Genomic DNA, 57,671 nt, shown 5'->3' on the forward strand with positions numbered 1-57,671 from the left:
AGACCGACTGGGCGAGCATCGCGACCCTGTACGGCCTGCTCGCCGTCCGCGCCCCGTCCCCGGTCGTCGAACTCAACCGCGCGGTCGCCGTGTCGATGGCGCGGGGGCCGGCCGAGGGGCTCGCCGTCGTCGACGCCGTCGCCACCGAACCCGCCCTGCACGACTACCACCTGCTGCCCAGCGTGCGCGGGGATCTGCTGGCCAGGCTCGGCCGCACGGCCGAGGCCCGCGAGGAATTCGCACGGGCCGCGGAACTCGCCCGCAACGAACGCGAGCGGGAGCTGCTGCGCGGGAAACTCCGGTCACTCGGCGCCTAGCTGGACGGGTGCACCGATCAGCATGGTCGGTGCACCCGCGACCCGGGTCAGGAACACGGTCGCCGAGTGGGGGCCCTGTGGCTTGGGGAGAACCTTCCGGCGCAGTTCCTCCGGCTCGACCGCCGACCCGCGTTTCTTCACGGTCAGGACGCCGACCTCGCGCTCGCGCAAAAGGGCCTTCAACTTCTTCACGCCGAAGGGGAGTTGATCAGTGATCTCGTACGCCGTCGCATACGGGGTCACGTGGTACCCGTCCGCGGTGATGTAGGCGATGGTGGGGTCGATCAGCCCACCCGCCAGGTCCGCGGCGACCTCGGCGACGAGGTGGGCACGGATGACGGCGCCGTCGGGCTCGTACAAGTACCGCCCGACGGGCCGGACCTGGGGATCGGGCAGGCCCCTCCCGAGCAGTGTGCGCGGACCGGGCAACAGGGTGGCGCGGACCAGGCCCGGCCGCGTCCCGAACCACAGCACGGCCTCCTTGACGTCGCCGCCGTCCGAGATCCACTCGGCCTCGGCGTCGGCGGGCACGGCCTCGTGCGGAATACCGGGCGCGACCTTCAGGGCGGCGTGGGGCGCCGCGCGGGCGGCTTCCACCGCCCAGGACAGGGGCGGCGAGTAGGCCTCAGGGTCGAAAATCCGGCCGCGCCCGCCCCGCCGGGCCGGATCGACGAACACGGCGTCGTACCCGGCCGTGTCCACCTCCGTGACGTCCGCCTCCCGCACCTCGATCAGCTCGCCCAGCCCCAGCACGTCGGCGTTCGCCCGCGCCACGGCCGCCGTCACCGGGTCCCGGTCCACGGCCAGCACCCGGATCCCGGCCCGCGCGAGCGCGATGGCGTCCCCGCCGATCCCGCAGCACAGGTCGGCGACGGAGGTGACGCCCAGCTTCTTCAGCCGCTCGGCGCGATACGCGGCGACACTCGCCCGCGTCGACTGCTCCACCCCGTTCGGCGTGAAGAACATCCGCGCCGCGTCCCCGGCGGCGAACTTGGCCGCCGCCCGTTGCCGCAGCCGGGCCTGTCCGATCGCCGCCGACACCAGCTCGGCGGGGTGCTCGCGGCGCAGCCGGGTGGCGACGGCGAGCTCATCGGCCGGGGCCGTGCCACGGACCTCGTCGAGGAGGGCGCGGCCTTCGGGGGTGAGGAGCTCAGCGAGGTCGTTCACCGGCTCATTGTGGGCCAGTCGGTGGACGGTGTGCCTCCGGCCGCGGTGTCGGGCCGGGATCCGGGGGGTGGCCTGCGAGGATCCCGCGTCATGCGAGCAGTCGTACAAAATGACAAGAATCGCGCTTACGGGGTGAGTCGGATCCGCGGCGCAATCGCCGTGCTCGCCCTCGCGGCCATCGCCTCGGGCTGCGCTCCGGACGGCGGTTCCCGGGTGCGCCCGGCCTCCGGACAGCAGCCGCTGCAGGCACCCCCCGCCCGCGCCCTCGGCTCCTACGCCGCGAAGCTGCACGCGGCGTACGCCGCCCGGGCCGCCGCGGCCAGGCGCTGGGGCCTGGAGCAGGTTCCGCTGACGGCTCCGCCGCCGCCCGCGCGGAAGCCGAGGATCACGGCCCGCCAGGGCTTCGAGGTGGACGACCAGGAGGAGTTGAACCTCCCGCCGGTCTTCACCACCGTCCCCACGAAACAGAAGGTCGTCTTCCTCACCATCGACGACGGCGCCGAGAAGGACCGGGCGTTCCTCCGGATGATGAGCGAGCTGAAGATCCCGTACAGCGCCTTCCTCAGCAACTTCCTGGTGAAGGACGACTACCCCTACTTCCGCACGATGCAGTCCGAGGGCGTCACCCTCAACAACCACACCCTCACGCACCCCTACCTGCCGGGACTGTCGTACGAGGAGCAGTGGCTCGAGATCTGCGGCATGCAGAAGATCATGAAGAAGCAGTTCGGCAGGGCCCCGACGGTCTTCAGGCCGCCCTACGGCAACTACAACCGGGACACCCTGCGGGCCGCGAAGTCCTGCGGAATCAAGTACGCGCCGATCTGGGACGAGGAGGTCTTCGTCGACCACTGGGCGTACCGCGAGGACGACCAGGACCTGCACCCCGGCGACATCGTCCTCACCCACTTCCGCGGCCGCCACGAGTGGAAGGGCACGATGGTCGACGACATGCGCCGGTTCCTGCGGAGGGTCACGGCCGAGGGATACGCGGTGGCCCGCCTGGAGGACTACCTGTGAGGCTGCGGGCCCTGGCGGCCGGTGCGCTGGCGCTCGGCCTGCTCACCGGCTGCGCCCAGTCCGTCGACCCGATCGAACGGCTGGGCGCGAAGGCGGCCCAGCGGGTACGGGCGCACGGACCGGGCGGCGCGGCCGAACGGCCGTACCGCCGCTGGGGCCTGACCGGTCCACTGCTCCCCGCCCCGAAGCCGTCCCGTGCGTGGAGGGCGGGTACCGAAACCGAAGGCCGGGGCCTGCCCCCCGTCGTCTCCCGCATCCGGACCCGCGACAAGGTCGTCTTCCTGACCTATGACGACGGGGCCGACAAGGACCCACGGTTCGTCGACATGGTCCGTGAACTGCGCCTGCCCGTCAGCATGTTCCTCACGGACAGCGTCGCCGGGCCGGGATACGGCCACTTCGCCCGCCTCCAGTCGGTCGGCGCGAGCATCCAGAACCACACCCTCGGCCGTCCCACCCTGCGCGGCCTGCCCTACGCCGGCCAGCGCGCCCAGATCTGCGGCCAGCAGGACAGACTCCGCTCCCGCTTCGGCATCCGGCCCCGGCTGTTCCGCCCTCCCTACGGCGCCTACGATCCGACCACACGGCGGGCAGCCGCCGACTGCGGCATCTCGGCACTGGTCCTGTGGCGCGCCTCGATGACGGGAGGCGGCGACCTGGCCTACCTCCGCGGCGGCCACGGCCTGCGCCCCGGCGACATCGTGGCCGTGGACCCGGACGACCACTCGGGCCCGAAACTGCGGGAGCGGACAGCGCGCCTGCTGCGCCGGGTACAGCGAGCGGGCCTGACGGTGGGCCGCCTGGAGGACTACGTCTGAGCCCGGGTATTTCAGCTCGCCGGGTGTCTGAAGACGAGGGTTCAGCCCATTTCGGCCCGTCCGGCGTTTGAGGACCAGACCGTTCCGGCCGAAGCTGGGGTCTGGGGGCGGCAGCCCCCAGGACGCTCACACAGACCCAGGGCGCTGCAGATCCCGGCGTTCACCCGCAAATTTCCGCCGACGCGCCGCACGGCATTGGCACTCCGCTTGACCGAGTGCTAATCGCAGTCATAGTCTCGGGTCTGGCACTCCCCACTGGAGAGTGCCAACTACGCGACGGGCAGGTCCGGCACCCGCGACGACGGATCCACCTGGTCGCCACCTCAGACAGTTAACCCCGTGAGATCTCCGAAGGGGGAGGTCGGATCGTGACGACCACCAGCTCCAAGGTTGCCATCAAGCCGCTCGAGGACCGCATTGTGGTCCAGCCGCTCGACGCCGAGCAGACCACCGCCTCTGGCCTGGTCATTCCGGACACCGCCAAGGAGAAGCCCCAGGAGGGCGTCGTCCTGGCCGTGGGCCCGGGCCGCTTCGAGAACGGCGAGCGTCTTCCGCTCGACGTCAAGACCGGCGACATCGTGCTGTACAGCAAGTACGGCGGCACCGAGGTGAAGTACAACGGCGAGGAGTACCTCGTCCTCTCGGCTCGCGACGTGCTCGCGATCATCGAGAAGTAATTCACTTCGAAGCACATCTGCTTTGAGCTGCGCCCCGGGCCCCCGCGACCTTATGAAGCCGGGCGTCAGGGGCGCAGTTCGTTTCACCCACATTTTCCGAGAGGGCTGAACCGCTCCCATGGCGAAGATCCTGAAGTTCGACGAGGACGCCCGTCGCGCCCTCGAGCGCGGCGTCAACAAGCTTGCCGACACGGTCAAGGTGACGATCGGCCCCAAGGGCCGCAACGTCGTCATCGACAAGAAGTTCGGCGCGCCCACCATCACCAACGACGGCGTCACCATCGCCCGTGAGGTCGAGGTCGAGGACCCGTTCGAGAACCTCGGCGCCCAGCTGGTGAAGGAGGTGGCGACCAAGACCAACGACATCGCGGGTGACGGCACCACCACCGCCACCGTGCTCGCCCAGGCGCTCGTACGCGAAGGCCTGCGCAACGTCGCCGCGGGTGCCTCCCCGGCCGCCCTGAAGAAGGGCATCGACGCGGCTGTGGCCGCCATCTCCGAGGAACTCCTCGCGACGGCCCGCCCGATCGACGAGAAGTCCGACATCGCCGCCGTGGCCGGCCTGTCCGCCCAGGACAGCCAGGTCGGCGAGCTCATCGCCGAGGCGATGGACAAGGTCGGCAAGGACGGTGTCATCACCGTCGAGGAGTCCAACACCTTCGGTCTGGAGCTGGACTTCACCGAGGGCATGGCCTTCGACAAGGGCTACCTGTCCCCGTACTTCGTCACCGACCAGGAGCGTATGGAGGCCGTCCTCGACGACCCGTACATCCTGATCAACCAGGGCAAGATCGCCTCGATCGCCGACCTGCTGCCGCTGCTGGAGAAGGTCATCCAGACCAACTCCTCCAAGCCGCTGCTGATCATCGCCGAGGACGTCGAGGGCGAGGCCCTCTCCACCCTGGTCGTCAACAAGATCCGCGGCACCTTCAACGCGGTCGCGGTCAAGGCCCCCGGCTTCGGTGACCGCCGCAAGGCGATGCTGCAGGACCTGGCGATCCTCACCGGCGCCACCGTCATCTCCGAGGAGGTCGGCCTCAAGCTCGACCAGGTCGGTCTTGACGTGCTGGGCTCCGCCCGCCGTGTCACCGTCACCAAGGACGACACGACGGTCGTCGACGGCGCCGGCAACTCCGAGGACGTCGTGGGCCGCGTCGCCCAGATCAAGGCCGAGATCGAGAACACGGACTCCGACTGGGACCGCGAGAAGCTCCAGGAGCGCCTCGCGAAGCTGGCCGGCGGCGTGTGCGTGATCAAGGTCGGCGCCGCCACCGAGGTGGAGCTGAAGGAGAAGAAGCACCGTCTGGAGGACGCCATCTCCGCGACCCGCGCCGCGGTCGAGGAGGGCATCGTCTCCGGTGGTGGCTCCTCGCTCGTCCACGCCGCCAAGGTGCTGGAGGGCGGCCTGGGCAAGACCGGCGACGAGGCCACCGGTGTCGCCGTCGTGCGCCGCGCGGTCGTCGAGCCCCTGCGCTGGATCGCCGAGAACGCCGGCCTTGAGGGCTACGTCATCACCGCCAAGGTCGCCGAGCTGGAGAAGGGTCAGGGCTTCAACGCCGCCACCGGCGAGTACGGCGACCTGGTCAAGGCCGGCGTCATCGACCCGGTCAAGGTCACCCGCTCCGCCCTGGAGAACGCCGCCTCCATCGCCTCCCTCCTCCTGACGACCGAGACCCTGGTCGTCGAGAAGAAGGAAGAGGAAGAGCCGGCGGCCGCGGGCGGTCACGGCCACGCCCACTGACGCACGTCAGCACCGAGGCCCGGCACCCTGGAGGTGCCGGGCCTTCGCGTTGCCCTACTGCTCTGGGCCCGACTACTTCAGGCCCTACTGTTCCAGGCCTTCCAGCGCGCCCAGTTGCGCCATCAGCCCCAGCCGGTCGTACTGCCACCAGCCCTCGACGATCTTCTCGTGCTCGCCGAACCGATGGATGGTCGTACCGGTCATGCGGGCCTTCTTCCCCTGGGAGGGGAGCCCCATGAACTCACCCTTCTGGGTCCCGTTGAAGGTCCACCTGGTACACACCCGGTCACCTTGAGTGATCTGGTCCTCGATGGCGAACGAGAACTCGAAGGCACTGCGCCACATCCCGATCTCGCGACGCATCGCATCCATGCCGATGGTGTCCTGCTCGTTGGAGGGATCGTGGTCGTGGTAGTTCTCGGCGATCAGATCGTCGAGCGGAGCCAGCTCGCCCCCGGCGGCCAGCGTCTCGAAGAACCGCCGGGAGGTGTCCGCGTTCAGCTGCTCGTCGCGTACGACGTCCAGGTCGGTGAAGGTCGGCATCTCGTCGCAGAGAGCCACCATCTCCCGGAAGATCTTGTCGGTCTCGGGCAGGCTGGAGTTCTGCATCGCCTCCTCGTACGACGGGAACTCCACGATCTCGATGAAGTGCGACCCGTCCGCCCGGTCCTTGCCGATCACACTGTGTGTCGCGGTCCGCTTTCCCCTGGTCTGTTCGACCCATGTGTCCATCAGCCGGTTCATGTCGTCGAAGCGGCTGGTCCTGCAGTCGATGATCTGAACAAAGGTCATGGCTTCGCCTCCGGTCCCCGAGGTCCGGTTGAACAGCACCATTTTCCCACCAGAGCGTCCGGGCGCCCCTTGGCCGAGATGTTATTGCGGCCCGTACTTGCGCCCGGTCCGCGAGGAGATCCCGCCCAGCAGCCCGCGGGGCGTCACCTTCACGACGCCCATCAGCGCCTTGTACCGCGGATCCGGAATGGACAGCGACTTCCCGCGCGCCAGATCCGCCAGCGCCGCCGCCACGAGCTTGTCCGCGTCCAGCCACATCCACCCCGGGATGTTGTCCGTGCCCATCCCCGCCCGCTGGTGGAACTCCGTCCGCACGAACCCCGGGCACAGCGCCATCAGCCGCACCCCGCTCCCGGCCAGATCCTTCGCCGCCCCCTGCGTGAACTGCACGACCCACGCCTTGGAGGCGCCGTACGTGCCGCGTGGCACGAAGGCGGCCACGGACGCGACGTTGACGACACCGCCGCGGCCGCGCTCCCGCATCGCGTCGGTCGCCGCCGCCGTGAGCCGCAGCACCGCCTCGCAGTGGACCTTCAGCATCTTCAGCTCGTCGGCCATCGACACGTCGAGGAAGCGGCCCTTGTTGCCGAAGCCGGCGTTGTTGACCAGCAGATCGACGGGGTTCCTGCGGTCGGCCAGGCGCGCGGCCACGGCCTCGATCCCGTCGTCCGAGGCGAGGTCCGCCGTGAGGACCTCCGCCTCGATGCCGTGCCGGTCGTGCAGCTCGGTCGCCTGTTCCTGCAGTCGCTTGGTGTCGCGGGCGACGAGCACCAGATTGTGCCCGTCGTTTGCCAGCCGCCGTGCGAACGCGGCGCCGATGCCCGCGGTCGATCCCGTAATCAGAGCCGTTGTCATGGCCCAAGGGTAGTGACCCGGACTGTGCGCATCCGATCTCTGCACATGCTCCGACGCTGGTGAAGCATCCGCGAAGGACACCCGGGTGAAGGGCCGTCAGAAGCCGTACTTCGCCAGGTGGCAGGGCCACGCCTCCTCGGCCGCCGACAACCTTGGCGGCAGCGTTCGTTGCGTCGCGGTCGCGGCTCCAGCCCGGCACGTTCACCGCGGTTACCCACCTGGAGCACTCTTCCGCGTGAACCGCTTCACCCGAGCTTCGGGCGAGACCCGCCAGGCCGGTGTCATCAAAGCGCGCCCGCAAGACGCCACACTTCCCCAAAGGTCCGCTTATGCTCGAACCGTGATCGAAGCCCGTCATCTGCGTGTCCTGCGCGCCGTCGCCACCACCGGTTCCTTCTCGGCGGCCGGGCGCGAACTCGGCTGCACCCAGCCCGCCGTCAGCCAGCAGATAAAGGCCCTGGAGTCGTCCGTGGGCACCCCGCTGCTGGTCCGCAGCGGGCGCGAGATGCGGCTGACGCAGGCCGGAGAGGCCCTGGTGCGGCACGCCAACGGCATCCTCGCCGGGCTCACCGCCGCCGAGGAGGAGGTCGCCGCCATCGCCGGGCTGCGCGCCGGACGGGTCAGGCTGGTCTCCTTCCCCAGCGGCAGCTCCACCCTCGTACCCACCGCCCTCGCGGCCCTGCGTGCCGCGCACCCCGGCACCCGCGTCTCACTGGAGGAGGCCGAACCGCCCGCGTCCGTCGAACTGCTCCGCGAGGGCGACTGCGACGTGGCGCTGGCCTTCCGCTACGAGGGCGCGGCGGGCGCGGAGGAATGGGACGACCTCGTCGTACGACCGCTGCTGAGCGACCGGCTGGTCGGGCTCGTGCCCGAACGGCACCGGCTCGCCGACGCCGCGTCCGTGTCCATCGGGGACCTTGCGGGCGAGCCGTGGATCGCCGGTTGCCCGCGCTGCCGGGGGCAGTTGGTCGAGGTGTGCGAGGGGGCCGGCTTCACCCCGCGCATCGACTTCGCCACCGACGACTATCCGGCGGTCGTCGGCCTGGTCGGCGCCGGCCTCGGCGTCGCCGTACTGCCGCAGCTGGCCATCGAGTCGGTACGGCCGCGCCACGCGCGCGTGCTGACACTCCAGCCCGCGGTACGGCGGGAGATCGTGGCGCTGACGCTGCCCGATCTGGCCCGGGTCCCGGCGGTCGCGGCGACCCTGGAGGAACTCGGCCGCGCGGCCGCCCGGCAATGAAGAAGGGCACGCACGCGTGCCCTTCTCGTCGGGAGCTCGGGGTCCTGGAGCTCGGGAGGAACCCTGGAACGAAGAAACGTTCCTTCACTTGTTCGATACGCCGTCCCCGCCAGTGGCCCCCGCCGACACCAGCCGGTTCCGCGCCCGACCCATGAGTTCTTCGCGCTCGTCCTCGGTCAGGCCGCCCCACACGCCGTACGGCTCTCTCACCGTCAGCGCGTGCGCAGCGCACTGTGCGCGCACGGGGCACCTCATGCAGACCTCCTTGGCCGAGTTCTCGCGAGCGCTCCGGGCCGCACCGCGCTCACCCTCCGGATGAAAGAAGAGCGAGCTGTCCACCCCGCGACAGGCGGCCAGAAGCTGCCAGTCCCACAGGTCCGCGTTCGGTCCGGGAAGGCGGGAGAAATCTGCCATTACGTGACCCCTTGTAGCCGTTCTGAGCGGATACGGTGCCAACGACCGTACATCTACGATCTAAGGAGATGAAAATATGACTCATTGCGAATCTAGTCTCAGACACCAGTAGATGGGAAGAAAAGGGGTCTAAATGGGGCATGGGTTGTGATGAAACATCGAGGGTCCGCCCCGCATGTCTGCACCGTGTCCGCCCCCTCACGTAGAGTGCCGAAGATGGCACACGGCCCCGTAACTCTTTCGAGTGACCGTCGTTGAGAGTGCGAGGCGGTTGAGGCAACAAGTGCTCGGGCAGACGTCCGAGACGGTCGACCGCACAGGTGACGATTTCGTACCAGCCTGGAGGCTCAAGGTGACGTGCATCAGCTGCGGAGGGCGGCCATGACATCCGTCCTCGTCTGCGACGACTCCCCGCTTGCCCGAGAGGCGCTCCGCCGCGCGGTCGCGACCGTGCCCGGCGTCGAGCGCGTGACGACCGCGGCCAACGGCGAGGAAGTCCTCCGCCGCTGGGGCGCCGACCGCTCGGACCTGATTCTGATGGACGTACGCATGCCCGGGCTGGGCGGCGTCGAGACCGTGCGGCGGCTACTGTCCGCCGACCCCGGTGCGCGCATCATCATGCTCACGGTCGCCGAGGACCTGGACGGTGTGGCCCTCGCGGTAGCCGCCGGTGCCCGCGGCTATCTGCACAAGGACGCCTCACGGGCGGAGTTGCGCGCGACCGTCACCCAGGCGCTCGCCGACCCGACCTGGCGGCTGGCCCCGCGCCGGCTGCGCTCCGCCGAGATGGGCGCCGCGCCCACGCTCACGGCGCGTGAGATCCAGGTGCTGGAAGGTATGAGCCACGGGCGGTCCAACGCGGAGATCGGGCGTGAACTGTTCCTGTCCGAGGACACGGTCAAGACGCATGCTCGGCGGTTGTTCAAAAAGCTGGGTGCATCCGACCGGGCGCATGCGGTCGCGCTCGGGTTCCGTTGGGGTCTGGTTCGCTGAGAGCACGGTCGTGCAGGCCGTCGCTTTGTCGCGGGTCGTTTGTGGCTGGTCGCGCCCACGCGGCGGAGCCGCATGGTGTGTCGCCCCGCGCCCCTTTTGGGGCGCGGATGCGCACCCTGGTCAAGTGGCGCTGTCGGCGCCCGCTGCTCGTTTCGGCGCGGATGCCGCATCCTTGAGGTGTGGAGTCTCTCGGGGACGAGTCGGTCGAGCGGAAGGGGAGGGCGCAAGGGATGAGTTCCGGCGCACCTGCTCATAACGCTTCGGTGCACAACATCGGACGCGGTGCCACGGACCGCACGGCCGCAAGGCACCATGGACCGATGCGCGACGACGAGGCGGCGAGTGCCGCAGGGGGCATCGGTGCACTCGTCCACCACGCCGTCGAAGGGGACGAGCAGGCCACGCACGACCTGCTCGCCCATGTTCACCCGCTGGCGCTGCGCTACTGCCGCACCCGGCTGTCCCGTCTTCCGGGCGACGCCCGGCACTTCGTGGAGGACCTCGCGCAGGAGGTCTGCGTCGCCGTCCTCCTCGCGCTGCCGCGCTACAAGGACACCGGCCGGCCCTTCGAGGCGTTCGTCTTCGCCATCGCCGCACACAAGGTCGCGGACCTGCAGCGAGCGGCGATGCGGCATCCGGGTTCGACCGCGGTCCCGTCCGACGAGATGCCCGAGCGGCCCGACGACTCGCTCGGTCCGGAGGAGCGGGCGCTGCTGAGCAGCGACGCCGAATGGGCCAAGAAACTCCTGGCCAACCTGCCCGAGAACCAGCGCGAACTGCTCCTGCTGCGCATCGCGGTCGGGCTCACGGCCGAGGAGACCGGCCAAATGTTGGGAATGTCACCCGGGGCGGTCCGGGTGGCACAGCACCGGGCCCTGAGCCGGCTCAGGGCGCTCGCGGAGCAGTGACTCGTCCGCCAACTCCTCCGCAGTAGGCCGGTGAGCGCCTTCCTTGAACAAGCCGCTCGGAGATTCCGTACGAACATACGAAGCCCGAGGTCACGCGGATCTGTGGAATTTGGTTGCCGCGCTTCCCGTTAGCATGGACATCCGCACCGATCAAGGCCATTTGGGGAAGGTGTCATGACTGCAAACGTCGACGGAGTGCCCGGAAAATTCGCGACACTCGGGCTGACCTACGACGACGTGCTGCTGCTGCCGGGCGCCTCCGAGGTGCTCCCCGGCGCGGTCGACACCTCGTCCCGCATCTCCCGCAACATCCGGGTCAACATCCCGCTGCTCTCGGCGGCGATGGACAAGGTGACCGAGTCCCGCATGGCCATCGCGATGGCCCGCCTCGGCGGCGTCGGTGTGCTGCACCGCAACCTCTCCGTCGAGGACCAGGTCAACCAGGTCGACCTGGTCAAGCGGTCCGAGTCCGGCATGGTCACCGACCCCATCACGGTGCACCCGGAGGCGACGCTCGCCGAGGCGGACGCGCTGTGCGCCAAGTTCCGCATCAGCGGTGTCCCCGTCACCGACCCGGCCGGCAAGCTGCTGGGCATCGTGACCAACCGTGACATGGCCTTCGAGTCGGACCGCAGCCGCCAGGTGCGCGAGGTCATGACGCCCATGCCGCTGGTCACCGGCAAGGTCGGCATCTCCGGCGTGGACGCCATGGAGCTGCTGCGCCGCCACAAGATCGAGAAGCTTCCGCTGGTCGACGAGTCGGGCGTCCTCAAGGGCCTGATCACCGTCAAGGACTTCGTCAAGGCCGAGAAGTACCCGAACGCGGCCAAGGACGCCGAGGGCCGGCTGCTCGTCGGTGCCGCCGTGGGCGCCAGCCCCGAGGCCCTGGAGCGCGCCCAGGCGCTCGCCGAGGCCGGGGTGGACTTCCTGGTCGTCGACACCTCGCACGGCCACAACAGCAACGCCCTCAGCTGGATGTCGAAGATCAAGTCGAGCGTCTCCGTCGACGTGATCGGAGGCAACGTCGCCACGCGTGACGGCGCCCAGGCGCTGATCGACGCCGGCGTCGACGGCATCAAGGTGGGCGTCGGCCCGGGCTCGATCTGTACGACCCGTGTGGTCGCCGGCATCGGTGTCCCGCAGGTCACCGCGATCTACGAGGCCTCCCTCGCCGCCCGTCCGGCCGGCGTCCCGCTGATCGGCGACGGCGGTCTGCAGTACTCCGGCGACATCGGCAAGGCGCTGGCCGCCGGTGCCGACACCGTGATGCTCGGCAGCCTCCTGGCCGGCTGCGAGGAGTCGCCCGGCGAGCTGCTCTTCATCAACGGCAAGCAGTTCAAGTCGTACCGAGGCATGGGCTCGCTCGGTGCCATGCAGTCCCGTGGCCAGGGGAAGTCGTACTCGAAGGACCGCTACTTCCAGGCCGAGGTCGCCTCCGACGACAAGCTCGTACCCGAGGGCATCGAGGGCCAGGTGCCCTACCGCGGCCCGCTGGCCAACGTGCTGCACCAGCTCGTCGGCGGTCTGCGCCAGACCATGGGCTACGTGGGCGCGGCGACCATCGGCGAGATGGAGACCAAGGGCCGCTTCGTGCGGATCACCTCCGCGGGCCTCAAGGAGAGCCACCCGCACGACATCCAGATGACGGTCGAGGCGCCGAACTACAGCCGTAGCAAGTAGGAGCAAGCAGTCGCCAGGCTTCCCGAGGGCGGTCCCGGAGTACCGGGGCCGCCCTTGTCGTATCCGTCGGCGATACTGGAAGACGCTGAAACGCATCAGGAAAGGCCACAGACGTGACTGAGATCGAGATCGGGCGCGGCAAGCGCGGCCGCCGGGCGTACGCCTTCGACGACATCGCCGTCGTCCCCAGCCGCCGTACGCGGGACCCGAAGGAGGTCTCGATCGCCTGGCAGATCGACGCCTACCGGTTCGAGCTGCCCTTCCTGGCCGCTCCCATGGACTCGGTCGTCTCGCCCGCCACCGCGATCCGCATCGGTGAGCTCGGCGGCCTCGGCGTGCTCAACCTCGAAGGCCTGTGGACGCGGTACGAGGACCCGCAGCCGCTGCTCGACGAGATCACCGAGCTGGACGCGGACACCGCGACCCGCCGCCTCCAGGAGATCTACTCCGCCCCGATCAAGGAGGAGCTGATCGGTGCGCGCATCAAGGAGGTGCGCGACTCAGGCGTGGTCACGGCGGCCGCGCTCTCCCCGCAGCGCACGGCGCAGTTCTCCAAGGCGGTCGTGGACGCGGGCGTGGACATCTTCGTCATCCGCGGTACGACGGTCTCGGCGGAGCACGTCTCCGGCTCGCACGAGCCGTTGAACCTGAAGCAGTTCATCTACGAGCTCGACGTCCCGGTGATCGTCGGCGGCTGCGCCACGTACACGGCGGCCCTGCACCTGATGCGCACGGGCGCGGCGGGCGTGCTGGTCGGCTTCGGCGGCGGCGCAGCGCACACCACGCGGAACGTCCTGGGCATCCAGGTCCCGATGGCGACGGCGGTCGCGGACGTGGCGGCGGCCCGGCGCGACTACATGGACGAGTCCGGCGGCCGGTACGTGCACGTGATCGCGGACGGCGGTGTGGGCTGGTCCGGTGACCTCCCGAAGGCGATCGCCTGCGGTGCGGACGCGGTGATGATGGGCTCCCCGCTGGCCCGCGCGACGGACGGTCCGGGCAAGGGCCACCACTGGGGCATGGAGGCCGTCAACGAGGAGCTGCCGCGCGGCAAGAAGGTCGACCTCGGCACGGTCGGCACCATCGAGGAGGTGCTGACGGGTCCGTCGCACACCCCCGACGGCTCGATGAACCTCTTCGGTGCGCTCCGCCGGGCGATGGCCACGACCGGGTACAGCGAGCTGAAGGAGTTCCAGCGGGTCGAGGTCACGGTGGCGGACTCGCAGCACAAGCGGTGACACCGCGCCCGGCCTGAGCGCAACAGGGCCCGAACCGTCGGCAGACGGTCCGGGCCCTGTGTCGTACGAGGCTGCGTCCTACGGCGTTATGCCGCGGCCTTCCTGGCGCCGGTGAACGCCACGTACGCGGCGATCGCGAAGAACAGGAAGGTCAGCGGGTCGGCGTCCGCCTTCCAGGCCTCCTGGACCACGTCGAGGTGCTGGAAGAAGACCTCGCTGAAGCCGGCGTTCACCTGGTCGGCGATGAGCATGGCCTCGCCCACCAGCTGGCCGAGGTAGACGGCCGCCAGCGACAGGATCGCGCTCGCGACCGGCAGCACGGGGTTGCGGCCGCCGATGCGGCCTGCGGCGAGGCCGATCAGGAAGCCGACGCCCACGGCGGCCCAGCCGATCTCGTGCTTGGTCATACCGATGATCGCGCCATAGACGCCGGCGGAGACGACGGCGGCGGCGAAGGCGGCCGCCAGGCCGAGACCGATGTTGCCGCTCACCGGAGCGGGAGCGGGAACGGCCACGTACGGGACCCCCGGCGCCTCAGGCGGCGGTACGGCGCCCGGCTGCTGCGCGAACGGGTTGCCGTCGACCGGCTGGGGCTGCGGCGGCTGCTGCGGCGGCGGAGCTGACTGGCTCATGACAGAGATCCCCCCACGGGATGGAACGAGCGGATGGTGACGCGGAGAAGCGCGCGCACGACTGTGCGGCGAGTGGAGGGAGACTAGCAGGCCGGGACGACAGGGTGACCAGCGAATTTGCCGTCACAGTCGGTGGGCGGCTCCCGTCGGTGCCGCTCCCCTTGTGTCCAGCAGGAGTTGGGCCTTCACGGACAGGCCCTGCAGGTCGTACGTGCGGTGGTGCTGGAGCAGGATCGTCAGGTCGGCGTCGGCCGCGGCCTCGTAGAGGGACTCCGCGCGCGGGACCGGTCGTTCCAGGACGCTCCAGGACGGGACGTACGGGTCGTGGTAGCTGACCGAGGCGCCGAGTCCCGTGAGGCGGACGGCGATCTCGCGGGCGGGTGTGCCCTGTTGGTCGGCGAGGTCGGGCTTGTAGGTGACGCCGAGGAGCAGCACGCGCGCGCCGCGCGCCGACTTGCCGTGCTCGTTCAGGAGGGCCGCCGCGCGCTGGATGACGTAACGGGGCATCTGGCTGTTGACCTGCTGGGCCAGTTCGACCATGCGCAGAGTGCGGCCCGCGGAGCCGGTCAGGTCCTGGGGGACGGCGTGGCCGCCGACTCCGGGGCCGGGGCGGAAGGCCTCGAAGCCGAACGGCTTGGTCTCCGCGCAGCGGATGACATCCCACAGGTCGACGCCCAGGTCGTTGCAGAGGACGGCCATCTCGTTGACGAGGGCGATGTTCACGTGCCGGAAGTTGGTCTCCAGCAGTTGCACGGTCTCCGCCTCGCGCAGTCCACGCGCGCGTACCACCTTGTCGGTGAGGCGGCTGTAGAACGCGGCGGCGGACTCGGTGCAGGCGGGGGTGAGGCCGCCGATCACCTTGGGGGTGTTGGCCGGGGTGAAGTCGCGGTTGCCGGGATCCACCCGGCTGGGCGAGTAGGCGAGGTGGAAGTCGCGGCCCGCGCGGAGCCGGGAGCCCTCTTCGAGGAGGGGGCGCAGGAAACCCTCCGTGGTGCCAGGGGGGACGGGCGACTCCAGGATGACCGTGGTGTGCGGGCGCAGCCGCGCGGCCAGGGTGCGGGCCGCCGCCTCCACCTGGGTGAGGTCGAGGCCGCCGTCCGCGCCGCGCGGGGTCGGCGCGCAGATGGCCGCGGTGCGTACCCGGCCCAGCTCGGCCGGGCTGGTGGCGTGCCGGAAGCCCCCCGAGAGCATCCGGCGCAGTTCTGCGGGGCTGAGGGAGCCGGGCTCGGGCCCGGTCCGGTAGCCGAGCGTGGAGATACCGGCCGCGACGGCTGCCTGGGCCAGGGGCAGGCCGAACGGGCCGAGTCCGATGACGGCGAGATCTGCGGGCATGGCGTGGGCCGTCCTTCCCAATAACCGAAGCGGGACAGGTGCGCAAGCCCTGTGGACAGGACAGGTGAGGCGCAATGTCACACTAGGAGTAAATATGACCTACTTGCGGTATTGGCTGTCCGTGTTTTCCGCAGGTCCCGGGAATGTTGTCCACAGGCTGAGGGTGAGTGGTGGCTGAAGTCGGGCAAGCCGGTCAGAATTTTGGGCAGGGGGACAGGAACCGGGCTTCGCCCCACGGGTGCGGCCGACGCTACTGATAGCGGGAGGCAGCGGTGAGGACAGCGACACTGGGGCCGGCGCAGCGAGCCGAGTCACTGGCGGGAATGGCGGAGCGCGAGCTGGACGTGCTGGTCGTGGGCGCCGGCGTGGTCGGTGCGGGCACCGCACTGGATGCCGTGACTCGCGGCCTGTCCACGGGCCTGGTCGAGGCCCGTGACTGGGCGTCCGGCACGTCCAGCAGGTCCAGCAAGCTGGTCCACGGCGGGCTGCGCTATCTGGAGATGCTCGACTTCGCGCTCGTACGGGAGGCGCTGAAGGAGCGCGGGCTGCTCCTGGAGCGGCTCGCCCCGCATCTGGTGAAGCCGGTGCCGTTCCTGTACCCCTTGCAGCACAAGGGCTGGGAGCGGCTGTACGCCGGATCGGGCGTCGCGCTCTACGACGCCATGTCGATGGCCCGCGGACACGGCCGTGGCCTTCCCATGCACCGTCACCTGACCCGACGTCACGCCCTGCGCGTGGCACCGGCCCTGAAGAAGGACGCACTGGTCGGCGCCCTGCAGTACTACGACGCGCAGATGGACGACGCCCGCTATGTGGCCACGCTGGTGCGCACCGCGGCGTCGTACGGCGCGAAGGTCGCCAACCGCGCGCGCGTGACGGCATTCGTGCGGGAGGGCGAGCGGGTCGTCGGCGCGCGCGTGCAGGACGTCGAGGCGGGCGGCGAGTACGAGGTCCGCGCCAAGCAGGTCGTCAACGCGACGGGCGTGTGGACCGACGACACCCAGGCCATGGTGGGAGAGCGCGGACAGTTCCACGTACGGGCGTCCAAGGGCATCCACCTGGTCGTGCCGAAGGACCGCATCAACTCCTCGTCCGGACTGATCCTGCGCACGGAGAAGTCCGTGCTCTTCGTGATCCCCTGGGGCCGGCACTGGATCATCGGCACCACGGACACCGACTGGGACCTCGACAAGGCGCACCCGGCCGCTTCCAGCGCCGACATCGACTACCTGCTGGAACATGTGAACTCGGTGCTCGCGGTGCCCCTCACGCGGGACGACGTGCAGGGCGTGTACGCGGGTCTGCGCCCGCTGCTGGCCGGTGAGTCGGACGCCACCAGCAAGCTCTCGCGCGAGCACACGGTGGCGCATCCCGCGCCCGGCCTCGTCGTGGTGGCGGGCGGCAAGTACACGACGTACCGGGTGATGGCCAAGGACGCGGTCGACGAGGCGGTGCACGGGCTCGACATGCGCGTCGCCGAGTGCGTGACGGAGGACGTGCCGCTGCTGGGCGCCGAGGGCTACCGGGCGCTGTGGAACGCGCGAGCGCGGATCGCCGCCCGGACGGGCCTTCATGTGGTGCGCGTGGAGCACCTGTTGAACCGGTACGGGGCGATGGCGGAGGAGGTCCTCGACCTCGTCGCCGCCGACTCCTCGCTCGGCGAGCCCCTGCAGGCCGCCGACGACTATCTGCGCGCCGAGATCGTGTACGCCGCCTCGCACGAGGGCGCACGGCACCTGGACGACGCGCTGACCCGGCGCACCCGCATCTCCATCGAGACCTTCGACCGGGGGACGCGGAGCGCGCGGGAGGCGGCCGAACTCATGGCGCCGGTGCTCGGCTGGGACAAGGACCACATCGAGCGCGAGGTCGAGCACTACGAGAAGCGGGTGGAGGCCGAGCGGGAGTCGCAGCGGCAGCCGGACGATCTGACGGCGGACGCGGCGAGGCTCGGCGCACCGGACATCGTGCCGTTGTAGAGCGTCGGTTCGAGTGTGACGTTCGGGCGGGGCGTCAGAGCATTGATCTCGGCAGTGATTTCGACTGTGAGTTCGGGTGGAACGGGCATCACTCGAACGAGTGTCGCGAACCGGGATCTTCGTTCGGAACCGGGTCGTTCTACGGGGTGCGGGGGCAGAACTCGGCGGCGAGCAGGGCCGGTTCGAGGCCGGGATCTGCGACCGCCGTCGTGTTCACCCGGAAGGTGAGGACGCGACGACCGTCGACGGTGGCCGCGGTGCGCACGTAGCTGCCGGTGATACGGCCGTTGTGCCCCCACGCCGTGATGCCGCACGGCAGCTTCTGAGGAAACAGGCCCATGCCGTACAACCCGTGTGCGGCCCGGGTGCCGCGCATCTCGCGCAGCCAGCGCGAGGGCAGCAGCCGGCCTGAGAGCAGTGCCGCGTAGAAGCGGTCCAGATCGGCCAGCGTGGTCACCAGCTCGCCCGCGGCTCCGGCCACCCGCGGGTCGAGCTCGGTGACGTCGGTTCCGTCGGCGGCGTAGGCGCGGCCGTGCGGAGGGGGGAGAGAAGTGCGCGCACCAGGAAAGGAGGTACCCGTCAGACCCAGCGGAGCGATGATGCGCCGCTCGGCCTCGGTGGCGTAGGAGTGGCCGGTGACCTGCTCGATGACCATGCCGAGCAGCACGTAATTGGTGTTCGAGTAGGAGAAGCGGCCGGGTTCGGCCGGAGCGCGGGTGAGTGCGATGCGTACGGCTTGAAGGGGGGAGAGGGGGATCAGGCCCTTGGTGTCCGCGGAGAAGTCGTTCAGGCCGCTGGTGTGGGTGAGCAGGGAACGCAGGGTCAGCGCGCGGCCGTCGTTGCCCGCTCCGTGCACCAGACCCGGCAGATGCTGCTCCACCGTGTCGGACAGGGACAGCCGGTGCTCTGCCGCGAGTTGCAGGACGACGGTCGCGATGAAGGTCTTCGTGATGCTGCCGGCGCGGAAGTGGTCGCCACGGCTGATGCCTCGGCCGGCCCGGGCGTAGCGGGTGCCGGACTCCTCGCGGGCCAGGAGGGCTGCGCCGGGGGCCCCGCCCGCGGTGACCAACAGCGGGAGGAGCGCGTCCGTGGCCGGTGCGGCGGGTGCGGAGGAGGCGGTGGGGGTGAGAGCGAGCAGCGCCAGGGACACCGGCACGGCCAGTAGCGTCCGAAGCGGCGGCATCGCGAGTCCTCCCTTGTCACGCCTTGTCGCGGCCCATCATGCAGGGTCGCAGACGGCGCGGTTCGGCGGGCCCCCGCGTGCACAGGCACCCCGTACTGTGCCAGGGGCACCCTGGGCGACGGGCACTTGTCGGGTGAGGGACAATGAAGGCTCTGTCAGGGCGGGTTGCATGAGGGGACGCATGTCGGAGGCGGAGCGGGCGGGAACATCTCGTCAGGACACTCGTCGGGACAACCGCGAGCGTCTTCTCGCCGGGCGGTACCGGCTGGGGAAGGTGCTCGGCCGTGGTGGCATGGGCACGGTGTGGCGGGCCGAGGACGAAACGCTGGGCCGGACGGTCGCCGTCAAGGAGTTGCGGTTCCCGTCGAACATCGACGAGGACGAGAAGCGCCGGCTGATCACGCGGACGCTGCGCGAGGCCAAGGCGATCGCGCGGATCCGCAACAACAGCGCGGTGACGGTCTTCGACGTGGTCGAGGAGGACGACCGGCCGTGGATCGTGATGGAACTCGTCGAGGGCAAGTCGCTCGCCGAGTTCATCCGGGAGGACGGCCTGCTGGAGCCGAGGCGGGCCGCGGAGGTCGGGCTGGCCATCCTCGACGTGCTGCGTTCGGCGCACCGCGAGGGCATCCTGCACCGTGACGTGAAGCCGTCGAACGTCCTGATGGAGTCCGACACCCAGCGGGTCGTGCTCACCGACTTCGGCATCGCCCAGGTCGAGGGCGACCCGTCGATCACCTCGACCGGCATGCTCGTCGGCGCGCCCTCCTACATCTCCCCGGAACGGGCCCGCGGGCACAAGCCGGGCCCCGCGGCCGACCTGTGGTCGCTCGGCGGACTGCTGTACGCGGCGGTCGAGGGCGTGCCGCCGTACGACAAGGGTTCCGCGATCGCGACGCTGACCGCGGTGATGACCGAGCAGTTGGAGGAGCCGAAGAACGCGGGCCCGCTGACGGACGTCATCTACGGGCTGCTCACCAAGGACCCGGCGAAACGGCTCGACGACGCCGGCGCGCGGGCGATGCTCAACGCGGTGATCCACGCGCCCGAGCCGAAGGCGGCCGAGCCGGAGCCTCCGGCCGACGCGACCAGGGTCGTGCCGTTGCCGGCGCAGCCCGACGGGCCCGAGGGCGGGCGGAGTTCGGGGGGCTCCGGCCCCAAGCGGGGCGAGGAGGCCGCGGAGAAGCTGCGCGGGGCGCTGCGCTCCGTGCGCAAGGCCGCCGCGGGCGCGGCCGGTTCGGCGGCGGCCACCCGTGGCAAGTCGGGTAGCGGTAAGGCGGGTTCGGGATCCGCCGGCGCCACGTCCACCGGGCAGTCCGGCGGTGCGGCGTCGGGTGCGGTCGGCTCCACGGCGCCGATGCCTGCGGTGCCTTCCGCGCCTCCGGCTCCGCCGACGGCCTCGTTGCCGTCTTCGGCACCGTCGGCGCCCTCGGTGCCGGCCCCGTCGTCCCCTTCGGGTACGTCGGCGGCGTCGGGTACCTCGGCTGCTTCCGGGTCCTCGGCTGCGGCTGCTTCGTCGGCCTCGTCGGCTTCCGCGAAGGGCGTGGGCGCCGGAGGATCGGAGCGCGGAACCCAGGGGGCGAACACGCAGGCGGGTGGGCGTAGTTCGGGGTGGCCGGTCATGCCGCCGCCGGATCTGCCGCCGCGGTCCGTGCCCAGGGCGCCGCTCACCGACGTGGTGCCCAAGCGGACGCTGGTGATCATCGCGGTGGTGATCGTGCTCGCCGTGCTCGGCACCGTGCTGGCCCTCACGCTCGGCGGCGACGACGACAATGACGCGAGCGGGGGCGGCGGCAGGAAGGCGGCGGCGAGCGCGTCGAGCAGTGCCGGCACCAAGGAGGACACAAGGGGCGGCACCCGTGAGGGCGGGGGCGCTTCGCAGTCCGGGTCGAGTTCGAAGGGCGGCGGCACGCCCAGCAACAGTCCGTCCGCGACGGGCGGAAACAGCGGGGGAGCCGGCGGGGAGTCCGGGGACGGAAGCGCGGTGGAGACGTCGCACAAGGGGGGCCAGGGGTATTCGATCGGGCTGCCCAAGGGGTGGGCGTTCCAGTCCGCGAGTGCCGCGGGGGACCGGTTCACCGGCCCCGACGGGCAGAAGCTGCTCGTCGCCTGGACGTCCACGCCCAAGGGCGACCCGGTCGGGGACTGGAAGAACCAGGAGCGCTACATGGTGCGCTCGCAGTACCAGAAGATCCGCATAGGGCAGGTGGACTACCGCGGCTGGAATGCGGCCGACTGGGAGTTCACCTATGTGGAGAGCGGAACGAAGTACCGGACGATCGACCGGGGTTTCGTCGTGAACGACCATCTCGGGTATGCGCTGATGTACACGGCGAAAGCCGCCAATTGGGGCAGTGAACTCCGTAAGGACACCTGGCAGACGCTCGCGAAGACGTTCGAACCCAAGTCGTGAAGTGATCGAACCCGCGTTTGGGTCGTGAGATCTGGCATCCCCTCATTGCGGGTTGCCTCCGGCACGTATCGTGAGTGCTTACGGACCGTACGCATCCGGGTATGGGTGCGGAACGGGGCGCAAGGCGAACGGAATTGACCGACCGGGCTGCCGGGGGAGGCAACGTGGACGACTATGCGGGACGGGTACTCGCCGACCGCTACCGCCTGCCGCTGCCACCCGCCGACGAGTACGAACTCACCGACACCCGGGCCTTCGACACCTACAGCGGACAGGAAGTCCTGGTCAGGCAGGTGCCCTTGCCGGAAGTCGTCGAGGCGGAGGTGCTCGACGCGGAGGGTCTGCCCGACGGTTTCACGGCCCGTGACCCGCGGGACCGGGGAGCGCGGCGGTCGGCGGCGCGCACCGGGACACGGCGGCCCACCGATCCCGCCGTACGGCGTGCGGTCGAGGCCGCGCAGGCCGCGGCGCGGATACCCGACCATCCACGGCTCGACCAGGTCTTCGACGTGTTCGCCGAGGGCGGTTCGCTGTGGATCGTCAGCGAGTTGGTGGCAGCGCGACCGCTGGCCGCGCTGCTCGCCGAGAAGCCACTGACGCCGTATCGGGCGGCCGAGGTGGCCTCCGACGTCCTGATGGCGTTGCGCGTGCTGCACGCCCACGGCTGGGTGCACCGGAACATCACGGCCCGCACAGTGCTCGTCTGCGACGACGGCCGGGTGATGCTGACCGGGCTCGCGGTGGGGGCGGCGGAGGAGGCGCTGTGCGGGTACGACCCGGTGCCGGCTCCGGAGGGTGACGGGGACGGCGGTCTCGGGGGTGCCGCAGGCCCCTCGGGTGGGCCGGTTCCGCGAGGCGTCCAAGGGGGACAGGGGTTCTCTGGGCCCCCGGGAGCCCAGAGCGCAGAAGGCGGGTTCGGCGCCCAGGGCGGTCCCGGTGGTTTCGGTGGTGCTGATCCCGAGGCGGCCCGGCGTGCCGCCATCGGGGCGCGTGCGGCCGGGGGACTGCCGGCCGTCGGGGCCGACACGGCGAACGGGGCCGGGTCGTCGGGTGCCTTCGCGCCCAAGGCCCTCGAAGGCGGCGGGGACGTCCGGGCCGCGCGGGCCGGCGCGATCGCCGCGTACCGGGCGGGCGCCCGGGCCGCGGCCAGGGTCCAGGAGGCGCAGCAGAGCGGGCGGGCGGCACTGCCCGGCGCACGTTCCGCGCCCGAGGCCGGCCCCGCGGCACAGGCCAACGGTTCGGCACAGACGCACACTTCGGGCGACGGTACGCAGAGCGCGCCCGGCACCACCGCTTCCTCCGGGCGGATAGCCGACCCCTACGGCGTGGGCGCCCCCTCCTGGCACGGTGCCGCGCCCCGCACCGGAGCCGACGGTTTCCCTCCCGGCGAGGGCGCCGGCGGAGCTGCCTACACAGACGACGACGCGTACGCGGTTCAGCCGGCCATGCCCCCCGGTCTCGGCGCCGCTCCCCCGTCCGGTCTTCCCGCGCCCGGCCTGGACACGGCGCCCCCCGCCGGGGTGCCGGCGCCCGCGGCCAACACCCCTGCCCTGCCCGGTTCCACGCCGGCCCCGCTGCCGCCGGGCGCGACACCCCCCAGCCGTTGGGACGACCTGGTGGCGGGCACCCCCGTCCCCCGTGGCCCCGCCACCCCGCTCGCCGCCGAGCGGGCCCGGCAGGCGCGGATGGCCGTCGTGGGGCCCGTGACGGAGCGATGGGCGCCGGAGCAGGCCGGGCCGGTGCACGAGAACTGGCAGCTGGCGGCCCCGATCGGGCCCGCGACCGACCTGTGGGCGCTGGGGGCGCTGCTCTTCAGGGCCGTACAGGGGCATGCGCCGTATCCGGAGGAGTCGACGGCCGAGCTGGTGCAGATGGTGTGCGCCGAACCGCCCGCGTTCGCCGAGGAGTGCGGGCCGCTCAGGCCGGTCGTCGAGTCGTTGCTGCGTCAGGACCCCACCGAGCGTCTCGACTTCGAGGAGCTGGGCGGCTGGCTGCGCTCGCTGGTGCGGTCCGCGCCCGAGCCCGACGCCGGTGCACACGTCGTCGCCGCGCCGCCGGCCGACGCCAGCCGGCTGCCCGTCGTACGGCGCCGCGGCGAGCTGGTGCGCAGGCGCCGCGCCGGACTGCCCGCGACCAGCGCGCACGGGCGGCACAAGCGGGCCAAGCAGGAGGCGAAGTCGCCGCGCAGACTCGGGCGCACCCTGCTCCTGCTGATACTGCTCCTGCTGGCCGCGGCGGTCGCGTACGCCATGTACTTCATGCCGAAGTCCGGCGAGAGCGGAGCGGCGGGCGGCGACCGTACCGGCACGGCGGGCGACGCCGGTGCCGCCCCCACGCAGTCGCACCCGGAGGCGAGCAGTGAGCCACGCCCCGACCAGACCTCCCCGAACACCGACGGCAGCGCCTCCCCGTCCCATTCGGCGGGTGCGACGGAGAGTCAGACCACCGGGCCGGACGTCGCGGACGGCTTCACCCTGCGCAAGGACCCGGAGGGCTTCCGGGTGGCCGTGGCCAAGGGCTGGTCCCGGGCCGGCAAGAACAGCTGGAACCAAGTGGTGTACTCGCACGGCGACTTCGAGCTCATCGTCGTGAAGGGACGGGACGGCGCGGTCACCTACGGCAGCGATCCGATGGTGTATCAGCGGGACAAGGAGCACGAGTTGCAGCCGTACCGCAGCTCCAGCTGGGCCACCGCGACCGGGCTGCGCACCGTCACCGTGGGGACGCGGGCCTCGGCCGAGGGGCAGTTCACCTGGACCGACGGCAGCGGGCGCGACCTGTATGTGCGCAACCTCGCGATGCTCATCAACGGGCGATACCACCTTGTGCAGGTGCGCGGCCCGGAGTCCCAGCGGGACGAGGTGACGAGGCTTTACGAACAGGCGTCGGCCTCATATCAGGTGACCGACTGAACTCGTCCGTGAAGGCTCCGTGAAGGGCGCGGATGGTTGCGCCATATGCGCAGAAGCGACAACCGTCACAGTGCGGTCTCCTTGGGACCCCCCTGGTTCCCTGTTGGCGGGCCGGTCCTTAGTCTGACCCTGTCAAGAGCATTGCGGGGCAACGTGAATCAGATGCAGGGCCAGCTTGTCGCGGGCCGCTACCGGCTCGCCGAATCGATCGGCAGCGGCGGCATGGGCCGCGTGTGGCGCGCACACGACGAGGTGCTGCACCGGGCAGTCGCGATCAAGGAGTTGACCGCCGCGCTCTACGTGTCCGAGAGCGACCAGGAGCGGTTGCTCGCGCGCACGCGGGCGGAGGCGCGCGCCGCCGCGCGCATCAACCACTCCGCGGTCGTCACCGTCCATGACGTGCTGGAGCACGACGGCCGCCCGTGGATCGTGATGGAGCTGGTCGAGGGGTACTCGCTGGCCGACGCGGTCAAGGAGCACGGGCGGGTCGAGCCGGCGGAGGTCGCGCGCATCGGGCTGTGGGTGCTGCGGGCGCTGCGCGCCGCGCACTCCGCCGGCGTGCTGCACCGTGACGTGAAGCCGGGCAACGTGCTCATCGCCCACGACGGACGCGTCCTGCTCACCGACTTCGGCATCGCCCAGATCGAGGGCGACACGACGATCACCCGCACCGGAGAGGTCGTCGGCTCGGTCGACTACCTCGCCCCCGAGCGTGTCCGCGGCCACGACCCGGGCCCCGCCTCCGACCTGTGGGCGCTCGGCGCCACGCTGTACACGGCGGTGGAGGGCAGGTCGCCGTTCCGCCGCACCTCGCCGCTGTCCACGATGCAGGCGGTCGTCGAGGAGCACGCCGCCGAGCCGCACTACGCCGGCCCGCTCGGGCCCGTCATGGCCGCGCTGCTGCACAAGGACCCGGCCGCCCGGCCTGGTGTCGCCGAGGCCGAGCAGATGCTCGCCGAGGTGGCCGAGGGGCGCCGCTCGAACGCGGCGCAGGCGTACGTGCCGACGCAGCACGTGGGCTCCCGCTACGAGACGGAGGCCGGTACGGGTCCGCAGTCGGGCTCGTCGACGCCGTATCCGCCGGTCTCGGCGCCCACGTCGATCGGGCCGACCGGCATGCCCACGGGCCCGGTCCCCGCGCCGAAGCGCCGCCGTCTGCGGTCCCTCGCGCTCACGATCGCCTTCGCCGCGATCATCGGCGGCGGCGCGGCGGTCGCATGGCAGAAATGGGACGGGGGGCAGCCGAACGGCGGTGGAGCACCCTCCGTATCGGAGAGCTCGCCCCAGTCGAGCAGCCCCACCAGCACCCCCGCGGGGGGTGTCCCCGCCGCGTGGAAGCGCTACGACGACCCCTGGGGTTTCACCCTCTACCTGCCCAAGGGCTGGCAGCGGAAGCCCGTCGGCATCAACGGCGACCTCCGCCAGGTCGACTACACGCCCGACAACGGCAAGCACTTCGTCCGCATCGCCATCGACACCTCGCCGGACTTCAAGGACGCCTACTCGCACCAACTCGACCTGGCCGAGCAGCTCAAGCAGCGCCTGGTCGGCTACAGGGGAGTCCGGCTGGAGAAGAACACGTACCGCGACGTCGACGGGTCCGTCTGGGAGTACACCTGGTCCGCGCTGGCCAAGGACCCGCCCTATGTCGCCGGGCCGCGCCACGCCATAGAGGAGACGTACTTCTCGCGGGGCGGCACGGAGTACGCGATCTACATGTCCTCGCCCGCCGACAGCTGGGCGAAGACGAGCAAGCAGTTCAAGTCGGTACTGCAGGGCTGGCAGGAGAAGACGGACCAGTAGCCGGAGTTGGCCGGTCGGCGCCCCGGAGCCGGTGCGTCCGGTGCGGCATGATGGGGCGCATGGGGACCGAGGGGGAGAACGCCCGTGTCATCGCGGGCCGTTACCGGGTCGAGGCGAGACTCGGGCGCGGTGGCATGGGCGTGGTGTGGCGGGCCACCGACGAGCTGCTCGGCAGGCAGGTGGCGGTCAAGGAGATCCCACTCGACCTCGACGAGACGCTCTCCGCCGACGAGGCCCGGCGTCAGCGCGTCCGCACCCTGCGCGAGGCCCGCGCGGTGGCCCAGCTGCGCCACCCGCACATCATCGTCGTCCACGACGTGGTGGAGCACGACGAACGCCCGTACATCGTCATGGAGTTGATCGACGGCGGCTCCCTGGCCGACCGGGTCTCCGCGCGCGGACCGGTCGACGCCGCTGAGGCCGCCCGTATCGGCGTGGGACTGCTGAGCGCGCTGCGCACCGCGCACGCGGCCGGCGTCCTGCACCGCGACATCAAACCCGCCAACGTCCTGGTGGAGGCCGGCACGGACCGGGTCGTCCTCACCGACTTCGGCATCGCCCAGGTCGCCGGCGCCACCACCCTCACCGAGACCGGCTCCTTCGTCGGCTCGCCCGAGTACACCGCGCCGGAGCGGATGTCCGGTGCGAGGACCGGCCCCGAGTCCGACCTCTGGTCGCTGGGTGCGCTGCTGTGCACCGTCCTGAGCGGCGAGTCACCGTTTCGGCGCGACTCGCTCGGCGGCATCCTGCACGCGGTCGTGGTCGACGAGATACGGCCGCCCGCGCAGGCCGAGCCGCTGCTGCCCGTCGTACGGGGCCTGCTGGAGCGGGACCCGGACCGGCGGCTGGACGCGGAGCAGGCCGAGCGGATGCTGCGCGCCTACCGTGCCACCGGCCGCACCCCGGAGCATCCGCCCGGTTACACCCCGACCCAGCGGGACGTGCCGCGCGCGCCCGTGCCCGCGCCGACGCCGTCACCGACGCCGGCGCTCGCGCCGGCGCTCGCGCCGTCGCCCACGGTGGAGACCAGGCGTTCCACCCGGAGTGTGCTGGTGGCCGCGCTGCTCGTCGCCGCGATGGCCGGGGCCGGGGTGTCGGCGGCGGCGCTGCTCATGAACCGGGACGGTGACGGGGACGGCACCCCGACGAGCCCCGGATCACATACGTCGGCGAGCACTTCGGGCTCTCCCGGCACCTCGGCCCCTCCCGGCACCTCCGCCTCTCCCACCGCCCCGAGCGCCTCATCGTCCCCCACGGTCTCCGGTGCCGGCGTCACCGCGAGCCACCGCCCCTCCGCCCCCTCCGGCTACCGCACGGTCGACGACCCCGCGGGCTTCTCCCTCGCCGTACCGGAGGACTTCACCCGCGAGCCCCAGGGTGAGCGTGTCTTCTACCTGTCGACGGGGGAGGTTTTCCGCCTCGGCATCAAGGTCGCCGACCCGGCGGCGGGTGGTCCGCTCGGCGTGATGCGGCGCGCCGCCGCCAACGGCGCCGACACGAACCCCGGTTACCACGACGGCCGGGTCATCTCGACCACGCAGGCCGAACACCCCGCCGCCCTCTGGGAGTTCACCTGGAACGGTTTCAGTACGGCGGAGGGGCCGCGGCACACCTACGACCTGTGCTGGGAGGAGGGCGGGCGGATGTACGACGTGTGGGTGTCGGCGCCGGTAGGAAAGGTGCGGGAGGCGAAGGAGTACTTCGACGTCGCGACCGACACTTTCGTACGTCATTGACCGACACACGCCTTCGTACCGCCTTCGGGCATGCACAAAAGGGAAATAGGTGGCAGTGCGGGTCACGGCTGTGTGACCGGAAAGCATTCCTTGTGGATACGGGAGCGCCCGGCGCGATATGGATGGACGCATGAGCAGCAACGGGGGATCCGCCCGCGAGCCCGACGACACGACGAGTTTTGTTCTGCAACCGCCGTGGCAGGCGAGCGCGCAGGCAACGCCCACGCAGGTCGTCCCGTCGCAGTCCCAGCCCGCTCAGGATCCTGGTGCCGGGCGTCTCGTCGCGGGCCGGTACCGGCTGTTGGCCAGGCTCGGGCACGGCGGCATGGGCACGGTGTGGCGGGCCAAGGACGAGACCGTCGACCGCGAGGTGGCCGTCAAGGAGCCCCGCGTCCCGGACCATCTTCCCGAGCGCGAACGCGCCAACGCCTTCGAGCGAATGCGCCGCGAGGCGCGCGCCGCGGCACGCCTCGACCACCCTGCCGTCGTCAACGTCCATGACGTGGCGGTCGTGGACGGCCGGCCGTGGATCGTCATGGAGCTGGTGCACGGGCGCTCGCTCGGCGACGCCCTGCAGGAGGGCATGCTGAGCGCGCGCGAGGCGGCCAGGGTCGGCCTGGAGGTGCTCGGCGCGCTGGAGGCCGCGCACGCGGCGGGCGTCCTGCACCGTGACGTCAAGCCGGACAACGTGCTGCTGGGCCGCCATGACCGTGTCGTCCTGACCGACTTCGGCATCGCCCAGATCGAGGGCGAGACGAACCTGACGGACACCGGCGGTTTCGTCGGCTCGCCCGAGTACATCGCCCCCGAGCGGGTGCTGGGCCAGCGTCCGGGCCCGGCCTCCGACCTCTGGTCCCTCGGCGTCGTCCTCTACGCGGCCACGGAGGGCGTCTCCCCGTTCCGCCGCAGCAACACGCCGGCCACGCTCCAGTCGGTCCTCAACGCCACGCCGGCGCCGCCCGCCTCGGCGCCGGGTCCGCTGGCCGAGCTGATCACGGGTCTGCTGCAGAAGGATCCGGCCAGACGGCCGACCGCCGCCCGGATCCGGGACGTGCTGTCGGAGATCGCGAACCCGCCTGCCCTCGCGCCCACCCAGCCCGCGCAGATCGTCACGCGCGGGATCCGGCTCGGGCGCAGGGCGTGGCTCGGCGTCGGCGCCGGTGTCGTCGCGGCGGCGGTGGCGGCGTATCTGGTGATCGCGGATCCGTTCGCGGGGACGCTGCCGGACGGCTGGAAGAAGCACGACCTCGGTGCGAAGGTCGGGTCCGCCATCGGCGTGCCCGCGGCCTTCGTGAAGGGCAAGCCCGCCGACGACTCGGACGGGACGACCGTCTCCTTCAAGGACCCGAGCGGCACGGTCTGGATCACCGTCGACCGCGACATCAAGGCCGACGACAAGGACCACGAGATCCCTCAGTCCGCGGCGGCCAGGGCCTTCGCGGAGTGGGCGACGCTGCAGGACGGCGAGTACTCCTGGGGCATCGCCGACGACCCCGCGCCCAAGGGCGATCCGCAGCCGAGCACCTACAAGGACCGCAAGGCCGCCGAGAACACCATCGTCTACACGGCCACCGACGACCCGCAGCTGCGTGAGGCCCAGGTCCGCTACTACAGGGCGGGCAACGGCGACATGTACCGGCTGTGGATCGACTATCCGGGCCGGGGCTACTTCACCCAGGAGGGCCGGGAGATCGCCAGGGAGGCCATCGCCAACTGGGACGTCCACCAGCTCTGACCCGCCCTCAACCCCGTACGCCCGCACGGTACTTGCCCGGTGTCACCCCGAACTCCCTGCTGAACGCGTGCGAGAGCGCGTACGGGCTGCTGTACCCCGCCTCGCGGGCCACCGAGGCCAGCGGGGCGTCGGTGTCGCGCAGGAGCGTGGCCGTGCGGGTCAGCCGCCACCACGTCAGATACGCCATCGGCGGCCGGCCCACCAGTGCCGTGAACCGTCGCGCCAGCGTCGCCCGGGACACGCCCGCCTCCGCGGCCAGGCTGTCGTTGGTCCAGGGGGCGGCCGGGTCCGAGTGCAGCGCGCGCAGGGCGGCCGTGGTCACCGGGTCGCTCAGGACCGCCGGCCAGGAACCGGTGTCCGACTCCGTCGTCCAGGCGCGCACCAGATAGATCAGCAGCAGGTCGAGCAGGCTCGGCAGGGCCAGGCAGGAGCCCGGGCGGCGCTCGTCGAGTTCGCGGGCCAACAGGTCCACCGCCGAACGGAGTTCGGGGTGGGCACCCACACGGTTGGGCAGGTGGACGACCTGCGGCAGCTCCGCCAGCAGGGGATGGACCCGGCTGTGGTCCAGGCGGTACTTGCCGCACAGCAGCTCCACCTCGCGCCCGGCCGGATCGGCGGGCGGCCGGCGCATCTCCTCGAACGGCACCGCCCTCATCGTGTCGCCGGGCGCGTCCGCGAGCACATGCCCCGCCCCGTGCGGCAGCAGTACGACGTCCCCGGCACCCAGCGTCACCGGTTCGCCGTCCCCGTCAGGCCGCAGCCAGCAGCTGCCCGCGAGGACGACATGGAAGCCCGCCCCCTCGTACGGGGCGAACCGGGTGCACCAACTGCCGCCGACCCGCAGCCGGTTCGAGGAGGGCTGTCCGATGCGTACGGCGGAGATCGCGTCGCTCACCACGTCCATGGCTTGGCAGCCTACTCCGGCCCGAGGCGAGAGCGCATCGCGCATGAGACGCATGCGTATCCAGGAGAGCAGATCAGGCATTGGAATGCTCATTCGGACTTCGTACCGTCGTGGGCATGGCTGATGAAAACACGCAGAGCTTCGTGATCGGTGACGTCCAGGTCCTCCGGATCGTCGAGTGGCAGGAGCCCTACGCCCCCGCCCGCGGCCTCGTACCGGGCGTCGCACCCGAGGTGTGGGAGGACAACCGGGAGGCGCTGGCGCCGGACCACTGGGAGCCCGGTGGCGACCGCGCCGTCGTCGCCCTGCAGACCTGGGTGCTGCGCAGCGCCGGGCGGACCGTGCTGGTGGACACCGGAGTGGGGCACGGGCGGGAGCGGCCCGGGAATCCGCTCTTCCACCGGCAGCAGGGGCTCGGCCTCCCGGCGCGCCTGGCCCGGGCCGGCGTACGGCCCGAGGACGTCGACGTCGTCGTCAACACCCACATCCACGGTGACCACGTCGGCTGGAACACCCGCGATGTGGACGGCAGTTGGGTGCCCACGTTCCCCGGCGCCAGGTACCTTCTCCCGGCCGCCGACGACCACCACTTCGGCCCGGACGGCGGGTACGGCGGTGACGTACGGCCCGACGACCGCCTGATCTACGAGGACAGCGTCGCGCCCGTCCACACGTCCGGACAGGCCGTGCTCTGGGACGGCGAGCACCGCATCGACGAGCACCTGACCCTGGAGTCCACCCCCGGGCACACCCCGGGCTCGTCCGTGCTGCGCGTCGCCTCCGGCGGCGAACAGGCCGTCTTCGTGGGCGACTTGATGCACAGTCCGGTCCAGATCCTGCACCCCGAGTGCAGCAGCTGCTTCTGCCTGGACCCCGAGCGGGCCGCCGCCGAGCGTCGACGCGTCCTGGAACGAGCCGCGGACCAGGGCGAGTTGGTGATCCCCGCGCACTTCGGCGGGCCGGGGGTGGTGGAGGTGCGGCGGCAGGGGGCCTCGTTCGCCTTCGGCGGCTGGACGCCGTAGCCGGGCTCCGCGTCGACAAGTCCCCGTTCCGCAAGGTACTCATGAGGCATGAGTGCAGGCGGCGAACAGGCGCGCGACGGTCGGCTGGTCGGCGGGCGCTACCGGCTGACCGAGCGCATCGGCTCGGGCGGCATGGGCACCGTCTGGCAGGCGTACGACGAACTCGTGGGGCGGGACGTCGCCGTCAAGCAGCCCCGGCTGCCGGGCGACCCCGAGGACGAGCACCGCCGTCGGGCCGCCGGCCGCCTCCACCGCGAGGCCCGCGCCGCCGCCCGCGTCGATCATCCGGCCGCCGTCTCCATCCATGACGTCGTAGTGGAGGAGGACGGACTCCCGTGGATCGTCATGGAGTTGGTCCGCGGCGAGTCCCTGCACGACGTACTGCGGCGCGGCCCGGTCGACGCCGCCGAGGCAGCCCGTATCGGCCTCGCCGTCCTCGGCGCCCTGGACGCCGCGCACACCGTCGGAATCGTCCACCGGGACGTCAAGCCCGCCAACGTCCTTCTCGGCCCGCATCGCCGGGTCGTCCTCACCGACTTCGGCATCGCCCACATCCAGGGCGAGGAGTCCCTCACCATGAGCGGCGAGTTCGTCGGCTCGCTGGAGTTCGTCGCACCCGAGCGGATGTCGGGCCGAAGTGCCGGGCCCCCGTCCGACCTGTGGTCACTGGGCGTACTGCTGTACGCGGCCGTGGAAGGGTGGTCGCCCTTCCGTCGTACGACCGTCGAGTCCACGCTCGCCGCGATCATCGCCGCCGATCCCCCCGAACCGAAACAGGCAGGCCCTCTCGGGCCGCTGCTCACCCGGCTGCTGACGAAGGAACCCGAGCAGCGGCCCGGCACCGAGGAGACGAGCGCGGTCCTGGAGGCGGTGGCCGAGGGATGGCCGGTGCCGGACGTGACGCACGACTCCGCCACCCTGGCCCAGGACGCCTCACAACTACGCGAGTTCGCGGACGACGTGGGGACCGTGCGGTTGGGTGCGGGGCGGGCGCAGGGGGCTGCGGTGTCGCGGGGAGCGGAGCCCGCGGCCGCCGTACGGGAATCCGAGGCGTCCCATCCGATTCCGGGTCCCGAGGCGTCATCTGGTCCTGACAAGTCGTCCAAACCCGAGCCGCCCCACCCGATGCCCGGCCCCCACCCGATGCCCGGCCCCGAGCCGTCGTCCGGCCCTGAGCCGTGGTCCGAACCTGAGTCGTCGTCCGAACCTGAGTCGTCGTCCGGTCCCGAGTCGTCGTCCGAACCCGCCACGCAGGCCGTCGCGAGTCCCTCCCCGGGGCCCTCCCCGAACCCGCGGCCTCGTCCCAAGGGGCCGGCCCTGCGGCGCTCGGCCCTGCGGCGCCCCGCCCCGCTGGCCCTGCTCGCCGCCCTTCTGGTCGGCGGCACCTGGTTCGCCGTCTCTCACTTCGGCGACCGGCACGGCGACGACGTCACAGAGCACAACGCCACCTACGGTTCGGCGCCCCTCGCCCCCGCCGCGAGCCCCACCGCCGTCACCTGGGCCGCGCACCGGGAAGCGGCGATGAACGCCGTCCTCTCCCTCCCCGCCCCGTACCGGGAGTCGGCCAGGGAGGGCGGCGCGGCCGACCCGCCCCGCCTCGTGGAGTACGACGCGGCCGGCAGCGGCCTCACCCTCCGTCTCACCGAATGGGACAGGGCGCCCCGCTCCCCGATGGCCCAGGCCCAGCAGGCGCACGCCGACTGGAACACCTACGACGGGGACGCGCGCACCCAGTACACCCGCACCACGTTCCACGGATCCGAGGCGGTCCTCGCCGACACCGCGTACGGCCTGGAGGGCTCCCCGACCCGGGTGATGGAGCTGATGATCCGCACCGACGACGGCCGCATGTACGAACTGCGTGTCGACATGCCCAAGGGCACTCCGGCCGAGAAGAAGGGCACGGCCCTGTTCAAGGGCGCACGTGACCGCCTTGTGATCGCGAAGAGCTGAAACCCGCCCCGCCGCACCGCCCAACGCCCTGATCAGTGCATTCGTTGCCAGTACCCACTGGCGGCGTGTGTGCACTGCGTGAAGCCGCGTTACCGACGGGTACCCAAAGCCTCCGCACCGGCATACCCTGCGCCTCATGACGGACGCGCAAGCCCCGGCCAAGACCGGCACGAATCCCCTCGCCCCCGCTCCGCAGGGCGCCCGTACCGCCGCCGACGTGGTGACGCCCGAGCTGATCGCACAGCTCACCAAGGGCGTGGTCGGCTCCGGCCGCACCGCCAACCACACGCCGTTCACCGGCGAGAAGCTGGCCGACCTGCCGGAGTCCACGCCCGAGGACGTGGCCAAGGCCTTCGACGCCGCCCGTGCCGCCCAGGCGGTGTGGGCGAAGACGCCGGTCCGGCAGCGCGCGGCCGTACTGCTCCGCTTCCACGACCTGGTGCTCGCCCGCCAGGCCGAGGTCCTCGACCTGATCCAGCTGGAGACCGGCAAGGCCCGGCTGCACGCCCACGAAGAGGTCCAGGCCGTCGCCGTCGCGGCGCGCCACTACGGCCGCCGGGCCGCCGCCTATCTGAAGCCCAAGCGGCACGCGGGCGCCATGCCCACCCTCACCCGCGTCACCGAACTGCGCCACCCGCGCGGCGTGGTGGGCCAGATCGCCCCCTGGAACTACCCCCTGGAACTGTCGGTCGGCGACGCGCTCCCGGCGTTCGTGGCGGGCAACGCGGTGGTGATGAAGCCGGACACGGAGACCTGCCTCACCGCTCTGTGGGCACGCGACCTGCTCATCGAGGCAGGGCTCCCCGCCGCCGTCTTCCAGGTCGTCCTCGGCGAGGGACCCGTCGTCGGCCCGGAGCTCGTCAAGCGCGCCGACTACGTCTCCTTCACCGGTTCCACCCGCACCGGCCGCGAGGTCGCCCAGGGCGCCGCCGCCCGTCTGGTCGGGGTCTCCCTCGAACTCGGCGGCAAGAACGCGATGCTGGTCCTGGAGGACGCCGACATAGAGAAGGCCGCCGCGGGCGCGGTGCGCGCCTGCTTCTCCTCCGCGGGCCAACTGTGCATCTCCATCGAGCGGTTGTACGTCCACGAGTCGATCGCGGACACCTTCCTGGACCGCTTCGCCACCCGCACGAAGGCGATGCGGCTCGGCACGTCCCTCGCCTACGGCGCCGACATGGGCTCGCTGGTGGGGGAGCGCCAGCTGGAGACGGTGACCCGGCACGTGGAGGAGGCCGTGGCCAAGGGCGCGAAGGTCGTCGCGGGCGGCGTCGCCCGCCCGGACATCGGCCCGTACTTCTTCGAGCCGACGATCCTCGACGACGTGACCGAGCCGATGTCGGTCTGCACCGAGGAGACCTTCGGCCCGGTCGTCTCCCTCTACCGTTTCCAGACCGACGACGAGGCGATCGAGCACGCCAACTCCACTCCGTACGGCCTGAACTCCTCGGTCTGGACGAAGAACGGCAGCCGCGGCCGCGAGGTCGCCTCCCGCCTCCGTACGGGAACCGTGAACGTCAACGAGGGCTACGCCCCCGCCTACGGCAGCGTCCAGTCCCCCATGGGCGGCATGAAGGACTCCGGCCTCGGCCGCCGCCACGGCTCGGAGGGCATCCTCAAGTACACGGAGGCCCAGACGGTCGCCCAGCAGCGCCTGCTGCCGATGGCCCCCTCGCTGGGGATGGACGACGAGAAGTACGCGCAGTTCATGAGCCGCAGCCTCCGGCTGATGAAGGCCCTGCGCTTCAAGTAGGACCATCCGTTCTCAACGAGGAGAGCACGTGTCACAGGACACCTACGACTACGACGTCATCGTCGTCGGCTCGGGCTTCGGCGGCTCCGTCACCGCCCTTCGCCTCACCGAGAAGGGCTACCGCGTAGGTGTCCTGGAAGCCGGCCGCCGCTTCACCCGCGAAACCCTCCCCAAGAACTCCTGGGACCTCAGGAACTACCTCTGGGCCCCCAAGCTCAACATGTACGGCATCCAGCGCATCCACCTGCTGGGCAACGTCATGGTCCTGGCCGGTGCCGGCGTCGGCGGCGGTTCCCTCAACTACGCCAACACCCTCTACGTGCCGCCGAAGCCGTTCTTCGACGACCCGCAGTGGCGTGACATCACGGACTGGCACGAGGAGTTGAAGCCGTACTACGACCAGGCGCAGCGCATGCTCGGCGTACGGCTCAACCCGACGATGACCCCGTCCGACGTGCACCTGAAGGCGGCCGCCGAGCGGATGGGCGTCGGCGACACCTTCCACATGGCGCCGGTCGGCGTCTTCTTCGGAGACGGCAAGGACGCGGAGGGCACGGCGAAGGCCGGCCCCGGCGAGCAGGTGAACGACCCCTACTTCGGCGGCGCGGGCCCGGCCCGCAACGCGTGCACCGAGTGCGGCGAGTGCATGACGGGCTGCCGTCACGGCGCGAAGAACACCCTCAACGAGAACTACCTGTACCTCGCCGAGAAGGCGGGCGCGGTGGTGCACCCGATGACCACGGTCGTGTCGGTCACGGACGACTCCCAGGGCGGCTACGCGATCGCCACGCTCCCCACGGACGAGAAGAAGACCTCCGCGGGTCGTACCTTCAAGGCGCGCCGCGTGGTGCTGGCCGCCGGCACCTACGGCACCCAGACCCTCCTGCACCGGATGAAGGCGGGCGGTCAACTCCCGTATATCTCAGGCAAGTTGGGTGAACTCACCCGCACCAACTCCGAGGCACTGGTCGGCGCACAGACGGACAACCGCCGGTACCGCAAGGTGACGGGCGCGGCGAAGGTCGACTTCACCCAGGGCGTCGCGATCACCTCGTCCATCCACCCGGACGAGAACACCCACATCGAGCCGGTCCGCTACGGCAAGGGCTCCAACTCGATGGGCGGCCTCTCCATCCTCCAGGTGCCGTACGCGGAGGGCTCGTCGCGTGTGCTGGCCTGGCTGCGGAACGCCGCGCGCCACCCCCTCCTCGTCCTGCGCTCCCTCTCCAACCATCACTGGTCGGAGCGGACCATCATCGGCCTGGTGATGCAGTCGCTGGACAACTCCCTGACGACGTACCTGAAACCGGACGGCGTGGGCAAGGGCCTGCTCACCGCCCGCCAGGGCCATGGCGCCCCCAACCCCAAGCAGATCAGGGCCGCTTCGGAGGGCGCCGCCGCGATCGCCGCCGACATCAACGGCTTCGCGGGCTCGAACGTCGGCGAACTCATGGGCACCCCTCTCACCGCCCACTTCCTCGGCGGCTGCCCGATCGGCTCCTCGCGCGAAACCGGCGTGATCGACCCGTACCACCGCCTCTACGGCCACCCCGGCATCTCGGTCGTCGACGGCGCCGCGGTCTCCGCCAACCTGGGGGTGAACCCGTCCCTCACCATCACCGCCCAGGCCGAGCGGGCGATGTCGTACTGGCCCAACAAGGGCGAGGAGGACCCACGTCCGCAGCAGGGGGCGGCGTACGAGCGCCTGAAGCCGGTGGAGCCGAACACCCCGGCCGTCCCGGCGGACGCCTTCGGCGCGCTGAAGCTGCCCTTCCTGGGAATGCCGGCCATGCCGAAGAAGTAGAAGAAGCAGCCGAAGCAGAAGAAGTAGAACAGAAGGACCCGCACCCCCCTCCGAGTGCGGGTCCTTCCGGTTCTTTCAGCAGGTCTGGTTACGCGTGCGTGCCGGCCTTGCGCCGACGCACCACGAACACCGCGCCGGCGCCCAGGGCGACCGCGAGGCCGCCGGTGAGACCGATCATCGGCAGCGCGGAGCTGGAGCCGGTCTCGGCGAGGCTGCCGGTGGCGTCGACCTCGTTCACGTCCTTGATCGGCTTCATGCCACCGGTCTGCGGCTTGGCGTCGCCCGGCTTCCCGGCGTCGGAGCCGGCGGCCAGGATGTCGAAGAAGTAGACCCAGCCGTTCGGGTCGTCGGCGACCCAGCAGCCCTTGTCGTCCGCGTACTCGGCGAGACCACCGGTCAGCCCGAGGGAGTCCGGCACCTTGCCGCTGACGCTGAGGCGCAGCTGGTAGGAGACCGACTGGCCGGCACCGAGCGAGAACGCGGTGAAGGTGCCGCCCTCGCCCGCGGCGTCCGCGATCGTCCGCCAGGACTTGGAGGACTTGTCGAAGACCTGGACCTTGATCTCGCCGGAGTAGTCCTTCGCGTCCTCCCAGCCGACGGCGGCGACGCCGATCAGGGGCTTGATGTCCTTGATCGTCTCGTCGCCGTGGTTGGTGACGTTGAAGGAGAACCCGGTCCAGCCGTTGCCGGCGACGATCGTGTCGGGCAGGCCGGACAGGCCGCTCTTCAGGTCGGAGCTGAGCTCGGCGGTGCTGTCGCCGTTCTCGTCGACGCAGAGCTCGGCGCCACCCGGGGTGCTCTCACTGGGGCTCGGCGAGGCAGACGCGCCGGCGCTGCTCTCGCCGGCGGCCGGGGTGCTCTCGTCCGCCGCGGGAGTGCTCTCGCCGGCGGCCGGAGTGCTCTCGTCCGCGGCGGGAGTGCTCTCGTCGGCCGCGGGGGTGCTCTCGTCCGCGGCGGGGGTGCTGTCCTCGGCGGCCGGGGTGCTCTGGTCCGCGGCGGGAGTGGTGTCGTCGGCGGCGGGGCTGCTCGTCGACGTGCTGGGAGTCTCGTCCGCGAACGCCGCCGGAGCCGAGAGCAGGGCGAGGGGCGCTATGACAGCCGTCGCGGCCGCAGTGGCCATAACACGACGAAGCTTCATGAAAACCTCAAGGGAGTCCAGTGGGAGGGCTCCGCGTGTGGGGCGCGGGTGTGGCCCTGGTTTCGCATGTTGGATCAGTGAGCCGTGTTAATGGTTGTGCAGACATTGACAAAATTCTTATGTGGCCCGCGCCACTATCCGGACATGCGAAGGGCCCCGCGGGCTTGGGCCGCGGGGCCCTTCTCCGTCAGCACCGACGTCAGGGCAGCGCCGGTGCCTGGGAGCGGCGCCGGGGGGTTGCGCCGCTTGTCTTGTGTGCCCTGGGTCGCCGTCCCGGTGCAGCTGTGGCACACGGACGGTCTCGGCCTCTGGGGGACGGAAGTGCAAGCAATGCAGTTGTCTGCGGCGGGACTTGGGGCTTTCTACGCATCGTGCTGGATGGACGGGGCGTACGCAACCGTTTGACCCAGGGTTGTGCATTTTTGCATTTTCCGCCGGTCGGCCCCGGGCGTCCCCGGAGCCGACCGTTTTACTTGGGTGACCGGGCTGCTGTCCCCTGCCGTCCGGCCACAACCCTGGAACGAGGTCCCACGACGTGCGGCACGACCCGTACGTCTCATCGCTCCAGCAAGCCACGCGTGGTTCTTTCGGGCCCGCCCCTGGCTGGCACGGACACCAGCACCAACGAAGCCGTTCGCGGGGCGTCACGCGCCGTACGGGTGAGAGGGGGCTCGAACTCAGATCCGCCCCCGGGACAGTTCGAGCAGCGTCATCGCCAGCGACGTGCCCGGCTTGCCCAGCGCGTCCCTGTAGCGGCCGAGGATCTCGTTCTCGCGGGACAGGTGCACGCGCCGGCCGCCGGACGCGATCCGTGTCTCCTGGACCACGGCGGACACGGCGACCCGTTCCTGGATCAGGCCGATGATCCGGTCGTCCAGGGCGTCGATGCGCTCCCGGGCGTCGGCGATGGTCTGCTCGGGCGTGGTGGTGGTCATGTCGGGGGCTCCTTGTCGGATGGCTCGGCGGGAGCCCCGGAGCGACAGGGCCCGGAAACGACAGACGCCCCGGGCCTTGTCGGCCCGGGGCGCCTGGGAAGTCGCTTGTCAGTAACTCAAGCAGCACGACCATGGCAACCGGCGGGCCGGATGCCATAGGTAAAGCGGAAGGTCGGGTGCGTGAGCATGGGGCTCAGTATGCACGGGCTGGGGACGCCCTTCCAAGCGAGGTTGGTCACATCCAGTCGCATCCAGCCGGTCCGATCCAGCCAGTCCGGCGTTTGAGGACGAGGCCGTTCAGGCCGAAGCGGGGGTCCGGGGACGGCAGCCCCTGGCAGGCGGGACCCGTCCCACGCTCGCCTCGGTAGAATCGCAGGCACAAAGACCCGCCCCACCGCCGGAAGGCACCCCGTGTCATCAGCGACCCCCGCTTCCGCCGCTCCCGACACCGTCCTGGTCGTCGACTTCGGCGCGCAGTACGCCCAGCTCATCGCCCGCCGCGTCCGCGAGGCCCGGGTCTACAGCGAGATCGTGCCGAGCACCATGCCGGTCGCGGAGATGCTCGCCAAGAACCCGGCGGCGATCATCCTCTCCGGCGGCCCCTCGTCGGTCTACGCGGAGGGCGCCCCGCGCCTCGACCGCGAGATCTTCGAGGCCGGCGTCCCCGTCTTCGGCATGTGCTACGGCTTCCAGCTGATGGCCACGACCCTCGGCGGCACGGTCGACAACACCGGCGCCCGCGAGTACGGCCGTACGCCTCTGCATGTCTCCAAGTCGGGCTCCACGCTCTTCGAGGGCACCCCCGACGAGCAGTCGGTGTGGATGTCGCACGGCGACGCCTGCTCCGCCGCGCCCGAGGGCTTCACCGTCTCGGCGTCCACGGACGTCGTCCCGGTCGCCGCCTTCGAGAACGACGAGAAGAAGCTGTACGGCGTCCAGTACCACCCCGAGGTCATGCACTCGACGCACGGCCAGCAGGTGCTGGAGCACTTCCTGTACCGGGGTGCCGGGCTCACGCCTTCCTGGACCACCGGGAACGTCATCGAGGAGCAGGTCGCGGCCATCCGCGAGCAGGTCGGCGACCGGCGCGCCATCTGCGGTCTGTCCGGCGGCGTCGACTCCGCCGTGGCCGCCGCGCTCGTCCAGAAGGCCATCGGCTCCCAGCTGACCTGCGTGTACGTCGACCACGGCCTGATGCGCAAGGGCGAGACCGAGCAGGTCGAGAAGGACTTCGTGGCCGCGACCGGCGTACAGCTGAAGGTCGTGGACGCGGAGGAGCGCTTCCTCACCGCGCTGAAGGGCGTCTCCGACCCCGAGGAGAAGCGCAAGATCATCGGGCGCGAGTTCATCCGGGTCTTCGAGCAGGCGCAGGCCGAGATCATCGCGGACGCCGGTCCGGCGGTGGAGTTCCTGGTCCAGGGCACGCTCTACCCGGACGTGGTCGAGTCCGGCGGCGGCACCGGCACCGCCAACATCAAGTCCCACCACAACGTGGGCGGGCTTCCGGAAGACCTCGAGTTCCAGCTCATCGAGCCGCTGCGCAAGCTCTTCAAGGACGAGGTCCGGATGGTCGGCCAGGAGCTCGGGCTCCCGGACGAGATCGTCCAGCGCCAGCCGTTCCCCGGCCCGGGCCTCGGCATCCGCATCGTCGGCGAGGTGACGAAGGAGCGTCTCGACCTCCTGCGCGAAGCCGACGCCATCGCCCGCGAGGAACTGACCGCGGCCGGCCTCGACCGCGACATCTGGCAGTGCCCCGTGGTCCTGCTCGCGGACGTCCGCAGCGTCGGCGTCCAGGGCGACGGCCGCACCTACGGCCACCCGATCGTCCTGCGCCCGGTGTCGAGCGAGGACGCCATGACGGCCGACTGGTCGCGTCTGCCGTACGACGTCCTCGCGAAGATCTCGACGCGGATCACGAACGAGGTCGCGGACGTCAACCGAGTCGCCCTCGACGTGACCTCGAAGCCGCCGGGCACCATCGAATGGGAGTAGGCCCTAGGCGCGCCTGACGGTGCGCAGGGGCTTGCCGGGCTTCCAGACCTCGACGACCAGGTACTTGTCGTCCTCGACGTAGGTCCGTACGACCTCGGTCAGCTCGGTGCGGAAGAGGTGGAACGGCTCCGGCGGTTCCACCTCTTTCGCGTACGCCTTCTTCGCCTCGCCGTCCTCGACGCCGATCGCCCGCCCGCTGACCCGTACGTCACCGCCGCCCATCCCGGTGCCGGGCCCCGGGTTCGCCTGGAGCGCGAAGCGCGGGTCGCGGTTCAGGTCCCGGGCCTTGAGCGAGCCGGGCATCATGCCGAGCCACAGTTCGCCGTCGAGGAAACGGACCTCCAGGCCGGAGGTGCGCGGGGAGCCGTCCGAGCGGAGCGTGGCGAGAACGTGATGGGTGAAGGCGCCGAAGCGGTCCTCCGCGATCCTCGCCAGTGCGGGCTCCGCCTCGGTGAAAGCCGCCCAGTTGGCGGCCGTGTTCGCTGTCATACGGCGAGTGTGGCGCCGATACCCGACATCCGCTGTCGGGTATCGGCGCAGGTGTCACGCCTGCTGTGAGGACGCCCCGTACGGCAACGGCCGCACGTACCGCTCGCGGCCCGCGTCGTCCCGCACCCGGGTGCACCCGGCGGCGGTCAGCTGCCGGGCCAGCTTCGCGCGCCGGGCCGTGTTGACGCGCAGGGCGCCGAGCATCATCGCCGGCAGCAGCACCGCGAGCGGCAGCAGGACGGCGTAGACGCCGGTCAGCAGTGCCAGCAGGAGGCACACGGCGCCGGAGCCCCAGCCGATGGTCAGCAACTGCCGGCGGTTGCCCGCCTCGACCAGGGCGTCGTACCGGACCAGCGCGGTGAGCAGGTCGACGTCCGCCTGGGCCTCGGGGACCGGTGTGAGCGAGTTGAGGTACATGCCGGGCACCGGCCCGCCCGCGCCCACCTGCCCGAACGTGGCGACGTTCGCCGCCGCGCGCTGCTGGGCCCATGGCTCGGTGTCCCGGACGAGACGGACGTGCAGGATTTTGTGCCGGCCGACGAGCCGGAGGCCGGCGTAACGGAAGCCGAAGCACTCGGCGACGTACACGAGCGCCCCGAAGGTCTTCAGCTCGGCGAAGGGATGGACCAGCTCGACGACGTGCTGCTGGGTCGCGAGCTGCCGCATGAGGGCATGGAGATGGCGTTCGGCCTGGCTCAAGGAGGACTCCGGAGGGTGCTGCGCCGGCTGTGCTGGCTGGCTGTGTTGGCTCAAAACTGGTGCTGAACCTGTGGTTCCGCACTCCAGACCCACAAGCACCCGGAACGGTTGCGCGCGTCATCTTTACAGAACATCTCTGTTCTCCTGAGCTGACTGAGGGTAACTTCCGCCCCGTAAAGCAAGCCAGTGCTGGAGGACACATGCACGGGACCCCCGGGGCCGCGCCCACTCCGCCCCCCGCCCTCCCGAACGACCGGCTGCGGTTCGCGATGCCGCCCATGCACGATTCGGTCGACGACGAACGCCGTCACCGCAAGGAGCGGCTCGCGGGCGCCCTGCGCATCTTCGGACGGCTCGGCTTCGAGGACGGCGTGTCGGGGCACATAACGGCGCGCGACCCCGAGTACAGCGACTGTTTCTGGGTCAACCCGTTCGGGATGTCGTTCAGGCACGTCACCGTGAGCGACCTGGTGCTCGCCAACTCCGACGGGCAGGTGATCGAGGGCCGCTATCACGTCAACCAGGCCGCGTTCACGGTCCACTCCCAGGTCCACGCGGCTCGCCCCGACGTCGTGGCCGTGGCCCACTGCCACTCGGTGCACGGCCGGGCCCTGTCCGCACTCGGCGACCTGCTCGACCCGATCACCCAGGAGAGCTGCGCCTTCTACGAGGACCACGCCCTCTACGACGCCTACACCGGAGTCGCCGTCGACGCCGAGGAGGGCCGCCGTATCGCCACCGCGCTCGACTCCCGCAAGGCGCTCGTGCTGCGCAACCACGGTCTGCTCACGGTCGGCGACTCGGTGGACGCGGCCGCCTGGTGGTTCGTGTCCATGGAACGGTCCGCCCAGGTGCAGCTCACCGCCAAGGCCGCCGGCCGCCCGCTCCTCATCGACCACCGACTGGCCGCGGCGACCCGCGAACAGCTCGGCGGCGACCTCGTGGCATGGATCAACTACCAGCCGCTGTGGCAGGACATCAGCCGCAGCGAACCCGATCTGCTGAGCTAGCGCCGACCGGGGGCCGGGGGTGCGGGCGGCCGGTGCGGCTCAGAAGCCACGCAGGACGGCCGCCTTGGTCATCGCGAACTCCTCGTCCGTGAGCACCCCGTCCCGGTGCAGCTCACCCAACTCCCGCAGGCGCCGCAGGAGTACGTCGTGGTGGTCGGCCGGGGCCGGGACGGCGGGCGCCGGCTTCCGCCGGGCCTCCAACTCGCCGTACCCGCCCCCGTTGCGGGCGGACGGGTGCGGCAGGCGGGCGGTGATCGCGGTGGCCACGAGCGCCGTGAGCAGGTCGCGGCGGGCACTGCCCCACAGGTCCAGGGCGAAGGGGTCCTTCTCCGGCGGCAGCTTGGAGAACACCGTCTCGCGGGTCACGAACCGCAGAAAGCCGTCCTCGTAGCCGGAGTTGGGCAGCCACTCCACCTGGACGAGATCGCCGACCGTGATGATCCGTGGCCCGGTCGCGCGCTTGACCCGCTCGGAGGTGTCGGCCCAGTCGATGCGCACCTGGTTGCCGTCGAAGGAGACGGTGCCGTCGGAGGAACGGACCGAGACCGGAACGGGCGGCCCCGGCAGCATGTACGCCTTCGTCGGCTCCTTGGGCACCTGGTCCAGCATGAGGGCCTGGCGGATCTCCTCGGCGACGTACTCGGCGACCCCGGCACGGTCCACGTCCACCTGCAGCCGGTAAGGATCGGCCGCGTCCGGCAGCCGTCCGCCGGTCGCCTGGAGCAGTGGGTCGGCCCCCTCGCGCAGCCGCATCCGCAGCCGTCCGCGCTTGCGCTCGGGTTCGAAGACCACGCCCGCGACGGCTTCGAGGGGGACCGCCACCTCCCCGTACGTCTGCCGGAACAGTGGCACGGAGCGGTGCAGACCCGGCGTGATCCTGACCGTGGTGCCGTCGAAGGCCCAGGTCCCGTCCCGCTGGATGATCTCGGCCATAGGGAAATTCTCGCAGCAGGGTCAACACGGCGGGCCCGCTTCACCCCGCGCTGACCAGACCTGCCGGACGCGGGTGGGGTGGCGTAGGGCACAATTCGCTGTCATCACACGGGGGGTTGCGGGGAAGGCGGGCGGCGGGCGTGGCGGTGCAGGAGGCGAGAGGCGGCGCGGACGTGCCGGGAGGCTCCCATGGAGGCGGCTGCACCTGCGGGGACTGCCCGCACGGGGCGCGCGAGGGGCACCGGCGCGCGGTCGCCGAATTCCTGCTGATGCGCGACGGGTTCGCGGCCGGAGAGGGCGTGCCCGCCGCGGTGGCCCACTCGGCCTCGGCTTCCCGCCAGTGGGTCTCGGAGGAGCTCAGCCAGTCCGCCGGACTCGTGGCCGACCGCGGCCGCGCCGAGGGCGAGGCCTGGCTGGCCCGCCTGTGGCGGTGGACGGTGTGTGCGGTGTGGTCACTGGTGGTCGTGTTGCTGCTGGTGCAGGCGTTGACCGCGATCGGCGCGGGCTGGACGACGGCGCGCACGGCGGGTCTGCTGGCGGCCCTGATCACGGGTGGTGTACTGACCGCGGCGTCCTGGTTCCACCGCGCGCGGGGCGGCGTACTGGCTCCCGTCATCGGCGAGGACAACCGTCTGTCCACCTCCCGCACGGTGGCGGCGGCCTGGGTGCTGTTCATCGTCTACGCCGTGCTGGTCCTGGCCGTCCGCCTCGCCGCCGCGTCCGACCACGCGGAGCGCGACGCGCTGATCTCCGGCCTCGAACTCGCCCGCGGCGCCGGTGTCGTGACCGTCCTCGCCGTGGTGTGCGGCATCGCGGTGCTGGTGCGGCGCGTGGTCGGGCTGCGGATCCTCGGCCAGCGGCTGCAGAAGGTACGGGCGTACCGGCCCCGGGCGGCCGACCTGCTCACCGACGACGCGGGGCGTGGCACCTTCGCCGACATCCAGTACGTCGTGATCAGCGCCGTCGCCCTGCTGTTCGCCGCGGTGCGGCTCGCCCGGCGCCCGGACCAGCTGCCGGACCTTCCGTGGGGTCTCGCGGTGGTGGTGCTGGTGTCGGCGGCGACCTATGTGGCCGGCAAGTACGCGGAGGGCGGCCGCCCCGTGATCCTCTCCGTGGTGCGCGCCCGCGAGGCCGGCGACCTCGACGGCCCCATCCGCACGGGCGACGACATCGAGATCCGCGGCGCGGGCTTCGTCCCCCCGGGCACGCACGGTGCCGACCGGCTGACGCGGATGGTGGTCCGCATCGGCACGGTCAACGTCCATGTGCCGCTCGTCCCCGTGACCGGCGGTTTCAGCAACCCGACGGACGCGGTACTGACCGTCCCCGTACCGGCGGACGTGGAACCGGGGAGGGTCGAGGTGCAAGTAGTGACGGCAGCGGGGGTAGAGACCAACAGATACGCGATCGACGTGACGGACTGAGGCGACGGACTGAGGAGCAGTGCCTCCGCACCGGCGCCGAAATCGGTACGAGCGGATTGAGCGCACCGTCCCTTACGTACGTATCGTCTTGTGTGGGGTCCCGGGCACAGCGGGCGAGAGGCGACAGCGATGACTCATGGCATGCGCACCGACACGCACACCCCCTATCTCGACGGCGACCGGAGCTGGCGCGATGCCGCCACCCGATACGCCCTCCTTCCTCTTCGTGTCTTCCTCGGCGTCACCTTCATCTACGCCGGCCTCGACAAACTCACCAACAGCGCGTTCATGAAGGACTCCGGCAGCGGCTCGATCGGCGACATGATGCGCGGCGTCCGCAACTCCTCCGCCATCCCCGCCTTGGTCGACATGGCTCTGAAGAACCCCGTGGGCTTCGGATACGCCATCGCACTCGGCGAGTTGGCCGTCGGCATCGGCACCCTGATCGGCCTGCTCGCCCGCCTCGCCGCGCTCGGCGGCGCACTGATCTCCCTCAGCCTGTGGCTGACCGTGAGCTGGTCCTCCGACCCGTACTACTACGGCAACGACCTCGCCTATCTGATGGCTTGGATCCCCCTCGTCCTCGCCGGCGCCTCCGTGTTCTCCCTGGACGCCGCGCTCCGCGCGCGGCGAAGGCGGCGGGCGGGAGGTTACCGGTAGCTCCTGGTCGGCGGGGGCTACCGGTGGCGGAGCCCCGGGGCGACCCGGAGCCCTCCGCCACCGCCCCTTTCAGCGCGATGCGTCCAGCGGTGTCTGCGCCGTGTCCGTGGGCCGTGCGACGGCTCGTCGCCGGCGTACGGCCCGGCTCACCACCCCGACCGCCCCGGCGAGGCACAGTCCGCCCGTGACGACGGGTATCACCGCGAACCACGGCGTCTCCCACAGCCCGCCCGCGTCACCGGCGAAGATGACGCCCGCCAGGGCGAGGAAGAAACCGGCGACCAGCTTCCCGGGCTGGAACTCATGACGCAGCACGTGCCACCTCCGCCTGTCCGACGCCGACATGGAGGTCGAGGTCGAGCGTGCCGGTGTTCTTGCCGCCCGCGACCGGTGGCAGGGTCACCTCTTTGTGCTTGCCCGGCTCCACGTCCACGTCCTTGTGCTTGTCGCCCGGCAGTTGGATGTCGCCCACCCCCACGTCGATGCTCAGCTGTACGGTGACGTCCTTCGGCACGATCACCTTCAGCCGGCCCGCGCCGACCGAGGCGTCCGTGCTCACGGTCCGCCCCTTGTCCATGTTCAGCTTGCTGAAGTCCAGGGTGCCGACGCCGGTGCCGAGTTCGTACTTCGGCCGTACGTCCGCGACCGCGGCCGGCCGCCAGGTCAGGCGTTCCCAGTGGGTGTCGATGTCCTTGGGCAGTGCGGCCGACGCGCCCAGCAGGGCCGCCGTGACGATGGCGAGGAAGACCGACCCCGCTCCCGTCCGCCCCAGGAACGCGCTGAGCGCGATGCCCAGACCGAAGACGGTCAGCGCGCAGGCGAGCCCGGTCTGCAGGCTGGTGCCCAGCGCGTGGTCGTCCCACATAAGACCTGTGCCGAGGGCTCCGGCGCCCACCGCCAGCAGGAAGACCCAGCCGCCGATCCAGCGGGGGCCGCGCGGTTTCGGTGCCGGGGGGCGCGGGGTCCGTATGGACGTCGCGCGGTCGGTCCAGGAGTTGCCCAGGCTGATGTTGACCGCCGCCGCGATGTCCCGGTCGCGTGAGTCCTGGGGGCCCCACAGATAGCCGGTGCCGCCCACATGTGTGCCGTCCTTGACGATGGGGTCGCGCCACCAGGAGGGGTAGGCGGCAGGGACCGGCGGTGCCTGCGCCTCCGGCGGGGCGTCGGCGGCGGCCTGGGCGGCCAGCGGGTCGGGGTCGGGAGCGCCGCGCTGCCGCGACCAGTAACCGGCGCCCGCCAGGAGCAGGGAGAGAACGACGGCGAAGGCCAGCACGCTGCCGTTCCTCAGCATGGTCAGGAACACGCCGCAGCCGACCAGCGCGAACAGCACCGCGGTCAGCGCCTGGCCGTCGACCCTGCCGGTGAGCAGCTTGCGGACCTCGTTCTCCTCCTCGTCCTCGTACGGGACGAGGAGCCACGCGAAGCCGTAGAAGATCAGGCCGATGCCGCCGGTCATGGAGAGCACGACGAGGGTGATCCGGAAGATCACCGGGTCCATGTCGCACTGCCGCCCGAGCCCGGAACACACCCCGGCCAGCGTCTTGTACCGCCGGTCGCGCCGGAGCCTGCGGGGGGCCCCGCCGGCCTCCGCGTCCGAGCTTCCCCCGCCCTGCGCCCCCACTCGCCCGCCCGCCCGCGACCCCGCGCCCGCGCCGGAGGGGGCACCGGATGCCGAGTCGGCAGGGGTGCCGGGGCCCGGGGCAGTTCCCGCACCGGGGTCCGGCCGGGCACCGGGGTTCGGACCGGCACCGGGGTTCGGTTGGGCACTGGGTCCTGCTGCGGCGGCGGGTCCTGCTCCACTGCCGGGTGCTGCCCCGGCCGAGGGTGCGGCGGTGCCGGGGTCCGGCCGAGCACCGGGGTTCTGCTGAGCATCGGGCTTCGGCCCGGCGCCGGGTCCTTCTCCACTGCCGGGGCCCGGATCGGCACCGGTCCCGGGCCCGCCGCCGGGTCCCGCCCCGGCCGCGGGTGCGGCGTCCGCGGCGCGCTCGGCGTCCTGCGGCCCGGCGCCCGGAGCGGGGCGCGGGCCGGAGCCGGGTCCCGGACCCGTCGCGGCGCGCTCGTGATCTGTCATGTGTCCATGGTGACGGCCGGGCAGCCCGGGCGGGAGTCGGTTCGACCCTGGCCGGACCCTGATATCGCCCCTGAGCCGGCGCCCGGGAGGCGTTCGACGCGGCCCGGCTTCGAAGATCAGGGGAGTCTCGGGGGTCGACCCTGATGCCCGTGTCCGCCGACCGTGTGAGTATCGATGCCATGCCGGAAGCCGCCGCAGCGCCACTCGTCGAACCGCGGCCGCCGCGCAAGCTCTACCGCAGCAGCGACGGACGCTGGCTCGGTGGCGTGGCGCGGGGGCTCGCAGGGCACCTCGGGCTGCCCGTCATCTGGGTGCGGCTCGTCTTCGTGGGCCTGTTCATGGCGGACGGCCTCGGCGCGCTGCTGTACGCCGCGTTCTGGTTCTTCGTGCCGCTCGGCGTCGGCGGCGTCGGCGGACAGAAACCCCCGTCGCTGGTCGGCACCGAGACCTCGCCCGACGGCCGCCGCAGACTGGTCGCCCGCAGGCCGGACCGGGGCCAGATCGTCGCCCTGCTCCTCATGGTCGTGGTGGCCATGGTCTTCGTGGGCAACGTGAACCTGAGCGGTGGCGCCAAGGTCTACCTCTGGCCCGTCGTCCTGGTCGGCGCGGGCGTCGCCCTGGTCTGGCGCCAGGCGGACAACGCCCGCCGGGCCCGCTGGGTCGAGGTCGGCAGCCGCCGGCGCACGCTTACCCTGCTGCGTGCCGCGGGCGGTGTCCTCCTCGTCACCGCGGGCGTCTCCGGCATCTTCGTGCTGCAGGGCTCCGCCGCCCATCTGGGTTCCGTCCTGCAGGCGGCCCTCGCGGTCCTCGTCGGGATAACGCTCCTCGCGGGGCCGTATCTCGTCCGTATGACCCAGGACCTCTCCGAGGAGCGGCTGATGCGCATCCGCGCGCAGGAGCGTGCCGAGGTCGCCGCCCATGTCCACGACTCCGTGCTGCACACCCTGACCCTGATCCAGCGCAACGCGGAGAACGCGAACGAGGTGCGCCGCCTCGCCCGTGCCCAGGAGCGCGACCTGCGCACCTGGCTCTACAAACCCGAGGGCACCGGCAAGGACGAGGCCGACGAACCCACCACCCTCGCCGACGCGGTGCGGCGCAACGCCGCGGAGGTGGAGGACAAGCACGGCGTCCCCATAGAGGTCGTCATAGTCGGCGACTGCCCGCTCGACGACGGCGTCGGCGCACAGATGCAGGCCGCGCGCGAGGCGATGGTGAACGCCGCCAAGTACGGTGGCGAGGGCGGCGCCGTACAGGTCTACGCCGAAGTCGAGGGAAGGACGGTCTTCGTGTCGGTCCGGGACCGAGGCCCCGGTTTCGACCTGGACTCGATACCCGCCGACCGTATGGGCGTCAGAGAATCGATCATCGGCCGCATGGAGCGCAACGGCGGCACGGCGCGGCTGCGCGCGGTGCCCGACGGCGGCACGGAGGTCGAGCTGGAGATGGAGAGGGCGGAGAAGACGTGATGAGCGACCCGACCGAGGCGAACGCGGAGCCTACTGAGCCGACGGCTGCGGGCGGCGCGGGCGAGCGCCATGTGCGTGTGGTCCTCGTCGACGACCACCGCATGTTCCGTACGGGCGTCCAGGCCGAGATCGGCCGGACCGACGAGACCGGTGTGGAGGTCGTCGGCGAGGCCGCCGACGTCGACCAGGCGGTCACGGTCATCGCCGCGACCCGCCCCGAGGTGGTCCTTCTCGACGTCCACCTCCCGGGCGGCGGCGGGGTCGAAGTGCTGCGCCGCTGCGCCGCGTTGATGGCGGACGCCGAGCAGCCGGTGCGCTTCCTCGCGCTGTCCGTGTCGGACGCGGCGGAGGATGTGATCGGCGTGATCCGCGGCGGTGCGCGCGGCTACGTCACCAAGACGATCACCGGCACGGACCTTGTCAACTCCGTCTTCCGCGTCCAGGAGGGCGACGCCGTCTTCTCCCCGCGCCTGGCCGGGTTCGTCCTCGACGCCTTCGCCTCCACGGACGCCCCGCCGGTCGACGAGGACCTGGACCGCCTCACCCAGCGGGAGCGGGAGGTGCTGCGGCTCATCGCACGCGGATACGCGTACAAGGAGATCGCCAAGCAGCTCTTCATCTCCGTGAAGACGGTCGAGTCCCATGTCTCGGCGGTCCTGCGGAAGTTGCAGCTGTCGAACCGGCACGAGCTGACCCGGTGGGCCACGGCGCGACGGCTGGTCTGAGCACCGGGATCCGACGCTCACGCCACCCGGGTGGCGCCGGCGAACGGCATCTCGTCGATCGGCGCCAGCCGCACCGGCGCCGACGGATTCGGGGCGTGGATCATCTGGCCGTTGCCGACGTAGATGCCGACATGGCTGATGCCGGAGTAGAAGAACACGAGGTCGCCCGGGGCCAGTTCGGAGCGGGAGACACGCCTGCCCGAGCCGATCTGGGCGTAGGTCGTGCGGGGCAGGGAGATGCCCGCCGAGCGGTAGGCGGCCTGGACGAGGCCCGAGCAGTCGAAGGAGTCCGGGCCGGTCGCGCCCCACACATAGGGGCTGCCGAGTTTGGCGTAGGCGTACGAGACGGCGGCCGCGGCACGGGAGCCGGGCGCCTCGGCCGTCGCGGAACCGGGCGTTTCCAGGCCGACCCGGGTGCCCGGGCCGGACCGTGACGCGCGCGTGCCTGCGTCCTCGCCGAGGCCGAGCCGAGCGCGTTCCGCGGCCGGGACCCGAGCCAGCAGCCGCCGTGCCGCTGCCAGCTTCCCGGTGATCGTCTTCTTGTCCCGCTTCAGCTCCGCCTGCCGGGACTTGAGCGCGGTCAGCTCGATGCGCGCGGCCCCGCGCAGCTGCTCGATCTCCCGCAGCTGTTTCCGTACGCCCGCGACGGCCGCCGCCTGCCGGGTGCCCGCCCGGTCGGCGAACTCGGCTCCCTCGAGGTAGCGGTCCGGGTCGTTGGACAACGCGAGTTGCAGCGCCGGGTCGAGGCCGCCGTCGCGGTACTGCGCCGCGGCCATCGAACCCAGCGCGTCCCGCGCCGAGTTGAGCCTGTCCGTCTTGCGTGCCGCCTCGTCCCGCAGCGTCGACAGCCGTTGCTCGGCGGCGTCCGCCTTCTCCTTCGCCCCGTTGTACTTCTCGGTGACGGCCTCCGCCTCCTGGTACAGCTTGTCCGCCTTCGCCTTGACCTGCGCGGGAGTCAGCTCCGGTTCGGCGTGCCCGGTCCCGTCGAAGCCGGTCGCGGTCGCCGCACCCGCCAGGGCGATCGTGAACGCGGTCCGGGCCGAACTGCCGCTGAGCGAGCGCCGGCTGGGCTTGCGGTGCGCTGCCACGTGGACTGCACGTCCTTTCGTAGAACCGCCGTGTTCCGCCTTGTTCGTCCTGTCCGCTCTGTTCCGCCTTGTTCTGACTCGTTCCGAGCGGCTTACGCGTCCGGCGGCGGCCCGCACAGGGGGAACGGTCCGCCGCCGGACCTTCTCGGCGGTGGTGTCCGACTGCCGCCCCTGGCCCGGGCGGCGGTGGGGAGCCGGCCACCTGGTGGAGGACGCTAAACCTGACGGTGTCGGCTCGGTAACGCGATGTGCGGAAGTGCCGCGGGCGGATCGCCGGGTGACCGTATACGTCCGTGATCCGCAGCCCCTGCCGTCGACTTCACGCGGTGCGCTGACCGAAGTGACGGTTCTGGGGCCCCGGCAGATGGCGAGCTGCTATGAGCCGCCGCCCCGCATATATGCACGGTCCACGAGGTGAAGGGCGGGGCGGTGTCGGACGCCCCGTGAGCCCCTGTTTAAGCTCCGGCCTCATGGACGTACTCATCCATCTCTTCGTCGGCCTGCACATCATCGGCATCGCCGCGCTGCTCGGCGGCTTCCTCACCCAGATGAAGGCGATGGGGCAGGGCACGGCCCGCTTCGTCCCCGGCATGCTGCACGGGGCGCTGACGATGCTGGTCACCGGCGCGATCCTGGTCGGCCTCAACCAGGCCGACGGCCATCACGTCAACACCGTCAAGATCGGCCTGAAACTGGCCCTGCTGGTCGTGATCCTCGGCCTGGTCTATGTGAAGCGGGACGACGAGACGGTCGACAAGAGCATGTTCGGGGTGGTGGGCCTGCTCACCACGGCGAACATCTTCATCGCGGTGCTGTGGACCTGATGCCGACGCGGGCCGAGGTGACGGCCCCCGCGGCGACGGCCACCCATGCCGCCACGGCGATCCACAGCAGCACCTGCCCGGGCCCCTTGAGCCACGGGACGTCGAGGGCGGCGGAGGCGGACAGCACGGCCGCCGCCGTCATCCCGATCGGGAACACGGTCGCCCAGCGGCGCGCGTCGTAGCCGAGCCGCGGCCGGACCACCTCCGCGACCAGCAGTACGGCGCACCAGGCGATGTCGAGCACGAGCAGCGCGACGGTGACGGCGCGCAGGACGCCGCGGTCGTCGTCGTTCCACAGGTACAGGCGTGCGCTGTCCGCGGTGAGAAGCCTCGATCCGGCGAGCGCCGAGATGGCGAGCGCACCGCCCGCCACCCAGTGGTCCCCGTGGCCCTGAGTGAGCTGCCGCAGGTCGAAGCGGGTCAGCGCGAAGCCGTAGAGCACGAGCCCGAGCCAGAACAGCACGAGTGCCGCGTGCGCGAGCCATGCCGTCGTCTCGGCTGCGGCGAGCGTGGCGCCGAGCACCGCGAGCCCTTGTGTGGCCACGCAACACAGGAACACCGAGCCCGGCATGCGATGCCACCAGTGCCGTACGACGTCGACGAGCAGCACGGGCCACAGCACGGTCGCCAGCGCGAGCAGGGCCTCGGCGAGGGCCTGCCATCCGAGGGCGGAGAACCGGGTCCCGAGGACGGCGGTCGCCGCGACGGCGGTGAGCGAGTCCGGTGTCCGCGCCTCCGCCAGCCACTTCTCCCGGTCCCGCACCAGACGCACGGCGAAGTCCGCGGCCATCCCCACCCAGGCGACACAGGCCAGGACCAGGGCGATCCGCGACACCACCTCGTACCCCGTCAGATGCAGCCCGACCGACACGATGCCGGTCGCCATCACGGCGGCCCCGGCCGCCGGCGGACGCTGCGCCCACCAGGCGCGGAAAGCGGAGGAGGCGGACATGGGGCCGAGCCTAGGGAGCCCTGCCGCCCCGGGGGCGCGGGGCACGCGCGCGTGGGTCCAAAAACACCTGCACGCGCGCGTGCCCCGCTCCCGGGTGCCTCAGGCCGGCCGCACCACGCTGTGGATGATCGATTCGCCGCCGTAGTAGACCGACTCCTCGCGGACGTACGCACCGGGCTTCGGGGCGTGGATCATCATGCCGTTGCCGATGTAGATGCCGACGTGGCTGATGTCGTCGTAGAAGAAGATCAGGTCGCCCGGCTGTGCGTCGGCCAGGGGGACGGTGGTGCCGGCGTTCACCTGGTCGTAGGTGGTGCGCGGGAGGCTGACGCCGGCGGCCTTCCAGGCGGCCTGGGTGAGGCCGGAGCAGTCGTAGGAGCCGGGGCCGGTGGCGCCCCAGACGTACGGCTTGCCGATCTGCGCACGGGCGAAGGCGAGCGTCTTCTCGGCCTTCGTGGCGTACGAGGAGCCGGTGCCGGAGGTGCTGCCCGAGTCCGCGGAGGAACCGCTCCCGCCGGCCGAGGCCTCCTCCTTGGCCTTCTGCTCGGCCGCCTGTCGCTCGGCCAGCTCCGCCGCCTTGCGCGCGGCCTCCTGCTCCTTCTTCCGCTGGATCGCCGCGAGACGCGCCTTCTCCTCGGCGGTCAGCTTCGACAGCAGCTCGCGCGCGCCGGAGAGCTTCGCCTGCACCGTGGACTTGGCCGTCTGCAGGTCGCTCTGTGTCTCGGTGAGCGTCTGAAGGCTCTTGGAGGCCTCCTGCCGCTTCTTCATCGTCGCGGACTGCTCGGTGAAGTAGTCGTCGACCGCGCTCTTCTGGCGGGAGGTCAGCCGGCCCATCAGCTGCGTCTGGTCGAAGTAGTCCTGCGGCGAGTCGGCGAGCAGGAAGGTCGCCGTGTCGGGTGCGGCTGCGCCGGTCCGGTACTGGGCGGCGGCGTAGGAACCGAGTTCCTCCCGCTCCGCGTTGAGCTTCTGGGCGCGCTGGGCGACATCGTCGAGGAGGGTGTCGACGCGCTTGCGCTGCGTCGTGGTCTTCTCTTTGGCCGCGTTGTACTTCTCGGTGGCCGACTCCGCCTGGCGGTAGAGGTCGTCGACCTTCTTCTCGACCTCCTCGAGACTGGGCTGCCCGTCGGTGGCGGGGGCGGCATTGGCCGACTGGGACAGCAGGGCCACGGAGGTGAGGGCGGCCGTGGCGAGAGCGGGGGTGCGTATGCCTGCTACGCGCGTTACAGCGGGGCGTGACTTACGGTGCGACGCCAAGGGAGGCGACTCCTTCCACGTTCCGCCTACCGAGTTAGCTGTCGGGTTCGGGCGGGTGGTTCGGAAGGGTTGCCCTATGGTCCGCCCCCGGATGGGAGTCGGACCGATTCACCCCGGGATCGGTGGGTCCCCGGCTCCGGATGCGCGGCGGCACACCGGACTCGGCGGAGGCTGCGCGGCCCGGCGACGTTCGCCGGTGGGTGTCGTGCGGCCTGCTCGGAACGGTAGCCAACTCGTGTGGCCCGTGTGAAGGTTGATGTTCGATATGCCCGATACGTTTTCGTGACCTTGGGTCAGGACGTCGCGCAACGTGGTCCTTACGGAATGATCTGCGTAGATTTATACGTATTTTGACCGGGCTGGCGGCATGCGCCCGCTTCCTGGCGCTAACTTCCAGCCAGCCGCGGTCAGATGCCGCGGCGGGTGAGGGGGTACGACCATGACAAAGCGTGCAGCACTCGTCATCGGCACATCGGCACATCGGCACATCGGCGCATCGGTCGCCCTGGCCGCCACCGCGGGCATCGCACCCGCGAGCGCCTCCGGCGGGCACTTTGACGGCAAGCCGGTGATCCGCGTGATCGCCAAGGGCCTCGACCATCCGCGCCGGCTCTCCTACGACCACGGCCGTCTGTACGTCGCCGAGGCCGGCCGCGGCGGAAAGAAGTGCCTCGGCGAGGGACCCGAGGGCCCTACCTGCATCGGCCTGACGGCGGCGGTCAGCAAGGTCTTCCGGGAGGGGGACGCCTGGAAGCACCACCGCCTGGTCGACGGCCCGTCCTCGGCCGGTGCGCCCGACGGCGGCTTCGCGGTCGGCCTGAACGGCGTCTCGGCCCGCCACGGCAGTGTCTGGGGTGTGGAGACCCGGGCCCCGCCGGAGGCCGGTGTGCCCACTGCCCCGCCCTGGAACAAGCTCGGCAAGCTGCTGTCGATCGACCGTGGCAGGGCGAGGATCGCCGCCGACATCTCCGCCGTGGAACTGAAGTACAACCCGCACAAGACGGCCGTCGACTCCAACCCGTACGCCGTCCCGGCCCTCCCCGACGGCCGCGGGATCGTCGCGGACGCGGCCGGCAACGACCTGATCGTGGTGTCCAGGAGCGGCAGGGCCCGCCAGTTCACGGTCTTCAGGGACCACGACAAGCACGAGGCCGTCCCCGCCTCCCTGGCCCTCGGCCCGGACGGCAACCTCTACGTCGGCGAGCTGAACGGCGAGCCCGCGAAGCCCACCGCGCGCGCGTGGCAGGTCGACCCTTGGAGCGGAAAGATCCTCGGCTGGAAGCCCGGCTTCGGCGCGATCACGGGCATCGGTTTCAACAAACGGGGCGACCTGTACGTCAGCCGGCTCTTCGCCGGAGTCGTGACCAAGGTCTCGGGCGCCAGGCGTACGGACGTGAAGGTGCCCTTCCCGGCAGGCGTGGCCGTCGACCCGCGGGGCGGCACGGTCTACGTCTCGGCCTGGTCGGTCGCGGACCGTGACGGCACGGTCCTGGAGGGCAGGAAGACGCAGGGCGGCCAGATCTGGAAGATCCGCGGCTTCTGAGACCGAGGCCCACGAGACCCCCGATTCGGCGGAAGTTCTCGGGGCGGCGGCGGGCTGTCAGTGGGGCACCCTAGACTCGGAAGGCGATGAGCAGCCTCTTTGACGACAGCTTCCTGGCGGATCTCAAGGCCCCCCGCGGCCACGAGGAAGAATCCCCGCCGCCGCCCGAGGACGATCACCTGCCGGAGCCCGTTCCGGACGATCTGTTCGGCGGGAAGTTCGACGCGCCCCCGGACCGGGACGCCTACTACCGCGACGGCGCCCCGCGCCCGGCGATCGACGCCGCCGCACTCCTGGACGGGCTGAACGAGAACCAGCGCGCGGCCGTCGTCCACTCAGGCACCCCGCTGCTCATCGTGGCGGGCGCCGGCTCCGGCAAGACCCGCGTCCTCACCCACCGCATCGCCCACCTCCTGGGCGAGCGGAACGTGCACCCGGGCCAGATCCTCGCGATCACCTTCACCAACAAGGCCGCGGGCGAGATGAAGGAGCGCGTCGAGCAGCTCGTCGGCCCGCGCGCCAACGCGATGTGGGTGATGACCTTCCACAGCGCGTGCGTGCGCATCCTGCGCAGGGAGTCGAAGAAGCTCGGCTTCACCTCCTCCTTCTCGATCTACGACGCCGCCGACAGCAAGCGCCTGATGGCCCTGGTCTGCCGCGACCTGGACCTCGACCCCAAGCGCTATCCGCCGAAGTCCTTCAGCGCCAAGATCTCGAACCTGAAGAACGAGCTGATCGACGAGGAGGACTTCGCCGCCCAGGCCACGGACGGTTTCGAGAAGACCCTCGCCCAGGCCTACGCCATGTACCAGTCGCGGCTGCGCGAGGCGAACGCCCTCGACTTCGACGACCTGATCATGACGACGGTCAACCTGCTGCGCGCCTTCCCGGACGTCGCCGAGCACTACCGCCGCCGCTTCCGCCACGTCCTGGTCGACGAGTACCAGGACACCAACCACGCCCAGTACGCGCTCGTACGGGAACTCGTGGGCACCGCGCAGCGCGCCGACGAAGCTGACGTACCGCCCAACGAGTACGACCTCCCACCCGCCGAACTGTGTGTCGTGGGCGACGCCGACCAGTCGATCTACGCCTTCCGCGGCGCGACGATCCGCAACATCCTCCAGTTCGAGGAGGACTACCCGGACGCGACGACGATCCTCCTGGAGCAGAACTACCGCTCCACGCAGACGATCCTCTCCGCGGCCAACGCGGTCATCGAGCGCAACGAGTCGCGCCGCCCCAAGAACCTGTGGACCAACGCGGGCGCGGGCGCGCGCATCACCGGCTACGTCGCCGACACCGAGCACGACGAGGCCCAGTTCGTCGCCGACGAGATAGACCGCCTCACGGACGCGGGCGACGCGAAGGCGGGCGACGTCGCCCTCTTCTACCGCACGAACGCCCAGTCCCGCGTCTTCGAAGAGGTCTTCATCCGCGTCGGCCT

At 71.2% G+C, this 57,671-nt stretch carries 47 protein-coding genes and 1 riboswitch (2 of these 48 running past the window's edge); of the genes, 29 read left to right on the forward strand and 18 right to left on the reverse strand.

What is annotated here, in order from left to right:
- Positions 1-317, forward strand: partial view of an RNA polymerase sigma factor gene (locus OG870_RS28435; RefSeq protein WP_327691681.1) — the 3' portion only. The gene continues 970 nt to the left of window position 1, outside the view; 317 of the gene's 1,287 nt are visible here — the last part of the coding sequence; its start codon lies beyond the left edge, outside the window; it ends in the stop codon at positions 315-317.
- On the opposite strand, the gene OG870_RS28440 is transcribed toward OG870_RS28435, so the two are convergent.
- Complete coding sequence (locus OG870_RS28440) at positions 303-1,484, reverse strand: class I SAM-dependent methyltransferase (RefSeq protein ID WP_327691682.1); 1,182 nt, start codon at positions 1,482-1,484, stop codon at positions 303-305. The genes OG870_RS28435 and OG870_RS28440 overlap by 15 nt on opposite strands.
- Positions 1,485-1,574: 90 nt before the next feature.
- Between OG870_RS28440 and OG870_RS28445 the strand changes: the two genes are divergently transcribed.
- The 4 genes from OG870_RS28445 to groL all read left to right on the forward strand — a co-directional run bounded on the left by OG870_RS28445 (position 1,575) and on the right by groL (position 5,740).
- Positions 1,575-2,504: a polysaccharide deacetylase family protein gene (locus tag OG870_RS28445; protein WP_327691683.1), complete on the forward strand. Its 930-nt coding sequence runs from the start codon at positions 1,575-1,577 to the stop codon at positions 2,502-2,504.
- Complete coding sequence (locus OG870_RS28450) at positions 2,501-3,322, forward strand: polysaccharide deacetylase family protein (RefSeq protein ID WP_327691684.1); 822 nt, start codon at positions 2,501-2,503, stop codon at positions 3,320-3,322. The genes OG870_RS28445 and OG870_RS28450 overlap by 4 nt, the downstream gene beginning before the upstream one ends.
- 368 nt (positions 3,323-3,690) lie before the next feature.
- Positions 3,691-3,999 (forward strand): co-chaperone GroES, encoded by a 309-nt coding sequence (groES, locus tag OG870_RS28455; protein ID WP_003998759.1) that lies wholly within the window; start codon positions 3,691-3,693, stop codon positions 3,997-3,999.
- A 118-nt stretch (positions 4,000-4,117) separates the two neighbouring features.
- Complete coding sequence (groL, locus tag OG870_RS28460; RefSeq protein ID WP_327691685.1) at positions 4,118-5,740, forward strand: chaperonin GroEL; 1,623 nt, start codon at positions 4,118-4,120, stop codon at positions 5,738-5,740.
- Between the two features lie 84 nt (positions 5,741-5,824).
- Here the strand turns inward: groL and OG870_RS28465 are convergent, their stop codons facing one another.
- Positions 5,825-6,532, reverse strand: a complete 708-nt coding sequence (locus OG870_RS28465) for an ester cyclase (protein ID WP_266519786.1) — start codon at positions 6,530-6,532, stop codon at positions 5,825-5,827.
- A gap of 81 nt (positions 6,533-6,613) precedes the next feature.
- Positions 6,614-7,387: an SDR family NAD(P)-dependent oxidoreductase gene (locus OG870_RS28470; RefSeq protein ID WP_266519788.1), complete on the reverse strand. Its 774-nt coding sequence runs from the start codon at positions 7,385-7,387 to the stop codon at positions 6,614-6,616.
- A 340-nt stretch (positions 7,388-7,727) separates the two neighbouring features.
- Between OG870_RS28470 and OG870_RS28475 the strand changes: the two genes are divergently transcribed.
- A complete protein-coding gene (locus OG870_RS28475; RefSeq protein WP_266844320.1) occupies positions 7,728-8,627 on the forward strand; it encodes a LysR family transcriptional regulator in 900 nt (299 codons plus the stop codon).
- An 84-nt stretch (positions 8,628-8,711) separates the two neighbouring features.
- On the opposite strand, the gene OG870_RS28480 is transcribed toward OG870_RS28475, so the two are convergent.
- A complete protein-coding gene (locus OG870_RS28480; RefSeq protein ID WP_266519792.1) occupies positions 8,712-9,041 on the reverse strand; it encodes a WhiB family transcriptional regulator in 330 nt (109 codons plus the stop codon).
- A gap of 381 nt (positions 9,042-9,422) precedes the next feature.
- Here OG870_RS28480 and OG870_RS28485 point away from each other — a divergent pair, with 381 nt between their 5' ends.
- The 4 genes from OG870_RS28485 to OG870_RS28500 all read left to right on the forward strand — a co-directional run bounded on the left by OG870_RS28485 (position 9,423) and on the right by OG870_RS28500 (position 13,860).
- Positions 9,423-10,034: a response regulator transcription factor gene (locus tag OG870_RS28485; RefSeq protein WP_003948568.1), complete on the forward strand. Its 612-nt coding sequence runs from the start codon at positions 9,423-9,425 to the stop codon at positions 10,032-10,034.
- A gap of 320 nt (positions 10,035-10,354) precedes the next feature.
- The gene (locus OG870_RS28490; protein ID WP_266519794.1) at positions 10,355-10,942 is read left to right on the forward strand and encodes a sigma-70 family RNA polymerase sigma factor; all 588 of its coding nucleotides are present in this window, start codon (positions 10,355-10,357) and stop codon (positions 10,940-10,942) included.
- Positions 10,943-11,116: 174 nt separating this feature from the next.
- Entirely contained in the window at positions 11,117-12,622 is a 1,506-nt protein-coding gene (gene guaB, locus OG870_RS28495; protein ID WP_266519796.1) for an IMP dehydrogenase, read from the forward strand.
- A gap of 113 nt (positions 12,623-12,735) precedes the next feature.
- Positions 12,736-13,860 carry a GuaB3 family IMP dehydrogenase-related protein gene (locus OG870_RS28500; RefSeq protein WP_266519798.1) on the forward strand — a complete coding sequence of 375 codons (1,125 nt, stop codon included), beginning with the start codon at positions 12,736-12,738 and terminating at the stop codon, positions 13,858-13,860.
- Between the two features lie 86 nt (positions 13,861-13,946).
- Here OG870_RS28500 and OG870_RS28505 read toward each other — a convergent pair whose 3' ends face one another.
- A complete protein-coding gene (locus OG870_RS28505; RefSeq protein ID WP_266589421.1) occupies positions 13,947-14,492 on the reverse strand; it encodes a hypothetical protein in 546 nt (181 codons plus the stop codon).
- Between the two features lie 123 nt (positions 14,493-14,615).
- Positions 14,616-15,824 carry a nucleotide sugar dehydrogenase gene (locus OG870_RS28510; protein ID WP_266519803.1) on the reverse strand — a complete coding sequence of 403 codons (1,209 nt, stop codon included), beginning with the start codon at positions 15,822-15,824 and terminating at the stop codon, positions 14,616-14,618.
- Between the two features lie 272 nt (positions 15,825-16,096).
- Between OG870_RS28510 and OG870_RS28515 the strand changes: the two genes are divergently transcribed.
- Positions 16,097-17,803 (forward strand): glycerol-3-phosphate dehydrogenase/oxidase, encoded by a 1,707-nt coding sequence (locus OG870_RS28515; RefSeq protein WP_266519805.1) that lies wholly within the window; start codon positions 16,097-16,099, stop codon positions 17,801-17,803.
- 139 nt (positions 17,804-17,942) lie between these two features.
- Here OG870_RS28515 and OG870_RS28520 read toward each other — a convergent pair whose 3' ends face one another.
- Positions 17,943-18,986 carry a serine hydrolase domain-containing protein gene (locus OG870_RS28520; RefSeq protein WP_327691686.1) on the reverse strand — a complete coding sequence of 348 codons (1,044 nt, stop codon included), beginning with the start codon at positions 18,984-18,986 and terminating at the stop codon, positions 17,943-17,945.
- Positions 18,987-19,167: 181 nt separating this feature from the next.
- On the opposite strand from OG870_RS28520, the gene OG870_RS28525 reads away from it, so the two are divergent.
- The 5 genes from OG870_RS28525 to OG870_RS28545 all read left to right on the forward strand — a co-directional run bounded on the left by OG870_RS28525 (position 19,168) and on the right by OG870_RS28545 (position 29,585).
- Complete coding sequence (locus OG870_RS28525) at positions 19,168-21,399, forward strand: serine/threonine-protein kinase (protein WP_327692334.1); 2,232 nt, start codon at positions 19,168-19,170, stop codon at positions 21,397-21,399.
- A 164-nt stretch (positions 21,400-21,563) separates the two neighbouring features.
- A complete protein-coding gene (locus OG870_RS28530; protein ID WP_327691687.1) occupies positions 21,564-24,311 on the forward strand; it encodes a protein kinase in 2,748 nt (915 codons plus the stop codon).
- Positions 24,312-24,473: 162 nt separating this feature from the next.
- The gene (locus OG870_RS28535; RefSeq protein ID WP_327691688.1) at positions 24,474-26,114 is read left to right on the forward strand and encodes a serine/threonine-protein kinase; all 1,641 of its coding nucleotides are present in this window, start codon (positions 24,474-24,476) and stop codon (positions 26,112-26,114) included.
- A gap of 59 nt (positions 26,115-26,173) precedes the next feature.
- Positions 26,174-27,850: a serine/threonine-protein kinase gene (locus tag OG870_RS28540; RefSeq protein WP_327691689.1), complete on the forward strand. Its 1,677-nt coding sequence runs from the start codon at positions 26,174-26,176 to the stop codon at positions 27,848-27,850.
- Between the two features lie 130 nt (positions 27,851-27,980).
- A complete protein-coding gene (locus OG870_RS28545) occupies positions 27,981-29,585 on the forward strand; it encodes a serine/threonine-protein kinase (protein WP_327691690.1) in 1,605 nt (534 codons plus the stop codon).
- Between the two features lie 7 nt (positions 29,586-29,592).
- Here the strand turns inward: OG870_RS28545 and OG870_RS28550 are convergent, their stop codons facing one another.
- A complete protein-coding gene (locus tag OG870_RS28550; RefSeq protein WP_266589433.1) occupies positions 29,593-30,489 on the reverse strand; it encodes an AraC family transcriptional regulator in 897 nt (298 codons plus the stop codon).
- 116 nt (positions 30,490-30,605) lie between these two features.
- Between OG870_RS28550 and OG870_RS28555 the strand changes: the two genes are divergently transcribed.
- The 4 genes from OG870_RS28555 to OG870_RS28570 all read left to right on the forward strand — a co-directional run bounded on the left by OG870_RS28555 (position 30,606) and on the right by OG870_RS28570 (position 37,018).
- Complete coding sequence (locus tag OG870_RS28555; protein WP_327691691.1) at positions 30,606-31,511, forward strand: MBL fold metallo-hydrolase; 906 nt, start codon at positions 30,606-30,608, stop codon at positions 31,509-31,511.
- Between the two features lie 48 nt (positions 31,512-31,559).
- A complete protein-coding gene (locus OG870_RS28560; protein ID WP_327691692.1) occupies positions 31,560-33,464 on the forward strand; it encodes a serine/threonine-protein kinase in 1,905 nt (634 codons plus the stop codon).
- Positions 33,465-33,600: 136 nt separating this feature from the next.
- On the forward strand, positions 33,601-35,214 hold the full coding sequence (locus OG870_RS28565; RefSeq protein ID WP_327691693.1) for a succinic semialdehyde dehydrogenase: 1,614 nt from the start codon (positions 33,601-33,603) through the stop codon (positions 35,212-35,214).
- A gap of 28 nt (positions 35,215-35,242) precedes the next feature.
- Positions 35,243-37,018 (forward strand): GMC family oxidoreductase N-terminal domain-containing protein, encoded by a 1,776-nt coding sequence (locus OG870_RS28570; protein ID WP_266519825.1) that lies wholly within the window; start codon positions 35,243-35,245, stop codon positions 37,016-37,018.
- 88 nt (positions 37,019-37,106) lie between these two features.
- On the opposite strand, the gene OG870_RS28575 is transcribed toward OG870_RS28570, so the two are convergent.
- A complete protein-coding gene (locus tag OG870_RS28575; RefSeq protein WP_266589437.1) occupies positions 37,107-38,156 on the reverse strand; it encodes an LAETG motif-containing sortase-dependent surface protein in 1,050 nt (349 codons plus the stop codon).
- A 677-nt stretch (positions 38,157-38,833) separates the two neighbouring features.
- The gene (locus tag OG870_RS28580) at positions 38,834-39,091 is read right to left on the reverse strand and encodes a chorismate mutase (protein ID WP_266519829.1); all 258 of its coding nucleotides are present in this window, start codon (positions 39,089-39,091) and stop codon (positions 38,834-38,836) included.
- 411 nt (positions 39,092-39,502) lie between these two features.
- On the opposite strand from OG870_RS28580, the gene guaA reads away from it, so the two are divergent.
- Complete coding sequence (gene guaA, locus OG870_RS28585; protein ID WP_266589439.1) at positions 39,503-41,083, forward strand: glutamine-hydrolyzing GMP synthase; 1,581 nt, start codon at positions 39,503-39,505, stop codon at positions 41,081-41,083.
- Between the two features lie 3 nt (positions 41,084-41,086).
- Here guaA and OG870_RS28590 read toward each other — a convergent pair whose 3' ends face one another.
- Both OG870_RS28590 and OG870_RS28595 read right to left on the reverse strand, forming a co-directional pair.
- Entirely contained in the window at positions 41,087-41,572 is a 486-nt protein-coding gene (locus tag OG870_RS28590) for a pyridoxamine 5'-phosphate oxidase family protein (RefSeq protein WP_266589441.1), read from the reverse strand.
- 54 nt (positions 41,573-41,626) lie between these two features.
- Complete coding sequence (locus tag OG870_RS28595; RefSeq protein WP_266519835.1) at positions 41,627-42,271, reverse strand: hypothetical protein; 645 nt, start codon at positions 42,269-42,271, stop codon at positions 41,627-41,629.
- 200 nt (positions 42,272-42,471) lie between these two features.
- On the opposite strand from OG870_RS28595, the gene OG870_RS28600 reads away from it, so the two are divergent.
- Entirely contained in the window at positions 42,472-43,281 is an 810-nt protein-coding gene (locus OG870_RS28600) for a class II aldolase/adducin family protein (protein WP_266519837.1), read from the forward strand.
- 39 nt (positions 43,282-43,320) lie between these two features.
- On the opposite strand, the gene OG870_RS28605 is transcribed toward OG870_RS28600, so the two are convergent.
- Complete coding sequence (locus OG870_RS28605) at positions 43,321-44,214, reverse strand: DUF4429 domain-containing protein (RefSeq protein WP_266589443.1); 894 nt, start codon at positions 44,212-44,214, stop codon at positions 43,321-43,323.
- Between the two features lie 140 nt (positions 44,215-44,354).
- Between OG870_RS28605 and OG870_RS28610 the strand changes: the two genes are divergently transcribed.
- Positions 44,355-45,638 (forward strand): hypothetical protein, encoded by a 1,284-nt coding sequence (locus OG870_RS28610; RefSeq protein WP_266519841.1) that lies wholly within the window; start codon positions 44,355-44,357, stop codon positions 45,636-45,638.
- A 129-nt stretch (positions 45,639-45,767) separates the two neighbouring features.
- Entirely contained in the window at positions 45,768-46,298 is a 531-nt protein-coding gene (locus OG870_RS28615; RefSeq protein WP_266519843.1) for a DoxX family protein, read from the forward strand.
- Positions 46,299-46,367: 69 nt separating this feature from the next.
- Here the strand turns inward: OG870_RS28615 and OG870_RS28620 are convergent, their stop codons facing one another.
- Positions 46,368-46,613, reverse strand: coding sequence for a hypothetical protein (locus tag OG870_RS28620; protein ID WP_266519845.1), 246 nt, complete (start codon positions 46,611-46,613; stop codon positions 46,368-46,370).
- Positions 46,600-47,919, reverse strand: coding sequence for a PspC domain-containing protein (locus OG870_RS28625; RefSeq protein ID WP_266520572.1), 1,320 nt, complete (start codon positions 47,917-47,919; stop codon positions 46,600-46,602). The genes OG870_RS28620 and OG870_RS28625 overlap by 14 nt, the downstream gene beginning before the upstream one ends.
- Before the next feature lie 629 nt (positions 47,920-48,548).
- Between OG870_RS28625 and OG870_RS28630 the strand changes: the two genes are divergently transcribed.
- A complete protein-coding gene (locus OG870_RS28630; RefSeq protein ID WP_266520575.1) occupies positions 48,549-49,838 on the forward strand; it encodes an ATP-binding protein in 1,290 nt (429 codons plus the stop codon).
- Positions 49,838-50,563 (forward strand): LuxR C-terminal-related transcriptional regulator, encoded by a 726-nt coding sequence (locus OG870_RS28635; RefSeq protein ID WP_266519847.1) that lies wholly within the window; start codon positions 49,838-49,840, stop codon positions 50,561-50,563. Before OG870_RS28630 ends, OG870_RS28635 begins: the two co-directional genes overlap by 1 nt.
- Before the next feature lie 17 nt (positions 50,564-50,580).
- On the opposite strand, the gene OG870_RS28640 is transcribed toward OG870_RS28635, so the two are convergent.
- A complete protein-coding gene (locus OG870_RS28640; RefSeq protein ID WP_266589449.1) occupies positions 50,581-51,651 on the reverse strand; it encodes a C40 family peptidase in 1,071 nt (356 codons plus the stop codon).
- 470 nt (positions 51,652-52,121) lie between these two features.
- Between OG870_RS28640 and OG870_RS28645 the strand changes: the two genes are divergently transcribed.
- The gene (locus OG870_RS28645; protein WP_266589451.1) at positions 52,122-52,475 is read left to right on the forward strand and encodes a hypothetical protein; all 354 of its coding nucleotides are present in this window, start codon (positions 52,122-52,124) and stop codon (positions 52,473-52,475) included.
- On the opposite strand, the gene OG870_RS28650 is transcribed toward OG870_RS28645, so the two are convergent.
- Positions 52,453-53,427 carry a tellurite resistance/C4-dicarboxylate transporter family protein gene (locus OG870_RS28650; RefSeq protein WP_266589453.1) on the reverse strand — a complete coding sequence of 325 codons (975 nt, stop codon included), beginning with the start codon at positions 53,425-53,427 and terminating at the stop codon, positions 52,453-52,455. The two genes, OG870_RS28645 and OG870_RS28650, sit on opposite strands and share 23 nt — an antisense overlap.
- A 99-nt stretch (positions 53,428-53,526) precedes the next feature.
- Positions 53,527-54,681, reverse strand: coding sequence for a C40 family peptidase (locus OG870_RS28655; RefSeq protein ID WP_266589455.1), 1,155 nt, complete (start codon positions 54,679-54,681; stop codon positions 53,527-53,529).
- Positions 54,682-54,689: 8 nt separating this feature from the next.
- A riboswitch (cyclic di-AMP (ydaO/yuaA leader) is annotated at positions 54,690-54,841 on the reverse strand.
- A 279-nt stretch (positions 54,842-55,120) separates the two neighbouring features.
- On the opposite strand from OG870_RS28655, the gene OG870_RS28660 reads away from it, so the two are divergent.
- Positions 55,121-56,224 carry a ScyD/ScyE family protein gene (locus OG870_RS28660; RefSeq protein ID WP_266589457.1) on the forward strand — a complete coding sequence of 368 codons (1,104 nt, stop codon included), beginning with the start codon at positions 55,121-55,123 and terminating at the stop codon, positions 56,222-56,224.
- An 86-nt stretch (positions 56,225-56,310) separates the two neighbouring features.
- Positions 56,311-57,671, forward strand: partial view of a DNA helicase PcrA gene (gene pcrA, locus OG870_RS28665; RefSeq protein WP_266519862.1) — the 5' portion only. Its footprint extends 1,132 nt past the window's final position; only the first 1,361 of its 2,493 coding nucleotides appear in the window; it begins with the start codon at positions 56,311-56,313; its stop codon lies beyond the right edge, outside the window.

Source organism: Streptomyces sp. NBC_00461 (assembly GCF_036013935.1).
GTDB lineage: Bacteria > Actinomycetota > Actinomycetes > Streptomycetales > Streptomycetaceae > Streptomyces.

Coding starts and splice junctions, on each gene's coding strand:
- OG870_RS28470 (WP_266519788.1), bottom strand. CDS start 7,387: ATGACAACGGCTCTGATTACGGGATCGACCGCGGGCATCGGCGCCGCG.
- OG870_RS28490 (WP_266519794.1), top strand. CDS start 10,355: ATGCGCGACGACGAGGCGGCGAGTGCCGCAGGGGGCATCGGTGCACTC.
- OG870_RS28590 (WP_266589441.1), bottom strand. CDS start 41,572: ATGACAGCGAACACGGCCGCCAACTGGGCGGCTTTCACCGAGGCGGAG.
- guaB (WP_266519796.1), top strand. CDS start 11,117: ATGACTGCAAACGTCGACGGAGTGCCCGGAAAATTCGCGACACTCGGG.
- OG870_RS28535 (WP_327691688.1), top strand. CDS start 24,474: ATGCAGGGCCAGCTTGTCGCGGGCCGCTACCGGCTCGCCGAATCGATC.
- OG870_RS28605 (WP_266589443.1), bottom strand. CDS start 44,214: ATGGCCGAGATCATCCAGCGGGACGGGACCTGGGCCTTCGACGGCACC.
- OG870_RS28540 (WP_327691689.1), top strand. CDS start 26,174: ATGGGGACCGAGGGGGAGAACGCCCGTGTCATCGCGGGCCGTTACCGG.
- OG870_RS28575 (WP_266589437.1), bottom strand. CDS start 38,156: ATGAAGCTTCGTCGTGTTATGGCCACTGCGGCCGCGACGGCTGTCATA.
- OG870_RS28650 (WP_266589453.1), bottom strand. CDS start 53,427: ATGTCCGCCTCCTCCGCTTTCCGCGCCTGGTGGGCGCAGCGTCCGCCG.
- OG870_RS28550 (WP_266589433.1), bottom strand. CDS start 30,489: ATGGACGTGGTGAGCGACGCGATCTCCGCCGTACGCATCGGACAGCCC.
- OG870_RS28525 (WP_327692334.1), top strand. CDS start 19,168: ATGTCGGAGGCGGAGCGGGCGGGAACATCTCGTCAGGACACTCGTCGG.
- OG870_RS28555 (WP_327691691.1), top strand. CDS start 30,606: ATGGCTGATGAAAACACGCAGAGCTTCGTGATCGGTGACGTCCAGGTC.
- OG870_RS28630 (WP_266520575.1), top strand. CDS start 48,549: ATGCCGGAAGCCGCCGCAGCGCCACTCGTCGAACCGCGGCCGCCGCGC.
- OG870_RS28660 (WP_266589457.1), top strand. CDS start 55,121: ATGACAAAGCGTGCAGCACTCGTCATCGGCACATCGGCACATCGGCAC.
- OG870_RS28565 (WP_327691693.1), top strand. CDS start 33,601: ATGACGGACGCGCAAGCCCCGGCCAAGACCGGCACGAATCCCCTCGCC.
- OG870_RS28520 (WP_327691686.1), bottom strand. CDS start 18,986: ATGCCGCCGCTTCGGACGCTACTGGCCGTGCCGGTGTCCCTGGCGCTG.
- OG870_RS28505 (WP_266589421.1), bottom strand. CDS start 14,492: ATGAGCCAGTCAGCTCCGCCGCCGCAGCAGCCGCCGCAGCCCCAGCCG.
- OG870_RS28600 (WP_266519837.1), top strand. CDS start 42,472: ATGCACGGGACCCCCGGGGCCGCGCCCACTCCGCCCCCCGCCCTCCCG.
- OG870_RS28510 (WP_266519803.1), bottom strand. CDS start 15,824: ATGCCCGCAGATCTCGCCGTCATCGGACTCGGCCCGTTCGGCCTGCCC.
- OG870_RS28445 (WP_327691683.1), top strand. CDS start 1,575: ATGCGAGCAGTCGTACAAAATGACAAGAATCGCGCTTACGGGGTGAGT.
- OG870_RS28465 (WP_266519786.1), bottom strand. CDS start 6,532: ATGACCTTTGTTCAGATCATCGACTGCAGGACCAGCCGCTTCGACGAC.
- groL (WP_327691685.1), top strand. CDS start 4,118: ATGGCGAAGATCCTGAAGTTCGACGAGGACGCCCGTCGCGCCCTCGAG.
- OG870_RS28545 (WP_327691690.1), top strand. CDS start 27,981: ATGAGCAGCAACGGGGGATCCGCCCGCGAGCCCGACGACACGACGAGT.
- OG870_RS28580 (WP_266519829.1), bottom strand. CDS start 39,091: ATGACCACCACCACGCCCGAGCAGACCATCGCCGACGCCCGGGAGCGC.
- OG870_RS28635 (WP_266519847.1), top strand. CDS start 49,838: ATGAGCGACCCGACCGAGGCGAACGCGGAGCCTACTGAGCCGACGGCT.
- OG870_RS28485 (WP_003948568.1), top strand. CDS start 9,423: ATGACATCCGTCCTCGTCTGCGACGACTCCCCGCTTGCCCGAGAGGCG.
- OG870_RS28560 (WP_327691692.1), top strand. CDS start 31,560: ATGAGTGCAGGCGGCGAACAGGCGCGCGACGGTCGGCTGGTCGGCGGG.
- OG870_RS28480 (WP_266519792.1), bottom strand. CDS start 9,041: ATGGCAGATTTCTCCCGCCTTCCCGGACCGAACGCGGACCTGTGGGAC.
- OG870_RS28615 (WP_266519843.1), top strand. CDS start 45,768: ATGACTCATGGCATGCGCACCGACACGCACACCCCCTATCTCGACGGC.
- OG870_RS28645 (WP_266589451.1), top strand. CDS start 52,122: ATGGACGTACTCATCCATCTCTTCGTCGGCCTGCACATCATCGGCATC.